The organism is Stenotrophomonas sp. YJH_SMC_69 (assembly GCF_059370495.1).
The window spans coordinates 56,418-112,660 of record NZ_JCAFTS010000012.1; the positions used below are offsets into that span (position 1 = coordinate 56,418).

The following is a 56,243-nucleotide window of genomic DNA, read 5'->3' on the forward strand; positions in this document are numbered from 1 at the left end:
CGCGCGCCGGAGCGCAACCTTGCCCGCGCGGGCCGCGGCGCGGCCACGCGCATCCTGTCCGATCACGACATTACATGCACCGCACACAGCTTGTTGCCATCCGGGTCACGCAGATAGGCCAGAAACACCTGCCGACCGGACATGTTGCGGACGCCGGGCGGATCTTCGATTGCGGTACCACCGTGAGCCACGCCAGCTTCCTGCCAGGCACGCACGGCCTCTGCACTGCCCAGACTGAAACCGATGGTGCCGCCGTTGGCATGGCACGCTGGCTGCCCATCGATCGGCGCGGTCACGCCGAACATCCGCCCATCCTTGAAGTACAGCAGCCGACCCTTTTCGTCGAACACACCCGGACGTGCCCCCATCGCGGCGAACAGGGCATCGTAGAAGCGATGCGCGACGTCCATGTCGTTCGTTCCAACGGTGATGTGGCTGAACATGCGGGCACTCCTTGTGGAAAGCCGCAGTGTCGGCGAGCGCGGGCGACTTCGCAAATCGCCCGCACCGGTGCCGCCACGCCCGCGAAAAGACCCGTTGCTACTTGGCGGTGCTGAGCAGCAGCACCGCCGCAGTGACCAGACCGATGCCGATCCAACCGATCGGACGCAGGCGGTTGCCGAACAACAGGCGTCCGCAGGTGGCGGTTCCGATCACGCCGATCGCACCCCACATCGCATAGGCGGTGGCCAGGTCCATGTAACGCACCGCCTGGCCCAGCAGGGCGAAGGCGATCCAGACCATGACGATCGCAGCGACACCCCAGCGCCAGCGGCGGAAGCCTTCCGACTTGGCCACCATCATGTTCGCGGCGACATCGATCAGCGCCGAACAGATCACGAAAAACAGAGCCAGGGTATTCATCAGTGTGCCTCCCCGAGGGTGACGCAGACGATGCCCACCACCGCCAGCACCAGGCCGGCCAGCTGCTGCAGTGACAGGCTCTCGCCGAACACGGTGAGGCCGACCACGGTCAGCAGGGTCAGGCCCAGGCCTTCCCACACCGCGTAGGCCACGCCCACCGCGATGCGACGCACCGACTGCGCCAGGAAGAAGTAGGACAGCGCCAGCGCACCGGCCATGATCAGATAACCGGTCCAGCCGCCATCGCGGGCGGCGTGGGCCATGAACGAGGTGCCGACCACTTCGGCGACGATCGCCACGGTCAGGCAGGCCCAGGCGACCAGCGCGCCACGGGCGGGAACAGTACGGGACATGTGAAACTCCTTGCAGGACGGGGACCGCGCCGCCTCATCAATGGATCCACGCCGCGCGTGGAGGGTCCGGAACGCCCCTCGCAGACAGGGGCGACGGGGGTTAGTATCATCGCCTTTTACGGTGGTATCAAAATGGATTCCATCGACAGGAGCGATGGATCAATGCCCTATTCCCCTGAATCCCTACAGGCCTTCGTGGAAGCCGCCGCGCTGGGCTCGTTCTCGGCCGCGGCACGGCGGCTGGGCAAGACCCAGTCGACGGTCAGCACCGCCATTGCCCACCTGGAAGCCGACCTCGGCGTGAGCCTGTTCGACCGCCGCTGGCGCTACCCGCGGCTGACCGAGGCCGGGCGCCAGGTGCTGGGCCACGCACAGGAGATCCTGGCCGCCGATGCGCGCCTGCAGCAGTTGAGCGTGCGCCTGTCCGCGCCGGTCGAGCCGCGCCTGACCGTGGTGTTTTCCGATGTCTACCAGCTGGATCCGGAGCAGCGGATCCTGCAGCGCTTCGCCGAAGCGTTCCCGGAGATCGAGCTGGAGTGGCTGGATGCCGAAGGCGAGGACGTGCTGGAGCTGGTCGGCAGTGGTCGCGCCGGGCTGGGCCTGCTGCCCAGGCAGGAGCGTTATCCCGATGGGCTGGTGACGCGGCCGCTGGCGCACCACAGCGAACTGTCGGTGTACGTGGCGCGCGGACACCCGCTGGCCAGCGCCGGGCGTCGCGCCGCCGCACAACTGGCACGGCATCGGCAGGTGCGCCTGAGCGCGGAAGTCGATCAGACCCGCTTGGTCACCGGCCTCGCGTGGACCGCCACCGATTACCTGATGGTGATGGAGATGGCCGAGGACGGCATCGGCTGGGCCGAACTGCCGCGGGCGCTGGTGCAGCGCTATGACCGTGGGCGGCTGGTGGAACTGGTGCTGCCGGGCTGGCCGCGGCGCATCCACAGCGACCTGCTGTGGCGACGCGACACGCCGCCAGGCCCAGCCGCACTCTGGTGGGCCGACGCGTTGGGGTGAAAAAGGGGACGGAGGGGATTAAGTCGTTTGTGCCCCGGCGGTACTGGGGCACAAACGACTTAATCCCCTCCGTCCCCTTTTTATCTGTCAGCGATGGGCGAGCGCGTAATCCAGTGCCGCGCACACCGCTGCCACCTGTGCGTCGTTGCACTGCTGCGGGGTTGCCCGCGGGCTGTCCGGGTAGACCTCGGTGGTGGTGGTGTACTTCGCGCCGGTAATGCCGGCGCACAGGCCCAGCTTCACCAGCGGATACTCGATCACGCCGTGGGCGATCACCGGCGAACCGATGATCTCGCCTTTGTCGTCGGCGGGGGCGATATGGGTGACCTTCTCCACGGCGGCAATGACCGCCTGCTGGAACGCCGGCTGCGGGGCCTCGCTGTCATCCACCAGGTAGAAGCCATCCGGAATCAGGCCCGGCTCGAACGGCTTGCCGTCACGCGCGGCCAGCGCCGGGCGGAACTCGCTTTCATCACTGTCGGTGGTCTCGTGCAGGTCGATGTGCAGCACGAACTGGCCCTTGATCGGTGCAACCAGCTCGATCAGCGCGGTCGACTCGCGGGCCGGGCCATCGGCGCGGAAGTTGCGGTTCGGGTCGATCGCATCGAAGTTCCAGCGGTTGATGCGCTCGAAGCCCCACGGATTCACGCACGGCGCCACCAGCAGGTTGGCCTTGCCGGCATAGTCGGCGGCGTGCTTTTCGAGGAACTCCAGCGCGCCCATCACGCCACTGGTCTCATAGCCGTGCACGCCACCGGTAACCAGCGCGGCGGGCAGCGCCGGGTTCCAGTCGCGGCTGCGCAGGGCGAACAACGTATAGGTCTCGCCAGCGTAGTCGAGCTGGCCATAGGCCACCTTGTCGAAACGCGAGGCCAGCGCTTCGATGCGCGGCAGCACCTCCTGGTCATAGCGACGCGGGCGCTGCTGGCGGCCACGCCACAGCTCCCGTTCCGCCGCTCCCCACGGCTGGCCAGGGGTTCCGACGGGGTAGAAGGCGGCTTGGGACATGGCGGATCTCGGCGAGTCAGGAAGCAATCGCCCACTCTACCACCGGGACAACGGCATGAACCCGACGCGCATTCCATTGGCGAATGGAATCAGCAATAATTCTCATTTACGACCTTCCACAGCCTGCACCGATGCCCATCCACGCCCTGCAACCGGCCCGCCTGCCCCTGGCCGCCGCCCTCACCCTGTGCCTGCTTCCGGCCGCCAGCGTCTTCGCCCAGGACGGCGCTACCACGCTCGACAGCATCCAGGTCTCTGGCAGCTGGCTGGGTACCGGCCTGCATGACAGCGTGAAGCGCTTCGCCGGCGCGCGCACGGTGGTCGACCGCCAGCGCATCGAGGCCAGCGGCGCGGCCAGCATCGGCGATGCCATGCGCCGCATCCCCGGCGTGCAGGTCACCGACAACTCCGGTACGGCCGGCAGCTCGGTCTCGCTGAACATCGGCGTGCGCGGCCTGACCGGGCGCTACTCGCCGCGCTCGACCGTACTGCTGGACGGCGTACCGCTGGCGGTGGCGCCGTATGGCCAGCCGCAGCTGTCGTTCGCGCCGACCAGCCTGTCCAACATCGAATCGATCGACGTGGTGCGCGGCGGCGGCGCGGTGCGCTACGGCCCGCAGAACGTGGGCGGCATCATCAACTTCAGCACCCGCGCCATTCCCACCGGCCCCGGCCTGCACGGTGAGGCCGGCGTGCGCTACACCGCCCATGACCATGGCGGCGGCGACAGTGCCCAGTACAACGCTTTCCTCGGCGGCACCGGCGACAACGGCCTGGGCGCGGCCCTGCTGTACTCCGGCCAGGACGGGCGTGGCTGGCGCCAGGGCAGCGATGACCGCTTCAACGACCTGGCGCTGAAGTTCGCCTATGCCATCGACGCGCAGCAGGAACTGCGTGCCAAGCTGTCGTACTACGATGTGCGCTCGCTGACGCCGGGCGGCCTGACCCGCGCCCAGTACGAGGCCGACCCGTTCCAGAACACCCGCTCCACCGATTTCTGGAAGGGCCGCCGCACCGGCATCGACCTGGGCTACACCAACACGCTGTCGGCCAACAGCGAATTCGAGGTGCTGGCCTATTACAACGAAAGCAGCCGCGCCAGCTCGCTGATCAACACGGCCAATACCCAGTTGACCGTGCAGCCGCGCGATTACCGCGTGCTTGGCATCGAGCCGCGCTACACCCAGCGCCTGCACTGGGGCGCCAGCGTGCACGACATCACCGCCGGCTACCGCTTCCTGCGCGAGCGCGGCAACGACCGCAGCTACACCGTCAGCCGCCGCACCGGCGTGGCCAGTGCCACCACCCGTTTCGACAACGCGACCGATGCCCATGCGTTCTACATCGACGACCGCATCGCGATCGGCCAGTGGCGGATCACCCCGGGCGTGCGCATGGAATGGATCGACATGGACCGCCGCCAGGCCGGTGGCACGGCGACCTTCAGCAGCCGCAACGACAAGGCCCTGCCCTCGCTCAACATCGCCTACCTGCTGACGCCGCGGCTGACTGTGTTCGGCAACTACACCACCTCGTTCGGGCCGGTGCAGAACATCCAGCTGAATTCGCAGACGGCCAGCAACCCGCTGAACCCGGAAATCGCCAAGACCACCGAACTGGGCGCGCGCTGGCAGGACGGTGCACTGCGCGCGGAAGTGACCGTGTTCAAGATGCGTTTCGACAACCAGATCCTGCAGGTGCCGGGCATCACCCCGCCGACCTTCCAGAACATCGGCGCCACCGACCACAAGGGCGTGGAGAGCGCGCTGGAGTACCACTTCGCCGAGGACAGTGCGCTGGCCGGGCTGGAGCTGTACGCCAACTACACCTGGACCCAGGCGATCCAGCAGTCCGGTGACAACCGCGGCCTGGACGTGCCCTTCTACTCGCGCGACACCGACAGCGTCGGCGCCCGCTACGCACTGGCCGGCTGGGCCTTCAATGTCTCCAGCACCCACCAGAGCGGCCAGTTCTCCGATGCCGCCAACACCTGGGAAGAAACCGCTGACGCGCGCGTGGGCCGCGTGCCGGGCGTGCGCCTGTGGAACGCGCAGGTGGCCTGGCAGGTGCCGGGGCTGGACGACAGCGAGATCGCGCTGGGCGTGAACAACCTGGCCGACAAGCGCTGGTACACCCGCAACGTCGATGGCAACGCCGGCCGCATGGTGGCTGCGCCACGCACCTTCTACGTGCAGGGCCGCTACCGCTTCTGACGCGGTAACCGCCCGATGCAGTGACGGCGGCGACCACGGTGGCGGCGTATCATGCCGCCACCATGTCACTGCCTGTTTCGCCATCGCGCCTGCATCTGGCCTTCCAGGGCCTGCGCCTGCGCCTGCGCGGCAGCGACCTGTGGTTCATCGCGCTTGCCCTGCTGGTCGGCCTGATCGCCGGCTACCTAACCCTGCTGCAGTCCGGCATCGCACGCTGGCTGCAGGGCACCCTGTACGGGCTGGACGACGGCATGCGCCTGAGCTCCCTGCCCGCGCTGACCTGGACCGCACTGCTGGTGCTGCCGCTGGGTGGCCTGCTGGTCGGCCTGGTCAGCCTGGCCGCGACCCGGCTCAAGCGGCCCCTGCTCGATGCGGTCGAAGCCAATGCCCTGCATGGCGGGCGCATGTCGATGCGCGACAACCTCATCGTGCTGACCCAGACCCTGCTGTCCAATGGCTGCGGCGCCTCGGTCGGGCTGGAGGCTTCGTATACGCAGATGGGAGCGGGCAGCGGCTCGCAGCTGGGCCGGGTGATGCGCCTGCGCCGCAACGACGTGCGCATCCTGGTCGGCGCCGGTGCCGCCGGTGCCGTCGCGGCCGCCTTCGGGGCGCCACTGGCCGGCGCGTTCTACGCCTTCGAGATCGTCATCGGCGCCTACACCCCGGCCGCACTGGCGCCGGTGGCGGTGGCCGCGCTGGCAGGTGCATTCGTGGCCGACCAGGCCGGCATCGAGCCCTACCTGCTGCCGGCTGCCTCGACGATTGATGTCCGCGCCGCCGACTACGCCATTTACGGCCTGCTTGGCTGCTGCTGCGCGATGGTCGGCATCGCGGTGATGCGGCTGATCGCCTCGATCGAAGGCACGGTCAAGCGCAGCCCGCTGCCTGCCTGGGGTCGGCCGGTGGTGGGCGGCCTGCTGCTGATCCCGCTGGCACTGGCCAGCCCGCAGGTGCTGTCGTCCGGCCATGGCGCACTGCACCTGGACCTGACCACGCACCTGCCGCTGATCTGGATCGGCGGCCTGCTGACCCTGAAGTGCCTGGCCTCGGGCATCTCGCTCGGGTTTGGTTTCCGCGGCGGCCTGTTCTTCGCCTCGTTGTTCATGGGCACCCTGGTCGGCGCCCTGTTCGCCGGCCTGCTGGCGATGGCCACTGGTGTGCCGGTGATCGATGCCACGTCCGCCGCGCTGGCTGGCATGGCAGCGTTGGCCGCCGCCGTGGTCGGCGCACCGATGACCATGGCCATGCTGGTGCTGGAAGGCACCCACGACTTCCTGCTGACCAGCGTGGTGATGAGTGCGGTGCTGGTCTCCAGCACGCTGGTACGGCAGTGGTTCGGTTATTCGTTCTCGACCTGGCGCATGCACCTGCGCGGCGAGACCATCAAGAGCGCACGCGACGTGGGCTGGGTGCAGAACCTCAACGCCGGCCGGCTGATGCGCAAGGGCGTGGCTACCGCGCCGGCCGATCTCGATGCCGCCACGTTCCGCCAGCGCTTCCCGCTGGGTTCGGGCAGCCGGGTGATCCTGATCGACAGCGAAGGCCATTACGCAGGCATCGTGCAGATTCCGCGCGTCTACGGCGACGGCGTGAAGCCGGAGACCATGATCGGCGAGCTGGCCGAGAACCGGGACGTGTCACTGTCACCGGCCGCGGACGTGGTCAGCGTGATGCAGCGCTTCGACCAGACCCAGGCCGATGAACTGGCCGTGGTCGCCGCCGACGGCCAGGTCCTGGGCGTGGTCTCTGAAGCCTTCGTCCGCAAGCGCTACGCCGAGGAACTGGACAAGCGCCAGCGCGAACTGATGGGCGAGCGCGTCGACGACACCGACTGACCCCGCCAAAAGGGGACGGAGGGGATTAAGTCGTTTCTGACGCTTTCGAAATCCGCGCATGGCGTGGATCTACTGTCACCTCGACCGGGTAGACTCCGGCCATGCGCTTCATTGAGACCTTCCAGGCCGGTCCCTTCGCCGACACCGTGGTCAGCCTGCTGGCCGCCTTCGTGCTGGGCACGCTGATCGGCGCCGAGCGCCAGTACCGGCAACGCACCGCCGGCCTGCGCACCAACGTGCTGGTGGCAGTGGGCGCCGCCGCCTTCGTCGACCTGGGCATGCGCATCGCCGGCAGCGCCGAGGCGGTACGGGTGATCTCCTACGTGGTCTCCGGTGTCGGCTTCCTCGGCGCCGGCGTGATCATGAAGGAAGGCATGAACGTGCGCGGCCTGAACACCGCCGCCACCCTGTGGTGCTCGGCGGCGGTCGGCAGCTGCACCGGCGCGGACATGCTGGCCGAGGGCGTGCTGCTGACCGTGCTGATCATCGCCGGCAACACGCTGCTGCGGCCGCTGGTGAATGCGATCAACCGCATCCCGATCAACGAGGCGGCGACCGAAGCCACCTACGAAGTGCGCCTGAGCGTGGATGCCGAAGCCGTACCGCGGGTGCGCGAGCGACTGGTCGATGCGCTGGAGGCCGCGCAGTATCCGGTGGGCGATGTGCAGGTGGTCGAGCATGCCGACGCGCCTACCGACGTGATCGCGGTGCTGGTCAGTACTGCGGTCAGTGCCGACGAGCTGGATCTGGTACTGGCACGGATGGAGCACGTGCCGGGGGTGCTGCATGCCACGTGGGAAGTCAGCACCCGCGACTGAATCATCCACGCAGGGCGTGGATCTGCCGAGGTCGTGCTGCAGTGGATTCACGCCATGCGTGGATACGCTTCTCTCACCCACCCGCCATGCGCTGCTGTGCCCGCAGCAGCTTCCGGAACGAGCCGCACTTCCGGGCATCCTCTGCCTGCGGGCAGGCCGCCGCACGTTGCAGGTGCCGGCGCACCCGTTGCAGCTGGATGATCTGCCGCTGCAGCACATCAGCCTGCGCCAGCAGGGCCTCACGATCCAGCGTAAGGCATCCGCGCTGCGGCGGCAGCGATGCGCCGATCTGCTGCAGCGACAGCCCGGCCGCCTGGCCCAGGCCGACCAGTGCCAGCCGCTCCAGCACCTGCTCGTCGTACTGCCGGCGCAGGCCGCGACGGCCCACTGCCTGCAGCAGCCCAAGCTGTTCGTAGTAACGCAGGGTCGAGGCCGGCACGCCACTGCGCTTGACCACTTCGCCGATATCCAGTTCACGCACGGGCTTGACCTCAAGTGACCTTCAAGCGCCAACCTATGGGCGACTTCCCTGCAAGGCAAGACCATGACCCGTACACCCCCCGTTGATCAGAGCGCCCTGTGGAACGGTCCTGGCGGCCAGGTCTGGGTTGCGCAGCAGGCCATTCTCGATGGCCTGTTCCAGCCCATGGCCGACCTGCTGGTGGCCGAACTTCCGGAGACCGTCACGCAACTGCTGGATGTAGGCTGCGGTACCGGTGCCAGCCTGCTGGCATCAGCCGCCGCACGCCCAGCGACACACAGCACCGGCCTGGACATCTCCGCGCCGATGCTGGCGCTGGCCCGCCAGCGCGCCGAGGCTGCGGGACTGGACGCGGACTTCATCGTGGCAGACGCGCAGCGCCATCCTCTGCCGTCCGCGCACTTCGACTGGATCCAGTCGCGGCTGGGCGTGATGTTCTTCGAGGACAGCCAGGCCGCGTTCGCCAACCTGCATCGTGCCGCGACACCCGGCGCTGGGCTGCGCTTCATCGCCTGGCGCAGTGCCGACGAGAATCCATTCATGACCACGGCCGAGCGCGCCATCGGCGATGCACTGGATCTGCCGCCCCGGGTACCCGGCGCGCCGGGACAGTTCGCCTTCGCCGATGGCGGGCGGGCACAGCGGCTTGTGCAGGCCGCCGGTTGGAAGGATGTGGAGGTGGTTGCGGTAGACCTGCCCTGCTCGATCGCCCGCGGAGACCTGCCCACCTATGTCGGCCAGCTGGGCCCGTTGGGGCTGGCCCTGCGCTCAATGCCGGAAGCCCGTGCCGCCGTGCTTCGCCACCAGGCGCTGGCTGCATTCGCGCCGTTCATCGAAGGTGACCGCGTACGCGTGGATGCCGCCTGCTGGCTGGTCCGCGCCCGCGCGTAGGAAAAGGGGACGGAGGGGATTAAGTCGTTCTTGCCCCGCGTGTGCAGGAAACGACTTAATCTCCTCCGTCCCCCTTTTTCTTTACAGCGCCTCGCCGGCGTCGGCCAGGCGCGATTCGATCAAGGCGTACCACTGCTGCAGCACGTCGATCAGCATGTCCAGCTCGGCGTCGGTGCGCTGTGCGCGGCCGCTGCGCAGGCAGGCCTGTGCTTCCTGCAGTTGGGCCAGGAACCCTGCCACGGTATCGGCCTGCAGGATCAGGCCGGGCAGGCGCCGGCCCGGGATGCGCACCACGGCATGGTTGCCGAGCTGGCCGTACACGCTGAGCGTAGCTTCCGTCTTCATGGAGAGTGGCAGGAATTGGGCATTCATCGCGTGCACCGTTTGAAGACCTGAGCCGCAGGCAGGCGTGGACGACGGGGGAGACGTTGCCACGCCTGCCGGCGGTCAGGGGGGACTCGGGATGCCGGGGCACCGCCCCGGCGCAGGAGGGTCAACGGGGCTGTGCCATCCCGGCGATCTGCACGCGCCGGTTCGGCGCCAGGCAGGCAATCAGCTCGCGCCGGTTGCGCTGCCCGCACTGCACGATCGGCTCGGCCGCGCCGCGTCCTTCGGCGCTGATGCTGGCCGCAGGCACGCCGCCCTGCACCAGCGCGCTGCGCACGGCCTCGGCGCGGCGCTGCGACAGCGCCTGGTTGTAGCTGGCGCTGCCGATACGGTCGGTATAGCCGGTCACCCTGATCGACTGCACCTGTGCGGCTTCGCGTACCTGCGCCAGGATGCCCTGCACCGCCTGCTGCCCTTCCGCGCTCAGCACCGCGCTGTCGAAGCCGAACAACGCGTCGGCCGACAGCCGCAGCGGCTGTTCCGGCAGCGGTGCCGGTGCCGGTGCCGGCGGGACCGGTGGCCGCGGCGGCTCCAGCACGGCCGCGCACGATTCCGGCTTCCAGTAACCCGCCTGGGCAATGCCCTTGCTGTCAAAGCGGACCTGGAACTGGCAGGTGAAATACTCCGCACCTTGCGCGGTGCGGAAGTTGAACAGGTAGTTCCACTCGCGCACGCCCCACATGCCTTCATTGAAATGCGGCGTGCCCAGCAGCGTGTACAACTGCCGCTTGCTCATGCCCGGCGCGAAGCGGCGCAGGTCGGCGGCGTCCGGATAGATGCCTTCCTTCAACGAGGCCCTGGAGGCCTCCGGGAACTGCACGGCGGTGGCTTCGACGGGACCGTCGGTGGCCGGCGCATGGCTGCGGCAGGCGGCCAGCAGGCCCATCCCCAGGATCAGGCCCAGCGTAGCGGCATGTTGGCCGGCGCGGGCGATGCGATGCTGTTTCATGTCATTCCCCCTGTAGACGTTTCCGCGATGCCGGGCCGCGGGCGCGGCCCGGCGGCGGGGATCACCACTGGATGCCGGCACCGACGGCCACGCCGGCCTCGCCACGGCTGTTGGTCGAACCGCTGAACTTGTAGATCCAGCGCCCGCCTTCGGATACACCGGAGATGCCCAGCGCCACGCCCGATTCGCCGTTGTAGCTGCCAGCCGCGATCGAGGCCATGCTGCGGCCCGCCTCGCTGGGCTGCGGCAGCGCTGCGGTGGCCATCGCCGAGGCGATACCGGCCGAAGCACGGTTGTCGGTCTTGCGCAGGTCGCGCTCGAAGCCACCCATGCGCTCGTCGGTGTAGGCCTTGGACCAGTCCAGGGTCTGCGCCATGCCCGACTTCAGCTGATCCACGTTGACCGCGTCGGTACCGGCGGTGCCAGCGGCAACGTTGCGCACCGTGGTCGGGCCGCTGCTGGTGCTGCCCAGGGTGACGCTGTTGTAGTTGGTCGCACCGTTCACCGTGGTGTCGTAGCGGATGGTGCCCTGCTGCGACGCCTGCAGCTGGCGCACGTTGACCGCGTCGGTGGCCTGCGAGCCGTCGGCCACGTTGACCACCTGGCGTTCGGCGCCGCTGGCACCCACCGAGACCGTGTTGGCCCGGTTCGCCACCGAACCTGCACCCAATGCCACCGAGTTGTCGGCCTGCGCCTGTGAACCATTGCCGAGCGCGGTCGAGTTGGCACCGGCGGCAGTGGAGCCTGCACCACCGGCGGCGGAGTTGGCGCCGCTGGCGGACGGATCGGCCAGGTTGTTGGTGTTGTTGGCGCGGAAGCTGCCCGCCACGTTGGTGATGTTCTGGATCTTCTGGTCGGTGTACTTCTTCGACTCGTCGATGGCGTAATTCACGCCGTTCTTCAGCTGGCCGACATTGGTTGCGTCGTAGGTGTCCGAGCCGTCGGCAACGTGGGTGATCTTGCGCTCGCTGCCGCTGCTGCCGACCGAGACCTCACCGGCCGAGTTGCTGGCACCGGTCTGGCCGTAGGCGCCGGTATAGCCGCTCTGTGCGCCAACGCTGGCCACCGAACCGGCACCCAGCGCCACGCTGTTGCCGGCACTGCTGCTGGCACCGTTGCCGACCGCCACGCTGTTGGCACCGGCTGCACTGGCCTGCGGGCCGACCGCCACCGCTTCCGCACCGGCCGCGGTGGCTGCGGCCGCCGTCGAGTTCACCGCCAGGTAGGCACTGCCACCGCCACCGTTGGTGATGCGCTGGTTGAGAACCTTCAGCGAGCCATCGACGGCAGTGAAGGCGGCGGTGACGTTGTTGTAATCGCCGCTGGTGAAGGTGCCATCGGTGGCGATGCTGGAAATGCTGAACGTCGGCGCGGTCCACGCGTTGGTGGTGCCGTTGTAGGCGGTGGTGCCGCCGAAGTAGTTGGCGATGGTGCTGTGGGTGCTGAACAGCTGGTCGCCGGTGATGGCGTCGCTGCTGCCGGCCAGGATGCTGCCGGCGGCGACGTTGGTGATCTTCACCGCACCGGTACCGGTGCCCGCCAGCGTCACGCTGTTGAGCACGTTGCCACTGCCGTCGACATCGTATTTCACGGCCAGCTTGTCGATCTCGCCGGTCTGGTCGGCAACGTTGGCCAGCGAGTTGCTGACCGCATCGAAGGCGGTGCCGACGTCGTTGTAGCTGCCCTTGGTCACGGTGCCGTTGGCGGCGACGTTGTTGATCGAGTACGTCGGTGCGGTCAGCACGCCGCTGGCGCTGACCGCAGCACCACCGCCGAGGTGGGTGGCCACAGCCTGGTTGGCGGCGAACAGCTGGGCCCCGTTGATGGCCTCGCTGCTGGTGGCGCTGACCTGGCCCGGGCCGAGATTGCGCAGCGTGGTGGCGGTGCCGGCCTGGCCCAGCGTGGCGCTGGCATAGTTGACGCTGCCATCGGCGTTGAGGTCATAGCGCAGTGCCCCCTGCTCCGAGGCCTGCAGCTGTCCCACGTTGACCGCATCGGTGGCCGCGGTACCGGCCGCCACGTTGATGACCTGACGCTCTGCGCCAGCGGCACCGATGGAAACCGTGTTGGCACGATCGGCAAGGCTTCCCGCACCCACTGCGATGCTGTTGGCTGCCGTCGCCCGCGCATTGGTGCCGACCGCGATCGAATCGGCGCCGCTGGCCACGGCCTCGGTACCGGTCGAGTTCACCCGCAGGTACTTGGTACCGCCGTTGCGGATATCGGTGATCTGCGTGTTGAGGTTGACCAGCGAACCATCCACCGCCGCGAAGGCATCGGTGGCGTTGGTGTACAGGCCCTGGGCGATGGCGCCGGTGGTGGAGATCGTGCTGATCTCGAACAGCGGTGCGGTGAAGATGCCGCTGGCCGGGTCAAAGGCTGCACGACCACCGAAGAAGCTGGCGATCGCGCTGTTCGTTGCCGCCAGCTGGCCACCGTTGACGGCCTCGAGGCTGCCCGCGGTGACCGCACCGGCGGCGAGATTGCCGATGGTGGTGGTGCCGGTGCCTGCGCCGAGGGTGACCCGTCGATAGTTCGGATTGCCGCCGGCGTCCAGATCGTAGGTCACCGCGGCATCGGCCACGCCATTGATCAGGCTGATGGCCCCCTTCAACTGCGCTACATTGACCGCATCGGTGTTGCCGCTGCCCGCAGCCACGTTGGTGATCTGGCGCTCGCCCCCACCGGCGGTGCCCACCGATACTTCACCGGCCGAGACCTGCGGCGCCGTGAGGCCGTAGGCACTGTAGCTGGCCTGCGCGCCACGCAGTGCGGCCGAGCGGTAGCCCAGCGCGACCGAGTTGGCCTGGTTGGAGGTGGACTCGGCACCCAGCAGGGTCTGCCCGTTGGCGGTGCCGACGGCACTGTCGCCGACGATCACCGAATGGCCCATGCGCGCGGCGTAGTCGGCCGTCGGCACGCCGGTCGGGTTGCTGGGATCGTTCACGCCATCACCGGGGAAGGCGACATTGGCATCGACCTTCGGCAGTTCATGGCGTGCGTTGGCGCCAATCACCACTTCCTTCGAGCCGTTGGCGAAGGCGCCATCGCCCATCAGCACCTGGTAGTCCTGCGCGGCGTTGACGGCCCAGCAGGAGATGTCGGCCAGCGCGATGTCCAGGCACTTGGCCGCCCAGGCCGGGGAATCCTTCGGCAGCAGCAGGCCCAGCAGGCCACCCGGATTGCCGTTGTTGATGTTGTAGATGTAGCTGTCGGAAGTGACGCCACCGATCAGGGTCAGGTGCGAGCTGCCGCCCGTGGCCGCGCCGCCCAGACCGTTGAGCGTGCTGCCGACCGGCGACAGGTTCACCACCGGCAGGCCCAGCACATTGACCGTCGAATAGGTCTGCATCACGTTGGCATTGCTGAGCTTGAGATTGCCATTGCTCAGGTAGCCATTGCCGCCGAACAGGCTGGTGGTGGTCGGCCCGATCAGCTGGCCGACATTGCCGACCAGGCCACCGGTGCCGATGATCAGGCCGGCATTCGGGTCGGCCGGCGCCGGTGCCTTCGGGCTGGTCGGCGGGATCGCCGACGGCTGGGTCAGGCCGAGACTGCCGAGCGTGCCACCCAGCAGGCCACCCACGGCGCTGCCCAGGTTGCCGACAGTGCCATTGAGATTGCCGTTGAGCAGGTTGCCCACCGCGCTGCCGACGTTGCCCAGCGTGCTTCCCAGCACGCCGCCCAGGCCTGTGCCGGGGCTACCGGTGGTGCCGTTGAGAATGCCGCCCACTGCACCACCGACCGTGCCGACGGTATTGCTAAGCGTGCCGCCCACCGCGCTGCCAACCTGGCCGACGGTGCCGTTCAGAGCGCCACCCACCGCACTGCCGACGGTACCGTTCAATGCGCCACCGACTGCGCCCACCGTGTTGTTGAGCGTGCCGCCCACTGCACCGCCGACCTGGCCGACAGTGCCGTTCAGTGCGCCACCCACCGCACTGCCGACGGTACCGACAGTGCCGTTCAGAGCGCCACCGACTGCGCCTACCGTGTTGTTGAGCGTGCCGCCCACTGCACCGCCGACCGTACCGACAGTCCCGTTCAGAGCGCCACCCACGGCGCCGCCGACCTGGCCAACGGTGCCGTTCAGAGCTCCGCCCACCGCACCGCCGACGGTACCGACGGTGCCGTTCAGTGCACCGCCGACTGCGCCGCCAACTGTGCCGACCGTGCCGTTCAGAGCACCGCCAACTGCACCACCGACTGCGCCGACCGTGTTGTTGAGCGTACCGCCCACTGCGCTGCCGACCTGGCCAACGGTGCCGTTCAGAGCTCCGCCCACAGCACCACCGACCGCACCGACCGTGTTGTTGAGCGCGCCGCTCACGGCGCTGCCAACTGTGCCTGCCGTGCCGTTCAGTGCACCGCCCACTGCGCCACCGACCGTGCCTACCGTGCCGTTCAGTGCACCGCCAACCGCACCACCGACTGCGCCCACCGCGTTGTTGAGCGTGCCACCCACTGCACCGCCGACCGCGCCGACTGTGCCGTTGAGTGCACCGCCCACTGCGCCACCGACTGTTCCGACAGTACCGTTCAGAGCGCCGCCCACTGCACCGCCAACCGTGCCAACGGTGCCGTTCAGCGCAGCACCCACCGTGCTACCGACCGCACCCGCGGCACCGTGAAGCGTCCCGCCGACAGCATCCACTGCTCCGCCCACCAGACCGCCGACGCCCAGCGCGCTGTGCTGCGCGGCTACGGTTGCCTGCCCGGCCAGCTTCAGGTTGCGATCGGCGACTACTTCCTGGCCGTCCGGCGCCTGCACGCGCACCTTGCCCGCGGCGCCGGCATCGAACGCGGCACTGATGGCGCGATCATGCGTGTCACCCGGCAGTTCCTCCTTGGCCGGCAGCGTGACCGCCGCCGTCGCCCGGGCCTGGCCCTGCCCCTCGATGTGATGGCCAGCCACCGCCAGATGCGCGTCGGTGTCGCCGTCGACAGAGGCCTTCAGGGACGAACCGCTGAGGCCCGCTGCCGCCTGGGCACCCGAATCGATCGAAGCGACCTGATGGCCAGCGATGCCGACCTTGGCCCTGGCGCGCGCATCGGCAGCCACGCCCAGCGGCGCCTGCGCGCCCGGCGCAACGTGCGCTGCCAGCGATGCATCCACCTGTGCCGCCTTGATCGCAGTGTTGCCCAGGCCGACAGTGGCGCGTACATCGGCCGCCAGCGCCGGCACGGCCACCTGCTTCGGCGTGGTGTTCGCTGCCAGCTTCACCTGCACGGCGGCCGGCAATACGTCACGCACCACCGGCAGCGATGCGGTGTTCAACTGCAGGCCCAGGCGAGCGTCCGCACTGATCGCAGGGCTGCTCTGCGCCTGTCGCGCGGCGGCAGCCAAGGCCACTTCCGCGTCGACCTTGACCGGCATCGGCTGCGCATACTTCGCCGCAAGCGCTTGCAGGTCGCGCAGCGACTGATTGGTTTCCGATGCCCCTGCGTGGCCGCTGGCCAGCGCGCACAGCAGTGCCAGGGCCAGCGCGGTGGGCATCAGCAGGAAGGCGCGCGGATCGCGTGCGGCGCCGCCGCCGCTGTCGCCGGTGGCCAGTTCCGAGGCCACAACCAGAGCATTGAGCTGGCGGTTCCATACACGCCGGTAGATGCGGTTCATGAGCATTTCCCCCGTAGGCGAACAACTGGAATGTCAGTGGACTTGCCGTTAGGCAGGTGACTGACATTTCAGCGGTTGCAACGGTGGCGGCGCACTTCAATCCGGCACGGCAATCGCGCATTCCGGCAAATCCACGGCCGGAATCGGCAGCCGTTTATGCAGAAGCGGCAACATGATCGGCAAGCGGATGTGCAATTCCGGCACGAATGCCGCGAAAACCCTTGCGGGGCTTGGCTCAGGCCGGCTGGCCGATCTGCGCGGGCGCGCGCATCAGGGTATCGCGCGGCAGTTCGCCGAATACCTTGCGGTAATTGTCGGCGAAGCGCGAAAGATCCCACAGGCCGCAGCTGAGGGCGATGGCTTTCACCGAGCGACGGCTGGAATCGGCCATCGACAGGCTGCGGCAGGCCGCGCACAGGCGCAGCATGGAGAGATACCGGTTGGGCGAGGTTCCAAACAGGTCCTCGAACGCATAACGCAGGCCGCGCTCGCTGACCCCAGCCGCATCGCAGATTTCATTCATGTAGATATTGCGGCGCAGGTTGAGCCGCATGAAGTTCTCTGCCCGCTGTGCGATCAGATAATGCGTACGCCGTGCACGGCTGCAACCCGGGCGATCCGCCGCACCGGCACCCAGAAGGGCCTGCACATGCTCGTGCAGCAGGGTTTCAGTTTCTTCCGGCTGCAGGCCTGCACCCTGCCCCAGCTGCAGGTGCAGCTGCTGGTAGTGGCGTGCCAACGGCGTGCCTTCGCTGGCCAGATTGAACAGTGACAGTGCCTGGCCAGCGGGAGGCGTGCTGCGCAGGCTCAGTTCGGTCAGCTTGCGCTGCACCCGTGCCACCGGCAGCAGCATCAGGGTCATGTGCGTGCCTGGGCTCAGGGTGAACTCACTGATGCCTTCCGGCATGATCGTCAACGCCATCCCCGGCGTGAGCGGTACGCCATGGCACCAGCTCAGCGTCTCATCGGTGGCGTGCAGGTACCCGAGCATCGCCCAGTCCGGCGGCAGCATGAAACGGCCGCGGCAGTGGAAACCGCAGCTGATGCTGCAGAACAGGGCTTCCTCGTGCACGCGCGAAGCGAATGCCGCACGTGGCCCATTGCCATCGAGCAGCAGCAGTTCGACATCACAGACACGAAGCACGCCGCTCAGCGTGGCCAGGTCTATCGACCGCAGGCCGCTGTCGCCGCTGTCTCCTACCCCACCATCGACCATGACAGTGTTGTCCCCCGTTGATCCGCCATGCGATGCGGCCCCCACTGCCTGACAGGGCGCGCAGCGATCCAGAAACCACTTCCGTTGTCGTGCAGGCCGCATCGGCTCCGATGCGGCCAACCATGGAAATGCAACAGCTTGAATGCGAGTATGCCCGATAATCGGCGAAGGTAAACCCGCGGGCTGCAATGAAGAAAAAAGATACACAGATGAAGAAAATGTCGGCGCCATTGGCACGGTCTTCGCATGCGCCGGAAAATGGAAATCACATAATCTGCACGACCATGAATCGTTTTGCCTTCGAACGGATTCTCGTCACAGAAACGGCCTGAAAGTTTCAGCATCGCGGGGTTTCTGCCGAATTTGCATATAGGTTCCTGTTGCAGCCAACTTCCATTCAGGCAAAGTCGATAGCACGGTGATCTGGCCAACTGATCCGGCCGCACCCAGGGGGACAGCATGACCACGCACGCATCATTGGATGCCTCGACCACCGGCCCCGGGCCGAGCGGTCGCGACCGTGCGGCTGGCGGCCTGCCTGGAGACGATCACCCTGCTTGAGCACAGCGGGCCCATCCCGCCGTGCCTCCTCCGCCAGGACGCGCGGAGGCCCACGGACGATCCCGGCGGAGCCGGGCCACCGCCCAACGCAGGTGTACTGCATCCGCAGACAGGTAGAGGGAGACATTGGTCATGAACGCATCGATCCGCAAATTCCTGAAGGAAGAAGACGGTGTCACCGCGCTCGAGTACGGGCTGCTGGCTGCCGTCATCGCTGGTGTCCTGATCGCGGTCGGCAACGACCAGATCAAGGGGTTCTTCGAAACGCTGTTCAAGAACCTCTCCGCACTGGCCACCAAGGCGTCGGGCTCGACGACCTGAGCGGCGACCGCGCGCGGCAGGCAGAGCCGCGACGGTGGGGCGCATGGAACCAGGCGAAGACCGTCCAGTGACGGACGACGGAGTGTGCGATGACACTGCTGGGATTGTTGGCCATCGGCGTATGCCTGCGGATCACGATCAGTGATCTGTATGCCCGTCGGGTGCCCAACGCCTGGCTGATCGCCGCTTGCGTGATCGCCACCGTGGTGATCGTCTTCGGCCAGTTCAGTGCGCCGCGCCAGCCGTGGCTGCCCCACGTTGCCGGCGCGGCGCTCGGCCTGTTGGCGCTGCTGCCGTTCTATGCCCTGCGCTGGATGGGCGCCGGCGACGTGAAGTTCTTTGCCGTGCTGGGGCTGATGCTGGGCTGGCAGGCGCTGCTGCCGGTCTGGCTGGTCGCCAGCATCGCCGCCGGGTTGCACGCCGTGCTGGTGCTGGCGGGCCGGCGCCTGGGCGTGTTGCTGCCCGGCCACCTGCAGATGCAGGTGAATCGCACCAGCACGCAATGGCACGCGCATCCGGCCCTGCGCGACATGCAGGCCGCACGCCAGGGACGACGTGGCATTCCCTATGCCGCCTACCTCGCACTCGCCGCCATCGGCTGGGTGCTGGCAAGCATCTACGGAGGTGCACCATGAACATCCGCAGCCCGCGCCGGCAACGCGGCGTTGCCAGCATCGAGTTCGCCCTGATGCTGATGCTCGGCCTGTTGCCGCTGCTGCTGTTCACCTTCTCCGGGGTGATGATCATGGCAGCACAGCAGACCCTGGCCACCGCCTCGGCCGAAGGTGCGCGCGCCTCGCTGCGCTACGGCACCGCCGGCGAACGGCGCACCGCCGCCTGCGTCGCCGCACGCACCTCGATGCAATGGCTGCTGCAGTTCTCCAAGCAGAACGTGGACTGCAGCGCGGGGGGCAGCAATGCCATCGTGGTGTCCGCGCAGGCGCCCTGCGCCGGCCTGGCCACGGCCCAGTGCATGACCGTGACAGTCAGCTACGACTACGCCAGCCATCCCTTCCTGCCCGGCACCGCCACGCTCTACAAGTGGGTGATGCAGGCTCCCATCCGCAGCGTCGCGGTCGCCCAGCTCGATCTCGGCAGCGGCAACTGATGACCGGTATTTTGGAGACGGTTCCATGCTCAAGTTGACCCGCATCGCTGCCGTCGCCCTGATCGGCCTGGCCGTGCTGCTGGCGCTGATCGCCTTCATGATCGGGCGCAAACCGGCCGCACCGGTCACGGCCGCGCCGATCGCGCACAACGAAGTGCAGGCCATCACGGTGGTGGAAGCCGTGGCGCGCCTGCCCGCGGGCGAGCCGATCAGCGTCAACGACCTGCGCCTGGCCCAGCGCACCTCCCCCGTCGCCGGTGCCGCCACCAGCATCGCCGCCGTGGTCGGCAAGGTGCCGGTGCAGGACATCGCCGAAGGCAGCCCGGTCAGCAGCAGCGCATTGGCACAGGGCTTCTCTCTGCAGCTGCGGCCGGGCGAGCGCGCACTGGCCGTGCCCGTGGACGAACTGGTTGGTGCCGGCAACCGCATCCTTCCCGGTGACTTCGTCGACGTCTTCCTCAACCTGCGCAATGCCCAGCCCAGCATCAACAGCCCCGCCGAAGCCGCGCAGACGCGCCTGCTGCTGTCGCGCCTGCGCGTGCTGAGCTATGGGCAGCAGGACATCGCGCCGGTCGCCTCGGAAGCCACCTCCAATAGCGAGGCCGACACCCGCAACGACCCGCGCGCGGCCGACATCACCGGCAGTGGCGGCAGCCACAGCAGCAATGAAGCCCCGCAACCCGCGCGCAGCGCGGTGCTGGCGGTACCGGTGGCCGACGCCAATCGACTGCTGCTGGGTGCGCAGCAGGGCAAGCTGTTCCTGGCGCTGCGCAATCCCGCTGATACGGGCCTGCCCGACCTCGCACTGTTCCCTCAGTCGCGCGGCGTGATCGATCCGCTGCGTGGGCTCGACGCAGAGCAGCAGCTGGCACTGCAGCGCCCGGAGAACCACGCCTTCGCCGGTATCGACGGCGACGCGCTGGCCGGCCGCGGCAGTGCCCCGCCACGCAGCAACGCGGATGCACCCGCACGTGCGCCGGCGCCCCGTCGCAGCGCCCCGCGCGCTTCGGGTATCGAGATCATCCGTGGCGACAGTTCCGCCCCCCGTGGCTCCCTTTGACCTGCATCGAGCGCATCCATGACCAAACGTCGCCGCCGTCCACGCCTTTCTCCCCGCCAGCGGTGGCTGGCCCTGCTGCTGGTGCTGCTGGCACCGGCAACGAGCGTGGCCGCCGATGACCTGGTGCTGCAGGCCCGTGAGCAGCGTCCCTGGAACCTGCCGGCCGACCTGGAACGGGTGGCCATTGCCGACCCCGGCGTTGCCGACATCGTGATGCTGCGCGGCCAGCGCCAGGCGCTGCTGGTGGGCAGGATGCCCGGCACCACCACCCTGCTGCTGTGGCACCGCAAGCAGGCCGAGCCGCAACGGGTGACAGTACGGGTGCAGAGCGCCGTACAGGGTGCGGCCAGCACCGGCGGCAACGATCTGGTGTTCACCCAGCAGGACCAGCAGGGCCTTTTGCAGGGAAGCACTGACAGCGTGCTCTCGCACATGCAGGAACAACGCACGGCGGCGATGGCACTGGGCAAGGAAGGTGCGCTTGCCGATACGTCCACCATCAGCAGCGGCGGTGTGGTCCAGGTCGAGGTCAAGGTGGTCGAGTTCAACAAGACCGCGATGAAGCAGATCGGCATCAACTTCCAGAACCGCAACGGCGGCTTCGCCTACGGCTTCGCGCGGCCCGGCACCGGGTTGCCGGGCAACACCGGCCTGCTGCCCGGCATGAAGGAAGGCAACAGCAGCAACGAGGCCGTCTCGCCGATTTCCTCGGCATTCCGCCTTGTTTTCGGCTCGACCAAGGGGCTGTGGAACGCCGATGTCGAACTGCTGCAGGCCAATGGCATGGCCCGCGTACTGGCCGAGCCGACGCTGGTGGCGCTGTCCGGGCAGAGCGCCAGTTTCCTGGCCGGTGGCGAACTGCCGATCCTGGAACCGCAGGGGCTTGGCACTACCACCATCACCTACAAGCCGTTCGGCATCGGCCTGACCGTGACCCCGACCGTGCTGGCAGCGAACCGCATCGCGCTGAAGGTAGCGCCCGAAGCGAGCGACCTGGACTACAGCAATGCCATTGTGCTCAACAACGTGCAGATTCCCTCGATCACCACCCGCCGCGCCGACACCACCGTCGAGCTGGGTGATGGCGAGAGTTTCGTCATCGGGGGCCTGGTCAGCTCCAACATCGTCTCCAACGTCAGCAAGATTCCGCTGCTGGGCGACCTGCCGATCATCGGCTCGTTCTTCCGCAACTTCGATTACAAGCGCCAGGACAAGGAGCTGGTGATCATCGTCACCCCGCGCCTGGTGCAGCCACTCGCGCGCAACACCGAACTGCCGCTGCCCGGCGAGCGCGAAGCCAGGCCGCATCTCCCCGAGTGGGGTTCCTGGTTGCTGGGTCCGGTCAGCCAGGACCCGGTGCCCGGATTCTCGCGCTGACTCCATGATGCCTGCGATACCACGCCCATGCCCTACGCCACCGCCCAGCCGCTGCATCCGCAAGGACCGCCAATGAACCTGGTCCTGTACGGCATCGACCGCGAACTGCTGCCCCGGCTGGCCGCCAAGCTGCCGCCGAGCACCGCCCTGCATTGGCAGGACAGCAACGCCCCCACCTCCGCCCAGGACCTGCAACGCGGCCCGCAGAGCCTGGTGCTGCTCGACTTCCGGCCCGAGCATGCGGCCGCCTCGAGCGTGCTGGCGCAGCAGCTGCAGCAGACCCAACCGGACCTGCCGCTGGTGGCCGTGGGCGCCACCAGCGCCGGCCAGGTCGAAGGCGTGGTGATCGCGCTGCGCGCCGGCCTGCGCGATGTACTGGACCTGGACAGTGACGACGCAGGCATCGAGGCGGCCTTGCGGCGCGCCCTGTCTCCGCGCCCGGCAGCGGTTGCCCAGCACGCACACAAGGCACGCCTGATCGTGCTGCTGGGTGTGCGCGCCGGCGTCGGCACCAGCACCCTGGCAGCACATCTTTCGGTGCTGGCGCAGCAGACGCGCGCCCTGGCCCAGGGCGAAGCCGTGCAGCAGGACGGCCTGCTGATGGAGCTGGCGCAGCCCTCCGGCGACCTCGCGCTGTACCTCAATCTCGACAGCCGCTTCCACTACGAAGACGCGCTGCGCAATGCCAGTCGCATCGATGCCACCCTCGCCCGCACGGCCATGGCGCGCCATGACTCCGGGCTGGTGCTGCTGGATCGTGCCAGTGGCAGCGATGCCGTTCCGCCCTCGGATCCTGGCGCGCTGCTGCAGCGCCTGCGCGGCGTGTTCGCCAGCGTGCTGTGCGATGCCGGCGGCTGCCCGTTGCGGCAGCTTCCGCCCCTGTTGCTGGACCAGGCCGACGAGATCTGGCTGGTCACCGATGCCTCGATCGCCACGCTGGTTTCTCTGGACCAGGCCCTGAAGCACCTGGCGGGCCAGCGTGAGCGCGAGAAGCGCCTGCAACTGGTGATCAACCGCCACGATGACAGCAGCGGCATGAGCCCGGAACAGATCGCACGCCGCTTCGAAGTACCGCTGCTGGCGACGCTGCCCGAACGACCGCGCGTGCGCCTGGCCGCCAGCCAGGGACACCTGCTGCTGCAGGATGCCCCGCGCGACCCCTATCTGCGTGCCCTCGCCCCGCTCGTGTCGCGCCTGGATCCGGCCGCCTGCCCGGTCCAGCCGCATGGCCTGCGGGAAAGACTCTCCCTTGCCCTGGGTGGATCGCAATGGAAGACAAGGTAACCCCGTTCCCGCACGCCGTTGCCCGCCCGGTACTGCCCGAATCTGCCCCGGGCCACCTGCCGTTCGCGCAGACCGAGCAGTACCAGAAGGTGCTGTCGGCCGCGCATGAGCATCTGCTCAACAGCATCGAGGACGAGCGCATCGACATCGATTCCTGGGCCCCGGACACCATCGCCCGCTGGGTGCAGGTGCAGACCGTGGGCTTCATCCAGGAATGGCGCATCCCGATCAACGAAGAAGAGATGCAGGTCGTCGCCGAGGGACTGGTCAAGGAGCTGACCGGTTTCGGCCCGCTGGACGACCTGCTCCACGACCCCTCCATCGAAGACATCCTGATCAACGGCTTCAAGGACGTGCACGTTTCGCAGGGCGGACAGCTCAAGCGCGCCACCCAGCGCTTCACCGATGATACCCACCTGCTGCGCATCCTGCGCCGCATCCTCGCCCCGCTCGGCCGCCGGCTGGATGATTCCAATCCGATGGTCGACGCGCGCCTGCCCAACGGTGGCCGCCTCAACGCGATCATCTCGCCGCTGGCGGTGGACGGACCGATGGTGTCCATCCGCAAGTTCCGCAAGGACCCGTTCACCCCCGACGAACTGCTCGCCAAGGGCACCTTCGACGCACCGATGCAGGCACTGCTGAAGGCGATGGTGCTGGGGCGCTGCAACATCCTGGTCTCCGGCGGCACCAGCTCGGGCAAGACCTCGCTGCTCAATGCCCTGGCCAGCTACGTGCCGGCCGATGAGCGCGTCATCACCGTGGAGGACACCGCCGAGCTTTCGCTGAACCATCCGCACGTGGTGCGCCTGGAGAGCCGCATCGGCGGCGCCGAGGGCCAGGGCGCGGTCAGCATCCGCGACCTGGTGCGCAACAGCCTGCGCATGCGCCCGGACCGCATCGTGGTCGGCGAAGTGCGCGGCGCTGAAGTGCTGGAAATGCTGCAGGCGATGAACACCGGCCACGACGGATCGATGGCCACCATCCACGCCAACACGCCGCGCGACTGCCTGTACCGCATCGAGATGCTGGCCGGGTTTGCCGGCTTCCAGGGCAGCGAAGACAGCCTGCGCCGGCAGATCGCCAGCGCCATTGATTTCATCGTGCAGATCTCGCGACTGGGCAGCGGGCGCCGGGTGCTGGTCTCGATCACCGAGATCACCGGGGTCAGCGACAACCTGATCACCACCCAGGAGATGTTCCGCCACGAGGTGCAGATCGATGGCACCGGCCGCGAGACCGACCGCTGGATCGGCCTGGGCTTCCATCCGCATTCGCACAAGCTGGAGCCGTTCCGCCAGCAGCTGCGCGAATCACTCTACGGGGACTTCTGAACATGGGCACCGGCCTGCTGCTGGGCGTGTTGAGCATCATCTCGGTGCTGCTGGCGCTGGCCGTCTGGCTGTGGGGTACCGCCAGCAGCCGTGAACAGCGCCAGGCCTCGCTGCAGCACACCGAGCAGCAGCTGGCACGCGGCAGCACGGCCGGTGCGGTGCCGGCCGGGCCTGCCGTTGCGGCGGCGAACGATTCGGCCCGCCCCGCCAGCAGTGGGAGCCGCGCATTACCCTGGGATGGCGTCCTGCAGCGCGCCGGCCTGCAGCCGGGCTGGAAGCTGCCACTGATGCTGCTGGTACCGGGACTGGTGCTTGCGGTCGTGGCGGCGGTGCGGCTGGGCACGGCCTGGATGTTTCCGCTGACCCTTCTGCTGTACCTGCTGGGCTGCTGGCTGTGGGTGATGCGCCGGATCACGAGACTGCGCGCGCAGCTGCTGCACCAGATGCCGGACTTCCTCGACAACCTGGTCCGCCTCACTGCGCTGGGCAACAGCCTGCAGGCCGCGTTCCAGGTGTCTTCGATGCAGACCAGCGCGCCACTGCGCGGCCTGCTGGACACCACGGTGCGCTATGCGCGCAGCGGCATGGAGCTGGATCGTGCATTGAGCCTGGCCGCACAGCCGTACCGGATGGACGTGCTGAAGGTGCTGGCGGTGGTGATCGGGGTGAGCGTGCGCATCGGCGGGCGCGCCGACCAGATCCTGCAGCGCATGGGTGATTTCATGCGCGACCTGGAGCAAGCCCAGCAGGAGCTGGCCGCCACCACCTCGGAAACCCGCATGTCGGCCTGGGTATTGGGGCTGCTGCCACCGGCCAGTGCGGTGCTGATGGCGATCTCCAGCCCGGCGTTCTTCCAGCCGGTGCTGCATGACCCGCTCGGCCACAGGATCCTGCTGATCGCACTGGGCCTGGAACTGCTCGGGGCGTTGCTGCTGTACCGCCTGGCCAAATCGCTATGACCGCCCGCAGCTACCCGGGAGGTGCCCGATGAGCGCCAGCGCCTGGTTCGCCCTTTCGCTGCTGGTGCTGGCAGCGGGCGTCGCCCTGCTCGGCATTGCCGGCTGGGTGCGCAGCCATCGCGAGCACCGCACCTCGGCCGCGCTGAAGACCGCCCTGCAGCCGCGCGAGGAAGCCCGCGACACCGAGGCCACGCGCCGCGACTCGCTGGGCTGGCTCGAGCGCTTCGGGCGCTCGCTCAGTGGTGGCCGCCTGGAGGCCGCGCTGCTGGCCAACGAGGACAGGCTGCTGCTGGACCTGGCCGGCTGGAACACGCGCCGCGGCACCGCCATCTATCTCGGCCTGCGCCTGTTGCTTGCGCTGCTGGTGCTGGCGCTGGCGCTGGCGTTCAGCAGCGCGCACGGTCTGGCCAGGGTGATGGTGGTGATCGGTGCGCTGGCGGCCGGGCTGCTGCTGCCCAAGTTCGTGCTGTCGTCGTGGGTCAAGCGCCGCCGCCGCGCGGTCGAGAACGAACTGCCCTTGCTGATCGACCTGCTGCGCCTGCTGCAGGGCGTGGGCTTCAGCATGGACCAGAGCCTGCAGACGCTGGGCGACAAGCTGCGCGATGCGTTGCCGGTACTGGGCGGCGAACTGCAGGAAGCCAACGTGGCCTACACCCACGGCCGCACCCGCGCGCAGTCACTGCGGCGCTTGAGCGAGGTCTACGCCGATGACGACCTGGCCAGCCTGATGCAGCTGATCCTGCAGGTGCATGCGCACGGCGGCGCCGTGCAGGAACCGCTGCGCCAGTTCAGCATCCGCCTGCGCGAGCAGCGCCGCAACACGTTGAAGGAAAAGGTCGGCAAGCTCTCGGTGAAGATGACCGTGGTGATGATGCTGACCCTGTTGCCGGCACTGATGCTGGTGCTTGCCGGTCCAGCGCTGGTCGCGCTGGCCACCACCATGTCCAAGATGGGATCGCCCTGATGCCCGCCCTGCGCACCCCCTGCCTGCTGCTTGCCGTCGCCCTCGCCACCCTGGCCAGTGGCTGCGCATCGACCACGCCGAAGTACGTGCGGGCGCCCAGCCTTGCGCCGCCGGAGCCCGATCCGCAGGACAGCCGCAACACCTATCTGGAGCTGATCGAGCGCATGCAGCAGCAGGGCGCCTGGTATGCCTCGCTCGCCCACGTGGAGGCCTTCCGCCAACGCTATGGTGATCGCCCCGCCCTGCGCCTGCTGCAGGCCGACGCCCTGCGCGAGACTGGCCAGAGCGACGCAGCGGTCGCGCTGTATCGCGAGCTGTCCAGCGGGCCGCAGGCCGCCGCGGCCGCCCACGGCCTGGGCCTGATCGCTGCACGCCGCGATGACGACGCCGGCAGCGAACAGGCGCTGGCGCGCGCCACGCAACTGCAGCCCTTGAACACCGACTACCTGGGCGACCTGGGTTATGCGCGGCTGCGCGCCGGCCAGTTCGACCAGGCGCGCGAGCCGCTGGCCAAGGCCCTGGAACTGTCGCCAGGCAACGCCAAGGCCACGGCCAACCTCGCACTGTGGGCGCTCCTGCGCGGCGACCAGGCCACCGCGGAGCGCCTGGCGGCACAGGCCAACCTCAACGACGAAACGCGCCGCAGCATCCAGCAGCAGGCCCAGCAGATCCGCACGCGCCTGCAGCAGCGGCAGGCGGCGGCCGCCGTCAACGCCCCTGCGCCTGCGTCCGCGGCCAGCAGCGAACACGGCGCCCGTGCGTCGGGCAGCACCCGGCTGGCAGCCGAACCACGCCGCGAAGCACGTGACGAGCGCGATCCGCAGCGCCTGCCACCGTCGATGCTGGAACGCTTCAGCACCACCGAACACCCGACCGGAAGCACACCATGACTGCGATGCGCCTGACCCGACGCCTGTTGCCCGTGCTGTCCTGCCTGCTTGCTGCCGGTGCCGTGCAGGCCCAGCAACAGCCATTGACCGGACAGATGCTAGGTGGCCCCTTGCCGTCGGCACCGGCCGCAGCACCGATGCAGGCCGAGCCGCTTCCCACCGTGGAGCTGGCCGCACCCGCCGCATCCGCGGCGGTGGCAGCGGTGCCACCGGCACTCCCCGCAACCGACGGTGCCCCGCCGGCAACACCGCGTGCGCGCCTGCAGAGCGGCGAAGCCACCCGCAACCTGTTCCGCCTGCAGGCGTCGGGACAGCAGGCCGGCCAGCGCCTGCCGATCCTGGGTGACCAGGCCACCCTGAGTTATGCGCGTTACCTGAAGAGCTTTGAACACGAGATCCCGGACTTCTTTGAGACCGATGTTGCCCGGTCCAAGGATGCCTCCTCCTCCGGACGCTGAGGTAGGCCATGAAACGCCCACGCCAGTTCAGTTTCGGCCGCGCACGCGGCGGCATGTCGGTCACCATGATGCTGGTCATGCTGGCCTTGCTGGCGATGCTGGGCCTGATCGAGATCGGCTATCTGTTCTGGGCCAAGCGCGATGCGCAGAAGGTTGCCGATCTGGCCGCACTGGCCGGCGCGCAGCGACTGGAGTTGTGCAGCGCGGACAACAGCGACAACAGCGCCGCCCGGCAAAGCGCACTGGCCCAGAACAGGTTCGCAGGCACCTTGCAGGTCCGCTGCGGCAACTGGAGTGCCAGCCGCGGTACCAGCAACCGTTTCGTCACCAGCGTTGATGCCAGCAACCCGCGCAATGCGGTGCAGGTGATCGCCGAGCGCAGCGTGCTGCCCTTCTTCGGCCAGAACACCAGCCTGCCGACCGTCAGCGTGCAGGCGGTCGCCCGCCGCTCGGAGCCCACGGCGGTGTTCGCGGTGGGCTCGCAGCTGCTGCGCACCAATGGCGATTCCGTACTGCTGTCGACCCTGCGCCTGGTCGGCCTGGATGTCAGCAGTGCCACGGTGCTGTCCTATGACGGTCTGGCGCAGGCCAACGTCACCCCATCCGGCCTGCTGAAGGCACTCAACATCCCGGTGAGCGCCAACCTCAGCGTGGCCGATTTCAACCGCCTGCTGTCGGTCAACAAGATCTCGCTGGCGCAACTGGTCGATGCCACCGCCACCGTGGTCGGCCGTGACTCGACGGTGGGCGTGCAGCTGCGCGCCCTGTCCGACCTGGTCGCCACCCAGCTGGACATCAACAAGCTCAACATCGTGCTCGGCAGCCAGGCCGGCGGCGGCGGGCTGTTCGCGGAAGTTGTCTCACCCGACGGCACCGTCGGCAGCGCACTGGAATCGAAGATCAACGTGCTCAACCTGATCAGCACCGCCATCTCCATCGCCAACGATGGCAACGGCGTGACGATCAAGGGGCTGGACCTGCTGGGCATCAACATCCAGGGCGGCGTGGTCGAGCCGCCGTCGATCGCCATCGGCGGCGTCGGCACCCGCGCCTACAATGCGCAGGTGCGGCTGATGGTGGACGTGGACAGCAACAACCTGTTCGCGCTTGGGCCGCTGCTGAACCTGCTCGGCACGCGCCTGCACCTGCCGCTGCACGTCGACGTGGCCAACGGCATGGGTACCCTGACCGGCATCCAGTGCGGCGGCAGTCCCCCCAAGGCCACCATCCAGGTCGATTCATCGGTGCTGCGTGCCTGCGTCGGCAACGTCGACCCCGCACAGCGATTCTCCAAGGCCAATGTGTGCGACGCCACGCTGCAGAACGAACAGCTGTTGAAGCTGCTGGGCCAGCCGCTGATCAACGACAGGATCACCCTGCCCGCCCTCACCGGCTCACAGAACCTGACCCTGGCTGCGGGTGAGGCCGGCTCGACCCGGATCAATCCGCTCGCGATCGGTGACGCAGTGTCGAGCCTGGTCAACGAGCTGCTGCGGGTGCTGTCGGGCATGCTCAGCTCGCCCAAGCAGGGCATGAGTGCCAACGACACGGCCAAGGCGCTGGCCGATCGTTACCTGCAGGCGGCCTTTCCCACTGGCGGACGCTACAACGTCGACCAGGTCATCCCGCTGCTGCGCGATGGCGATCCGGCACGCAACCTCGCCCCGCTGGGCAACTGGACGGTGAAGAATGGCGTCCCCAAGCCCTGCCTGCTGGGCCTGACCACCTGCTGGGAAGACGGTTCGGTGTGGACCGGTTACAGGACGACCGTCACCGGCCAGGGCCTGGGCCTGCTCGATGGCCTGCTCGGCTCGCTGGTCGGCGGCCTGCTGATCAACCGCTGCGACAGCCTGCTCGGCAACCTGATCGACTACAACGGCTGCGTGCGCAACAACCTGGCGTCGTACATCCAGACCGCGCCGGCGGGTTTCCTCGATGGCGCCAGTGGCAGCGGCGTCGCCAACCCGGACGGAAGCGTCAGCTGCAGCGGCCTGCTGTGCACCGTGCTGAAGCCGATCCTGGCCGCACTGCGACCGGTGCTCAACAGTGTCGGCACTCTGCTGACCAACCTGCTGGCCAGCGTGCTGGGCCTGGAACTGGGCCGGACCGACGTCAACGTGCAGTCGATCCAGTGCAGCGCGGCACAGCTGGTCTATTGAAATCGCGCCGTGACCGCCGCCCTTGGCGGCGCCCGCGCCCATGCTAGACTCCCGGCGGGGAACCACCTTCATCTCAACCCACACTCATCCGTGGATGGTCTAGACATGCGAGAAACTTCAGGGGGCGCGGTCTTCGCCCGGCACGCGCGCAACGCAGCAGTGCTGGCCGTGGCCATGATGCTGGTGGCACCGGCGGCGATGGCCGCGCGTGGCGACCGCGATGCTGCAGCCGAACCGGCGCGCAGCGCGCCGGTGGTGCGCAATACCGTGGACGAGCTCAAGCAGTTGATGGATTCGCGCCAGCTGACCGAGCTGCGCACCACCTACAACGGCAACTACGGCGCCAGCCTGCTGTTCAACGCCAATACCCTGACCTACTACGTCGCCCTGTTCCAGGAGAAGAACTTCTGGCGGGTGATCAAGACCGATGCGGTGGACAACGCCGAACGTGTCTACCGCACCTTCGCGCAGCAGTCCGAGCAGCTGGCCCAGGTCTACATCGACACCACGCGCCTGGAAGCCGGCAAGCGCTACACCGAGCGCCTGGTGGCCTACAACGAAGAACGCCTGCGCACCCTGCAGCAGGAAATGGAACAGCAGCAGGCACAGTCGGCGCAGGTCAGCGCCGCCCTGCAGCAGGCCCAGCAGCAGGCAGTCAGCCTCAGCACCGATGTGCAGAGCACCAACAGCCAGCTGGACGCCCTGCAGCGCCGCATCCAGATCCTGCAGGCCGAACAGGGCAACCCGGAGTTGAGCCTGCCCAAGCCGGACAGCGTGCCCTCGCCGGCACCGGCCGCCACCAGCGACGGCCGCTGAGAGCTGCACTCACGGCATTGCACACGACGGCGCCCCAGGGCGCCGTTGTTGTTTTCGGCGCTTCAGTGCACCACTTCACTGGCAGGCGTCGTAGACCGCGTCATCCAGCTGCCGGCGCTGCACGAAATCCAACCGCCGACGTTTGAGCAGCGCCTGTCCGCGCTGGCGGCGCACACGCTCGCAGGCCGCCGCATCCGTACTGATCGTGATCAATGCGCCCTGCGCCCGGACGGCACGACGCGGGCGACGCGACGGCTTCGATGGCGTGACTGCGGGAACCACCGCCCCACGGGACAATGACTGCTCCGCCGGGACATCCCAGCGCCACGCCGACCGGCCCTGGCAGGGTGTCTGCTGGTAGACCGGATGCGGTCCATCCACGCATTTGTAGACATTGGTCTGAGCCGGCGCGGCCATCGGCAACAGCAGGCACAACAGCAGGGACCATCGCGTGGCGGGCATCCGGGCATTCCACAGGCGGGCTGCGGACATCCTCGGCGCGCGACTCGGGTCCCGCCAGAGCGATATGCGTCACATCCTCTGCAATCCAGCACAGCGGTGCAAGTCCGTCGCCGGCACCTGCGCTGTACTGCCGAAGGCACCGGCAGCCTGCCGGTGCCTTCCCTCCCTTCCGCCAAGGAACCTGCAATGAGCAACTTCGTCACCGCCGCCGACGGCGCCCGCATCTTCTACAAGGATTGGGGCAACGGCCAGCCGATCGTGTTCGCCCACGGCTGGCCGCTGTCGTCCGATGCCTGGGACCCGCAGATGCTGTTCATGGGCCAGAACGGTTACCGCGTGATCGCCCACGACCGCCGCAGCCACGGCCGTTCCAGCCAGACCTGGGACGGCAACAACATGGACACCTACGCCGACGATCTGGCTGCAGTGATCGAGGCGCTGGACCTGAAGGACGCGATCCTCGTCGGCCATTCCACCGGCGGCGGCGAAGTGGCCCACTACATCGGCCGCCACGGCAGCACGCGCGTGGCCAAGGTGGTGCTGGTCGGCGCCGTGCCGCCGCTGATGCTCAAGACCGCCGGCAACCCGGCCGGCACCCCGCTGGAGGTCTTCGACGGCATCCGCAAGGGCACCGGCGGCGACCGTTCGCAGTTCTTCAAGGACCTGACCACCCCGTTCTTCGGCGCCAACCGCGATGGCAACACGGTCACCCAGGGCATGCGTGATGCGTTCTGGCTGCAGGGCATGCTCGGTGGCGTCAAGGGCCAGTACGACTGCGTGCACGAATTCTCGGAAGTGGATTACACCGAAGACCTGAAGAAGATCGACGTGCCGGCACTGGTCGTGCACGGTGATGACGACCAGATCGTCCCGTTCGATGCCTCGGCCAAGCTCTCCTCGCAGATCATCAAGAATGCCGAACTGAAGGTATACGCCGGTGCCCCGCACGGCCTGACCATCACCCACGCCGAGCAGTTCAACGCCGACCTGTTGGCGTTCGCGCGCAGTTGATGCGCCGCGGCGGCACTGTAACGGTGCCGCCGCCCCTCCGTCCCCTTTTTTTTCAGATGTCGGTGTGGTGATGCGGCACAGCGGCAGGCAGCGGGTCATGCCCACCCACGAAGTGGCGCACCACCGGCGCACGCTCACCGCGATGCAATCCGCGCAGCACTTCCTGGATCGCCCTGTCGTCGGCGGTGATGCGTTCGTGCTGGCGCAGGTGCTCCAGCCACGACGGGGTCACGAAATACTCCAGGTGGATGCCCGGGGTGGCCACATCCTCGACCACGCCCCAGACCACGGCGCCATCGCGGCGGCGGATGGTGCCCAGTGCGCGCATCTGCGCCTGGAACGCGGCGCGATCAGCATCGTCAATGCGGTACTCGATGGTCACCAGCACCGGGCCTCGATCATTGGATACCGGTACCGACAGTTCGGGGGCTGGCCAGTGCCCCGCCGGACGCAGGTTCAGGTCTTCGGTGCCGGCGATGCGCACGCGCCACACCAGCAACCCGCCGATGACCGCACCCGCGGCAGCCACCAGCAGGGCCAGCTCCGGCGAGGTGCGCTGAGCCAGTGCGCCCCAGCTCAGGCCGCCGGCGGCCATGCCGGCAGAGAACACCATGATGTACAGCGCCAGCGCACGCGCACGCACCCACGCCGGCACTGCGGTCTGCGCCGCGATCTGCAGCGACGACAGCACGGTGATCCAGGCAAAGCCATTGACCAGCATCACCAGCGGCAGCACGTACCAGCTTCGGGTCAGCGCCAGCCCGACCAGGCTCATGGCCAGCGACAGGGTCGCCAGCAGCACCAGCAGGTCGCGATCCAGCTGAACGCGCAGCTTCGGCAGCAGCAGCGCACCCCCCACCGCACCGATGCCGATGCAGCCGAGCAGCATGCCGTACTGGCCCGCCCCGCCCTGCATCTGCCCACGCACCACCACCGGCAGCAACGCATTCATCGCTGCGGCGAAGAAGAAGAAGCCGACCGACTTGATCAGCACCGCCTGCAACCGCCCGGCGCGGCTGGCATAGCGCAGGCCCGCTTTCAGGCCCGCACCGAAGCCTTCCGGCGGCAGGCTGGACTGCTTCGGGTCGCGCTTCCAGCCCCACACCACGAACAGCATCGCGGCGAAGGTGATGGCGTTGAAGCCGAAGGCCCAGACCGCACCGAGCTGGGCGACGATCACGCCGCCGATGGCCGGGCCGATCGAGCGCGCGATGTTGATGCCGATCGAGTTCAGCGCCACCGCCGAGGCCAGCATCGGCTGCGGCACCAGTTCGGACACGATAGCGGCCTGCGCCGGCATCGCCATCGCCGCACCGCAGCCCATGCAGAAGGTCAGCAGCACCAGCAGCTGCGGGGTCAGCATGTCCATCGCGGTCAGCGCCGCCATCACGGCGGCGACCAGCAGCATCCAGCCCTGGGTGGCCAGCAGGTACCTGCGGCGATCAACGATGTCGGCCAGGGTTCCGGCGGCCAGTGCCAGCAGCACGATCGGCACGGTGGTGGCCGACTGCACCAGGGCCACCATCAACGGCGAGCCGGTACGTTCGGCCATCACCCAGGCGGCGGCCACGTCGTTGACCCAGGTGCCGATGTTGCTGGCCAGGATCGCCAGCCAGATCGAGCGGAACATCTGGATCTTCAGTGGGGACCAGGCGCCTGCGGCCTGGGCGGGGGGTTGCGACGCGGTTGCGTTCACCATTGCCATGCTCCAACGATCGAGGCGAACAGCGTGTCCCGGCCGCCGGCCTGCTTCAGTGCAGGCCCGGCATCGACCCAGGCCAGCTGCAGCTGCCATTGCCAGTGTTCGCTGGCCTGCCAGCGGGTTTCGGATTTGTACTGCGTGCCGATGCGGCGCGCGCCGCCGGCGCTGCCCGGCAACGCCACCAGCGGTGCCGGCGTGGTGTAGACCGCATCGGCGCGACGATGCTTCCAGGCCATCTGTACGCCCAGTTCCGTGGTCAGCGCGTCGTGCAGGCGCAGTGTCAGGGTCGGCTGGACGTCCATCAGGTTGGCCGGGGCCAGCAGGCTGGCCTCGCTGAAATAGGCCGACTTCGGGAACAAGGCATTGAAGGTGCCCAGGCGGCCGTCGTGCAGATTGCCATCGCCACTGGCGATGTCGGCCTTCAGCCCCAGACGCGGCTGCAGCGGCAGGTCCGTCCAGCGCCACCCCGTATCGGTGGCCAGCGTCCAGGCGTGGATAGCGAGCGTGCCGGCGGTCGTTCGCAGTTCACCGCCCTGCGCCACCAGCTCGCTGTTCCAGTCCAGTGCACCAGCCTGGCCGAACCAGCGCGCGCCCAGGGTCTGCCGACGTTCGGTGCCGCTGCCGGCGGCAAAGCGCGCGCCGTCGCGACGGTAGTCCAGCAGGTACAGATCCCATTGGCCTGGGCCACGACCACGCGCGGTAGTCGCATACGCGCCCCACAAGTGGGCACCGCGTTCGCCGCGGTCATCGAAGGCGCCGGGTCGGTTCTCCAGCGGTCGCAGCGCCATCAGGTCCAGCGTGCCGAGGCGGCCTTTCCAGCCTGCACGGGCACCATCGAATGCCAGCCGGATGTTCGGCCCATCGCGCACCGACAACAGCCGCGAGCTGCCATAGCCGGCTTCCTGCCGGCCGAGTTGCAGATGGAAGCCACCGCGCTGCCAGCGCCAGTACGCCTGCTGCACGTCCAGCGCGCTGCGGTCGGTGCGGCCGGGTCCACCTGCCTTGCCATTCTCGGCATGCACGCCCAGCTGCACCCGTGCCTGCCAGTTGTCCTCGACATACGTGGCCGACGCCAGTGCACGCAGCAGACCGTAGCCGTCTTCACTGCCGCCGATACCGAACCGGGCCGGGTCGTAGTACATCCCCCTGAAGCGCAGCGAGGCGTCCCATTGCAGTTGCCCGGCGCCCATGTCGGTGCAGCGGCCGGTGTCACAGGCCAGCGCCATCCATGGCATGGCCAGCAGCGCCAGGCTCAGAAGGCGAAGCACGAGCATCCCATCGCGCCCCAGAACGCGGTCAGGTCATCGGTGGGTGCCGCATGCCGGGCCGCATGCCCGTGCGCGCCGTGGGTGCTGCAGGCGACACCGTGATGGTGGCGATGGGCGGCGGCCAATCCGGTGGCAGCACCGCCGACGTGGTAGCCACCGAAGCGGTTGACCGGCGACCAGTCCGGCATCGCCGGCGGCAGCTGCGGCGCCAGGCCGGCGTAGTCGCCGTCGGCGTGCACGATGCGGCCGCCGACCACGGTCAGCAGGCTGGTGATGTCGGCGATCTGCGCGTCATCAACGCGGAAGAAGTCGGCCGAGAGCAGGATGAAATCAGCCAGCTGGCCAGCTTTCAGCGTGCCCTTCACCGCTTCGTCGCCGGAGAACCAGGCGCTGCCCTGGGTCCACAGGCGCAGCGCCTGTTCGCGCTCGAGCAGGTTCTCATCGCCATACAGGGCCAGCCCGCCCACGGTGCGCCCGGTCACCAGCCAGGACAACGCCACCCACGGGTTGTAGCTGGCCACGCGGGTGGCATCGGTACCGGCACCGACCGGCACGCCTTCGGCCAGCATGCGCTTGACCGGCGGCGTGTGCCGCGCCGCCTGCACACCATAGCGCTCGACGAAGGCTTCGCCCTGGTAGGCCATGCGGTGCTGCACGGCGATGCCGCCGCCCAGCGCGCGGATGCGTTCGATGTTGCGCGGGGTGATGGTCTCGGCGTGGTCGATGAACCAGTGCAGGCCATCGAACGGCACCTCGCGGTTGACCTGTTCGTACACATCGAGGATGCGGGTGATGCTCTCGTCATAGGTGGCGTGGATGCGGAACGGCCAACGCTTCTCGACCAGCAGTTTCACCACATCGTGCAGTTCCGGTTCCAGCTCAGGCGGCAGTTCCGGGCGCGGCTCGTTGAACAGCTCGAAGTCGGCCGCGGAGAACACCAGCATTTCGCCAGCGCCGTTGTGGCGCAGCAGGTCATCGCCCTGGCGCGGCTGCAGTATCTCGCTCCAGCCGCGGAAGTCGTCCACTTCCTTGCCCTTGTTCTGGGTGAACAGGTTGTAGGCGATGCGCACCGTCAGCTGGTCATCGCGATGCAGCTGCTCGATGACCTGGTAGTCCTCGGGGTAGTTCTGGAAACCACCGCCAGCGTCGATCACCGAGGTGATGCCGAGCCGGTTCAGTTCGCGCATGAAGTGGCGCGTCGAGTTCGCCTGGTACTCGATCGGCAGGCGTGGCCCCTTGGCCAGCGTCGCATACAGGATCAGCGCGTTGGGCTTGGCCAGCAGCAGCCCGGTCGGGTTGCCCAGCGAGTCACGCACGATCTGCCCGCCCGGTGGATCCGGCGTGTCCTTGCTGTAGCCGCAGGCGCGCAGCGCGGCGCGGTTGAGCAGCGCGCGGTCATACAGGTGCAGCAGGAACACCGGCGTATCCGGCGCAATGTCGTTGAGCTCCTGCAGCGTCGGCAGGCGCTTCTCGTTGAACTGTGCGGCGGTGAAGCCACCGACCACTCGCACCCACTGCGGTGCCGGGGTGCGGTCGACCTGGGCCTTCAACATGTCCAGCGCGTCGCCCAGCGAGCGCAAACCGTCCCAGCGCAGCTCCAGGTTGTAGTTCAGGCCACCGCGGATCAGATGGGTATGGCTGTCGTTTAGGCCGGGCAGCAGGCGCCGGCCCTGCGCGTCGATCAGGGTCGCTTCATTGCCCCAGCCGCGCATGATCTCCTCATCGCTGCCGACAGCGACGATGCGGCCCTCCTGAACGGCCAGCGCCTGCGCGTGCGGCTGCTGCGGGTCGAGTGTGGTGATGCGGGCATTGCGGATGACCAGCGTGCTCATGCGACGCTCCTTGGAAGTGGAATCGAGTGCGGCAGCGGCGCGACCGGCCAGGCCGAGCGCAACCGCGGCACCGCTGGCCAGCACCACGTTGCGGCGGCCGTGGTCGAAGGGATCGTGACTCATGCGAAAGCTCCCGGAAGTCGTGGACCGTCCAGCGCCCAGGCCCCCGGCCCGGCCAGGGCGATGGCCAGCAGCACCGTGGCCCACATCAGCGGGTACTCACTGCCGCCGCGCATCCAGAACCAGCCCCTGGGCAAGGCCAACAGGACGGTGAAGCCGATGAAGGCAGCGGCGGCAAGCGCGGCGATGCGGGTCTGCCAGCCCAGCAGCACGGCCAGCCCGGACAGCACCTGCAGCAGGGACAACAGCAGCGGCAACGGCGCCACTGCCGGCAGCCCGAAACCGCGCAGCTCGGTGGCGAAGCCGGCCAGCCCCGGTCCGCCGAACCAGCCAAACAGCTTGCCCAGCGCGTGCGGCAGCAGGAAGCCGCCTGCCGCCACCCGCAGCATCAGCAGGGCCAGGTCGAGGCCGTGGCCGTGGCCGTGGCCGGCCAGCATGCTCAGTGCCCGCCTTCCTGCGCGCCGAACATGCGCTTGGCGTACTGGATGCCGATGCCATAGCCGCCGGCGTGGTCGCGGGCGATGCCGGTGGTCAGGTCGTAGGTTTCACCGCGTGCCCAGTCACGCTGCAGTTCAAGCAGGTACTGCACGCTGGTCATCGGCACCGCGCCGGCCTGCACCATGCGGGTGATCGCACGCTCGTGCGCTTCTTCGCTGACATCGCCACAGGCGTCGGTGATCACGTGGACCTCGAAGCCCTGCGCCAGCGCCGACAGCGCCGGACCCACGATGCAGACACTGGTCCACAGGCCGGCAAGAACCAGCCGGCGCTTGCCGATGCGGTTGATCTCATCGATTACCGGCTGGTCTTCCCAGGTATTCATCGAAGTGCGGTCGAACACCGGCTGGCCCGGGAAGATCTGCGGCAGTTCCGGGAACATCGGGCCGGAGAATGACGTCTCGGCCACCGTGGTCAACACGACCGGCACGTTGAACCCCTTGGCCCCCTTGCTGATCAGCGACACGTTGTTGCGCAGCGCGGAGATGTCGATCGTGTGGGTAGCAAATGCCATCTGCGACTGGAAGTCGATCAGCACCAGGGCATGGTCGGTGGGCGACAGCAGGGCCGGGGCGGGCGTGGCGGTGGCAAGGCTCATGGGTGGACTCCGTGGGAAACGTGATCAGGGGGAAGCAGCAGGGCCGCATCGCCGGCCCGATACTGGCCGGGGCTGCAGCCGGTCTCGGCGCGGAAGCTGCGGACGAAATGGCTCTGGTCGAAGAAGCCCAGCTTCTGGGCCAGGCACGCCATCGGCAGCTGCGCGCTGGGCAGCAGTTGGCAGGCACGCTGGATGCGGCGGCGGCGCACGTAGCGCAGCGGGCTGGCACCGGTGCCGCTACGGAACAGGCGCACCAGGTGGAAGCGGCTGACACAGGCAGCCTGCGCCAGCTCTGTCACCCGCAGCGGCTGCGACAGGTGCTCATCGACATAGCGCAGGGCGCGCTGCAGTGCGGCGGCCTGCTGCGGGGCAAGCGGGGTGGCGGACGGATCGGACGGACTGACGGTGGCCATGCGGGGCGCCGCGAGGGGGTGGCCCATGGTGCGTGGCCGGCGCACGATGCCCTACCCCCGTCGGTCGAGGCCGGCACCTACCCGAATGGGGGAGGCCGACGGCCGAGCAGGCGGCGCCCGAACAAGCGCGCATCCACCGAGTAGGCGCCCGGCCCCAGCATCAGCAGCGCCGCAGGCAACGCCACCAGCGGCCAGGGTGCCTGCTGCGCGAACATGGTCGCGGCTGCCATCAGGGTCGCCAGCGGCGTCAACACGCCCAGCACGAGCATGGCCGCCGCCAGCCCGCACAGCACCGCCCCCCAACCAGCATGCGTGCCAGGCGCGCACAGCGCGGCGGCCAGGCACAGCCGCAGCCACAGCAGGCCGATGCCCGGACCGCGATCAGGGAACATCACGAACAGGCGCTGCATGGCCGGGCTCCAGGGGTCATGCCGGCGTGATAGCCGACCACGGCGGCCACTGCCTACCCCGTTCGGGTCACCCCGGACTGCCCCGCACCTGCCAGAATGCGCGCCATGCGTGGCCGCCCCTTCCCGTTGCAACGTCACCTGCGGACGCTGCTGACCTGCCTGCTGCTGTTGACCGCCCTGCCCGCCCTTGCCGTGCAGCGCCCGCCGGTGAGCGGCGGGTTGCCCGATTACGAGCACACGGCCTGGCGCGTCGGCCAGGGCGCCCCCGGTGACATCTGGGACATCACCCAGGACCGCGATGGCCTGTTGTGGCTGGCCACCGGCTCAGGGCTGTACCGCTTCGACGGTCGTCGCTTTGAACGCCAGGCCGCTCCCGCGGGCAGCCATTTCCCGTCCACCAACATGGTCACCCTTGCGCGGGGCCGCGACGATGCACTGTGGATCGGCTACTTCCAGGCCGGCATCAGTCAGTTTGCGCGCGGCCAGCTGCACAACTACGGCCGCGACCAGGGCGTGCCGGTGGGTGTGGTGCCACACTTCAGCCAGGACCGTGACGGCCGGCTGTGGGCCGCGATCAATGGTGGACTACGCCAGTTCACTGGCCAACGCTGGCAGCCGCTGCCCGCTGGCATGGGGGTGCCGGAACATCGCGTGCAATGGCTGCTGCACGACAGCCGCGGCACCTTCTGGGTACTGGCCGACCTGAAGATCTGGGTGCGCGCGGCCGGCCAGGCGGCCTTCAAGGACACCGGCATCGCCGTTTCGCAGATGGCGACGCTGGCCGAAAGTCCGCAGGGGGAAGTGTGGCTGGCCGACCGCGTGCGCGGTACGTCGCCGCTGGCCAACGCACGAGGCCTGCTGCCGGACAGCGAGCGCGAGGCACGGCGGTTGCCGGAGCTGGTGGCGGCGCGCCTGCAGTTCACTGCCGATGGCGCGCTGTGGGCAACGATGAGCCCGCATGGCGGTGTCGCCCGGGTCACCTTCGATGGCGACCGCGCCATACGCATGGAGCGCTTCGATTCGCCGCACGGGCTGACCGCCACCTCGGCCGTGCCGATCATCGTTGATCGCGAAGGCAATCTCTGGGTCGGCACCAATCTCGGCCTCAACCGCTTCCGCGCGCGCAGCGTGCACACGCTGGCGGTTGGTCCCAGTGATCCCTACCGCTCGCTGGTGCGGGCCAGCGATGGCCATGTGTATGGCTATGGCGAAGACCTCAAGCCCTACGACCTCGAGCGCACCCTGCTCGATGGCAGCGCCACGCAGCTGCAGGCCGCCGCGCGCCAGGCAGCTGCCCCGATCTGGCAGTTCGACTGGGTCAACCTTGCGCGCACCGTGGCCGGCCGCACCACGCGGATTCCGCTGCCTGCGCCGTTCACCGGGCAACCACTGCATGCCCTGCTGTTCCCCGACGACGAACAGGCCTGGGTCTGCACCGGCGAACGGGGGGTGCTGCACTACCAGCAGGGCCAGTGGCAACGCGAACGCCGCCTGCCCGAACAGGCCTGCTCGTCACTGGCGCTGGATGCCAACGGCCAGCTGCTGCTCGGCTATGCAGACGGCCGGCTGCGCCGCATGGGGGCGACGCAGATCGAAACCTTCGACGCCAGCCACGGCCTGTCGGTCGGGCCGATCACGGCGGTACTCGATCATCAGGACCTCCTGCTGGTAGCCGGCGAGGCCGGATTGGCCGTGCGCCCGGGCAATGGCCGGTTCGTTCAGGTGAGCACCGACATGGCCGGCGTCATGGAAGGCATCACCGGCATGGTGGCCGATGCGAATGGCTACCTCTGGCTCAATGGCAGTCGTGGCCTGGTCCGGCTCGGGAGCGATCAGCTGCGGCGCGCACTGCGCAGCCGGCAGCCGGTGACGCCCCGCCTGTTCGATGCGGTGGATGGCATGCCGGGCATCGCCCTGCAGAGCGGACCGATCGCCACCACTGCACTGGCCAACGATGGCCTGTTGTGGCTGGCCACCAACCAGGGCCTGGCCTGGCTGGACACCACCCGCTCGCACGTCAACACCATGGCGCCCAGCGTGCGCATCGGCGAAGTGCTGTACGGCAGTGAACACCAGCCACTGCGCGATGGCCTGCGCCTTCCGGCCGGCACCAGCCAATTGCAGATCGATTACGTGGCGCTGTCGTTGGCGCGCCCGGAGCGCAACCGCTACCGCTATCGCCTGTCCGGGGTCGACGACGGCTGGCAGGATGCCGGCAGCAGCACGCGCGCGTATTACACCAACCTCGCACCGGGCAATTACCGGTTCGAGGTGGAAGCCGCCAACGAAGACGGCATCTGGAGCACTGCACCCGCCAGCCGCACCTTCCGCATCGCCCCTACCTTCATGCAGACCCTGTGGTTCAAGCTGCTGTGCGCCGCCGCGGTGCTTGCGCTGCTGGTCCTGGCGGTGCGCATCCGCAGCGGGCAGCTGGCTGCACTGTTCCGTGCGCGCCTGCAGGAACGCCATGGCGAACGCGAACGCATTGCCCGCGACCTGCACGACACGCTGCTGCAGGGCAGCCAGGGCCTGATCCTGCGGCTGCACGCGATCAGCCAGTCGCCGCAGACCCCGGACAGGGTGCGCGGCCAGCTGGAATCGGCGATGCAGCTGGCCGAACGCAACCTGGCCGAGGGCCGGGAGCGGGTCAACGCACTGCGCGACGGTCCTTTCGCGGGCCGCGACCTCGCTTCGGCGCTGGCCGATGTTCACGCCGAATACGCCGGGCACGGCACCAATCCGCTGCGCCTGACTGTGGAAGGCGCAACACCACCGCTGCAGGCCGATGCCGCCGAGGAGGTGTTCCTGATCGGCCGCGAGGCCATCCGCAATGCACTGCGCCACGCCAATGCCAGCGCCATCGAGGTAGAGCTTTCCTACGGCGCGCGGTGCTTCCTGCTGCACGTGCGCGACGATGGCGTCGGCATCGCCGACGAAAATGCCGGGCATGGCCATTGGGGCCTGCAGGGCATGCGTGAGCGCGCGCAGCGCCTCGGCGCGGAGCTGCGGCTGTGGACCCGCCCCGGGCTGGGCACTGAAGTCGCGCTGGCGGTTCCCGCCCGTCGCCTGTATCACCGCCGCCCATCGCGTTGGCGCTGGCCCTGGAGTAGAAGCCACCATGACTGAGTCCCCTGCCCCGATCGGCGTGCTGGTGGTCGACGACCACCCGCTGCTGCGTGACGGCCTGGCCGCGCTGCTGGGCGCCCATTCCGACCTGCGCCTGCTCGGCGAGGCCGCCGATGGCGAGGAAGCCATCGAGCGCTATCAGCAGCTGCAGCCGGACGTGGTGCTGATGGACCTGCAGATGCCACGCCTGGATGGTGTGGAAGCCATCGTGCGGATCCGCGCGATGGACCCGCGTGCGCGCATCATCGTGCTGACCACCTATCGCGGTGACGTGCGTGCGGTACGGGCGCTGCAGGCCGGCGCCAGTGCGTACCTGTTGAAGGACATGCTGCGCCACGAGCTGGTCGATACGATCCGCATGGTCGCTGGCGGCCGGCGCGCACCGATACCACCGGCAGTCGCTGCGAGCATTGCCGCACATGTGGTGGAGGACCGGTTGTCGCCGCGCGAGACCGAGGTGCTGCGGCATGTGGCCGGTGGCCTGTCGAACAAGCGCATCGGCGAGCGCATGCAGATTTCCGAGCAGACGGTGAAGGCGCACATGAAGAGCCTGATGGACAAGCTGGGCGTGGGCGATCGCACGCATGCGGTGACCCAGGCGCTGCGGCGCGGCATCATCAGCCTGGACGACAGCGGTCACGATTAGGGGGTTGTTCGGCAGGGCTTGCAGCCCTGCACCCGCTACGGGCTGGAGCAACAGCAACAGCAACAGCATGGATTCCGTGGGATGGCGGGGCGGTGTCGGACTGCGGGGACGCTGCAAGTACGTCCCTGCAAGCTTGGCAGCCGCATCCATGCGGCTGACACCCCGCACTCCGACACCGCCCCACCTCTGACGGATTCCGATGGCGTTTGGTAGGTGTCGACCTTGGTCGACACTTCTGTCAGATATCGAAATCAATCAGGGGTCAGATCCGTTTTCCTTCGGAAAACGGATCTGACCCCAAGAGCCGTTCCAACAGACCGCAGGAACCTGTCGAAGGCTACTGAAAATCCGCTGTTTGCGCTGTTTGCGCTGTTGCCGGCCAGCGGCCGGCACTACCGCAGGTGCAGGGCTGCAAGCCCTGCCGAACACCCCCCCTACTTCAAACGCAGCAGCAGACTGCCGCCCGCGCACATCACCGCCAGCCAGGCCACGCCGTGCCACCCCCACTGCGCCAGCGCCAGGCTGCCCAGCGCACCGCCAGCGGCCATGCCGATGAACATGCCGGTGAACAGCAGCGCGTTGAGCCGGCTGCGTGCCGGCGGCACCAGGCCATAGACCAGCGTCTGGTGCGCCACCAGCGCCGACTGGAAACCGAAGTCGAACAGCAGCGCACTCACCACCAGCAGCGGCAGCAGCGCGGCGGCCGGCAGCCAGGCTTCGGCCAGCAGCAGGCCGAAGCCCAGCAGCGCCACCGCGATCGCCAACCGCGCCACGGCATGGCAACCCAGGCGATCAGCGAAACGTCCTGCGAACGGTGCGGCCAGCGCACCGGCCGCACCCGCAATACCGAACGCACCCGCCGCCGCACTGCCCAGGCCCAGGCGGGCATGCAGCATCAGCGCCAACGTCGACCAGAATGCGCTGAAGCCGACCGCCAGCAACGACTGGCTCGCCACCGCGCGGCGCAGCTGCGGCTGCTCGCGCCACAACGCCAGCAACGAGCCCAGCAACGCCGGATAGCGCAGCGTGCTGGTCGGTGCGAAACGCGGCAGCGCACGCGCCATCACTGCGCCCATCGCCGCCACCGATACCGCGGCCAGCACGAACTGCGTGCGCCAACCCCATGCCTCGGCCACCACGCCACTGACCACGCGCGACAGCAGGATGCCGAGCAGCAGGCCGGTCATTACCCGGCCGACGATCTGGCCGCGCTGTGCATCCGGCGCCAGCACCGCAGCGGCCGGCACGATGTCCTGCGCCAGCGTGGCCATCAGCCCGACCAGCAGGCTGGCCATCAGCAGGCCCGGCAGGTGCCCGGCCATCGCTGCGGCGCCCAGTGCCAACGCCAGCAGCGCGGACTTCAACAGGATCAGGTGGCGGCGGTCGAAGCGGTCGCCCAACGGTGCCAGCAGCAGGATGCCCAGCGCGTAGCCGAGCTGGGTCAGGGTCGGCACCAGCCCGGCGGCGCGCTCACCTGCGCCAAGGTCCTGCGCGATCAGGCCCAGCATCGGCTGGCTGTAGTACAGCGAGGCGACCGAAAAGCCGGCGCCGGCCGCCATCGCCAGCACCAGCGGGGTGGAAGGCGCGTTCGCGGGTGCGACGACGGACAGCGAAGGGGTAGACATGGGGGAGTCCGGTGGAGGAAGTGGGCGTATCCTGCCCGTATTCGCCATGCGTCTGTAGTAGGCTCCTGCACATATACTTCATACGTGACACGCATGAATGACCTCGCCACCGGCGCCGATCGCCTGGATCTGCTGCGCACCTTCCTGCGCATCGTCGATGCCGGCAGCCTGTCTGCCGCCGCCGTGCAGCTGGGCACCACCCAGCCGACGGTCAGCCGGCGCCTTCAGGCACTGGAGCGGCAGCTCGGCCTGCGCCTGCTGCAGCGCTCCACCCATGGCCTGCAGCTGACCGAAGATGGCCTGCGCTGCCAGCGCCATGCGCAACGCGTGGTCGACGAATGGGAGTCGCTGCAGGCCGAACTGCACGGCGAACCGGAAACGCTGCGCGGACGCCTGCGGGTGATGGTGCCGCATGCCTTCGGCCAGGCGCAGCTGCTGCCGACCATGCTCGCGTTCCTCGCCCAGCACCCACAGCTGAGCCTGGAGTGGATCCTGGAAGATCGCCGCCCGGATTTCATCGCCGAAGGCATCGACTGCGCGGTGCGGGTGGGACCGGTCGACGAACCGCGCATGGTCGCACTGCCGCTCGCCGAAGTGCCGCGCATCGTCGTGGCAGCGCCCTCGCTGGTGCAGGCCACCGCGATCAGCACACCAGAACAGGCGCAGGCACTGCCGTGGATTTCACTGGTCACCTACTACCGCGAACGCCTGCTGCTGCATGACGCGCAGGGGCGTGCGCATACCCTTTCGATCAGCCCGCGCCTGCTCAGCGACAACCTGTTCGTGGTGCAACAGGCCGCATGTGCTGGGCTGGGTGCAGCGGTGGTCTCGGCCTGGCTGGTGGCCGGAGACCTCGCACAAGGGCGGCTGGTGCAGCTGCTGCCGGACTGGCAGGCGCCGGCGCTGCCGGTACACGTGGTATTTCCCGCCGCGCGCCAGCAGCCGCCACGGCTGCGCGCCTTCATCGATGCGATGAAGGCCGCACTGCCGCAGCTGCACGGAATGCGGCCGGCACCGCGTTAGGTCACTGGCCGCATCATCCACGCATGGCGTGGATTCCGTCCAACCCCATAGGGTCGGATCCCTTCCCACCGGGAAGGGCTCTGACCCTGTCGATCACTGCGTCTTCGCCGCCTCGGCATTCCACGCCGCCACCTTGGCCTTGGTATCAGCCAACATCTTGTCCAGCGCGGCGCGGTCATACACGTTGCCACGCAGGATCACGCTGTCGATCTTTTCGGTGGCGGCAATGTCCTGCAGCGGGTTGGCGGTCAGCAGCACCAGATCGGCGGCCTTGCCTTGAGCAACACCCCCGTAACGATTCATCTGGCCGAACCAGGCCGGGCCGGAACGGGTCGCCGCCGACAGCGCCTGCGGCGCGCTCAAGCCTTCCTTCACGAACAGCTGCAGCTCCTGGTGCAGGGCGATGCCCGGGAAGTTGAACGAGTTGAGGAAGCCCGCATCGGTGCCGGCGATGATCGTCACGCCGGCTTCCTGCAGCATCGGCAGCACGGCGGCCACCTGGTGGTACTGCGCATGGCGCGCTTCGATCTGCGCTGGCGTTGCCTTGGCGGCACGTTCAACGCGCCACTGGTAGGTCGCGCGCAGGCCCGGGCCGATGTAAGCCAGGTACGGATCGTTCGCGTGGTCATCCTGGTCAAGGAAATCGAGGATGCGGCCACCGTTGAGGGTCGGGGTCACGAACACGCCGCGCCTGGCGAAATCGCGGTAGGCACGCATCGCCGTATCGCGGTCGAAGCTGGCGTCGAGGCGGCGGTTGGCTTCGGCGCGGTCGATGCGGCCGGCACCGAAGTCGCCGGCAATCTGCGCCTCGTCCTTGCTCCCGGCCTTGAATGCGTAGTCCAGATGCTCGATCGAGGCCAGCCCGGCATCGACCGCCTGCTCCACGGTCAGCGCCATCGGGATGTGCCCCGACGCCTTGAATCCGGCATTGCGCGCGGCACTGGCCGAGTACAGGAACAGTTCCGGCTTCAGCGTGCTGTCGGTGATCTTCACGAAATCGACCTTGTCGTGCTGCAGGCGGGTGATCGCCTTGTCGACGTCGGCCTTGCTGCCCACTTCGATCGTGCCCTTCCAGACCGGCTTGAGGCCTTCGATCTTCGCGCCCGAGCTGAGCAGCCGCGGACCGAACAGCGTGCCCTTGGCAATTTCCCCGCGCCACTGCAGCACCTGCTCGGGAAGGTCGCCGGAACAGTCACGCACCGTGGTGATGCCGTGCGCGATGTACAACGGCAGCAGTGCCTTGTTCTCTTCGATCAGCGCCGGGCCACCACCAAAGTGCACGTGCATGTCCCACAGGCCCGGGATCAGGTACTTGCCCTTGGCATCGATCTGGCGGGCCGCACTCCATTGGCTGCGCAGCTGCGCGTCCGGGCCGACGGCGACGATGTCCTCGCCACGGATCACCACGCTCTGCCCGGCCCGGGTACTGGCGTGCTCGACATCGACCACGGTGGCATTGCGGATCAGCAGGTCGGCGCGCTCGCCGGCAGACGCCGACAGCGGTGCCACCGCAAGGAGGATGGCAAGGGACAACGGACGGGAACGGAACATGGACAGCATCCTGATGGGCACGCCCAGCGTGCGGGTGGACGGGGTTTGCATTCAGCGCACCGCGCCGTGCTGGCGCAGCAGGGTCTCAATTCCGGTATAGCCGCGCTGGCGCGCATGCGCCAGCGGCGTCACGCCGTCGCCGTCGGCCAGCTCCGGGTCGGCACCGGCCTCCAGCAGCAACTGCACGATCTGCAGGTGGCGCGCACCGCCATCGCCGAGCAGGATCGCTTCCAGCAGCGCGGTCCAGTTCAGGCGGTTGACATGATCGACCGCCACACCGGCACGCAGCAGCGTGCGCACGGTGGCGACATGGCCGCGCTCGGCGGCCGGAATCAGTGCGGTGCCGCCGTAGCGATTGGTACTGCGCAGATCGGCGCCATGCGCCAGCGTCATCGCCAGGATCTCATCCAGGCCGCGCGCGCCGGCATACAGGTAGGCGCTGTCCTGCAACACATCCTTGGCATTGACGTCGGCACCGGCTTCGATCAGCTCGCGCGCGGCATCCACGTTGTTGCCCTGCGTGGCCAGCAGCAACGCCGTGCGACCCTGGCCATCGCGCGCCTCCAGCGTGGCGCCATCCTCTATCGCCTGCCGCACCGCATCGGCGTCGCCGCGGCTGGCGGCATCCCGCAGGCGCGCGTCTGCGTCGGCCCGGGACGTGGCGGTGCAGGCGGGGGTGACCATGGCCAGCAGGCACAACAGCAGCACGCGCGTGAACGGCGCAGGCCAGCCAGCGGAATGATGGACGCGCATGACAGTGTCTCCTCATGTCCGTCGCCACGGAACGCCGTGCGACGGTAGCAACAGCCGGGCATTGCCGGCCCCTGCCCTGCATGGTAGAAGTCGGCCTGGGTATCCAGAAGTGAAATGTTCAAATGCAAGACAGTGCCAAATCGAATAGAACCCTGTTCGAACTGGACCTGCTGCGGGCGCTGGTGATGGTGGCCGACTGCGGCAGCTTCACCACGGCCGCCACCCGCCTGCATTCGACCCAGTCCACGGTCAGCCAGAAGGTGCGCCGCCTGGAAGAGCTGGCGGGGCATCGCCTGCTCGAGCGCGGCCACCGCGACGTGCATCCCACCGACGCCGGCCACACCCTGCTCGGCTATGCGCGGCGCATGCTCGACCTGAACGAGGAAATGGCGCAGGCGCTGGCCGGCGCCACCGTGGAAACCGCGGTGCGCATCGGTGTCCCCGAGGACTTCGTCAACGCGCAGACCACACGCATGCTGGCCGCTTTCAGCCGCCGTCACCCGCAGGTGAAGCTGGAAATCAGCAGCGGCCTCAGCCGCGACCTGGCGCACGGCTTCGACCACGGTGAACTGGATCTTGTGCTGGTCAAGCAGCGGCGCAACAGCCGTCAGGCGGTGCACTGCCGCCGCGAGCCGATGCACTGGATCGACAGCCTGCGCAGCAGCTGCCTGCAGCAGGACCCGCTGCCGCTGGTCACCTTCCCGCCGCGCGGGCTGTACCGCGACGAGATGATCCACGCCGTGGAAGCGCTGGGCCTGCGCTGGCGCATCGCCTTCACCAGCTCGTCGCTGAGTGGCATCCAGGGCGCCGTGGCCGATGGCATCGGCATCAGCCTGCTGCCCCGCCGCGCGGTCGCCCGCGATCATCGCATCATCGATGGTGAGCGCGACCTGCCGGTGATCGACAACTACGAAATCGGCCTGCTGCATCGTGCGGACGCCGACGATGCGGTGCGCGCGCTGGCCAGCGAGCTGTGGCGGCAGGTGCAGCGCGAACCGGATTGACCACTGCAACTGCGGTAGCGTGGGCCGCTGGCCGGCAGCCGCGACGGCAACATCGTCCCGCGTGGGGTCAGATCCGTTTTCCGAAACGGATCTGACCCCGAAGCGAAATCCGCGCATTGACCATCGAAAGCTGATCACGCCTGTCGCGCGGAAGTCACGGCTCTGCCGCTAGAGTGCCCCCTGTTTCCGTGCTCCACGGCATCGTGTCATGTCCGACGAAATCCCCACCCGCTTCGATCCGCTGCCTGCGGCGCTGCAGACGCATCTGCAGCACCAGCGCTCGCTGATCGCCGCGCGCGTGGCGGCCGGCTTCCCGACGTTGCCGGTGCAATGGCCGCTGGCGGCCAGCACACTGCAGCGCGTGGTCGATGCCGAGCTGATCGACCGTGCCGACTGCGATGGCTGGGAAGCGCTGGGCGTGGCGTTCGGTGACACCCTGGCCCAGCGCGTGCCGGGGCTGGCCTGGATACAGGTCACCGACGCCTGGGGCATCGATGCAGTGCTGCGCTATGCCGACAGCAGCCTGCAGATCGGCGCCAGCACACTGCTGCTCAAGCGCGTCGAACAGGGCGAAGTCATCGACATCGCCCACCTGCTTGCGTGGCTGGAAGCGTTCGTCGCTACCCGCGCCGACGATTACGCCTGACGACACATCGAGGTGGATCCATGCCATCCGTGGATGAATGAGACCACGCGATGGCTCCCTCCACGCACGGCGTGGATCTACAACCAGCGGCCGTCAACCACCACCCGGCGCTCCACCGGCACCCCGGCCACGGCCGCCGGGCCATGGTCCGCACGCACGGCCACGAACGTCGCCGGCCGGCCTTCGGCGATGCCGTGCTGCGGCAGCCCGATCACCTGCGCGCCATGGGTGGTGACCATGTCCAGCGCCAGCATCAGGTCGCCATCGGTGTAGAAGCCCGAGCGGTAGCCCAGCAGCATCGCGCGCTGCAGCAGGTCGCCGTTGCCGTACGGCCACCAGCAGTCGCGGATGTTGTCATTGCCGGCGAACACGCGCACGCCGGCGTCGTGCAATGCACGCAGCGTCGGGAACGAATGGTCGCCCGGCGCGTTGCTCATGATCGCAACGTCCGCCGTGGCCAGTGCTTCACCCACCTGCAGCGCGCGCGCCAGCGGCACGTCGCCCAGCGAGTAGGCATGGCTGACCGCAACGCGTCCCTGCAGGCCGGCGGCACGGGTGCGTGCGGCGATGCGCAGCAGCTGGGCCAGTCCGGTTTCGCCGGGCTCATGCAGGTGGATGTCCAGCTGCACGCCATAGCGCTCGGCCAGGCCGAACAGCAGGGCCAGCTGGCCTTCGGCATCGCCGTCGAGCGTGGTCGGATCTATGCCGCCCAGCACCTCCACCCCTGCGGCAAGGGCCTGCTCCAGTACGGCGGCGGTGCCGGGACAGGACATCACCCCGGCCTGCGGGAACGCCACCAGCTGGATCCGCATGATGTCGGCGCAGCGCAGCGCGGCCTCGCGCACTGCTTCGAGATGACGCAGGCCGGTGCTGCCGTCGACATCGACGTGACAGCGCATCGCCACCGTGCCGAAGCGGCTGCACTGGCGGATCAAGGCCTCGGCACGGTCCACCATTGGCGCCGCGCCCGCCACCGCGGCCTTCTCCACCGCCAGCCGCTCACGCAGGCTGTTCACCGGCTGATGCGGGTGCCAGCGGTCGCCGACAAAACTCTTGTCCAGATGGATGTGGCCGTCGACCAGCCCGGGCAGGACTGCGAAGCCCTGCAGGTCGACGCATTCCGCTCCGTCGGCCGGCGAGGCCTCGCCATTGAGGCCACTGATGCGGCCGCCACGGATGTGGAAATGCAGTGGCGCGCCGTAGCGGTCTACACCGCCATGGACGAACTGAAGCGTCATCGGAAACTCCCGGAAAGCCAAGTCATGGCGCCATCCTGAGCGCTGGCACTGCCATCGGCCAAACGAAATATCTGGATGCCATACATTCATCAGAACGATGAATGCCGCCGCGACGGCGGCTCGCAGCCACGCCGTGCACACGCCTGAACGGGTACCATAGGCGCCTGTTTCCGCTGTGATGCCGCATGGGCCCGTCCGACCGCCACGATCGTCTCCGCCGCTGGCAGGCCGCGTCCCTGCTGGCTGCTGCCCCGATGGCCAGCCTGTCCGCCACTGATGCGGCCGCCACCGCGCCGCTGCAGGCGCCGCCTGGCCAACAGCGCATCGCCCCGGCTGCGCTGGTCGAGCGGCTGCACCAGCGTGTGCTTTCCGGGCAGAGCGCCACCGCCACCCTGGAACACTGGTGCGCCGAACACGGCCTGGCCGAACAGGCGCGGGTGCGCGCGGTGCGTGTACACGGCCAGGACAAGACAGCACCGGCCGACGTGCTGCAGGCACTGGGTGCGAAACCCGGCACCGCCCTTCGCTACCGCCGTGTGCAGCTGGTCTGTGGCAGCCGCGTACTCTCCGAGGCCGACAACTGGTACCTGCCGGACCACCTCAGCCCGGCCATGAACCAGGTGCTGGACAGCACCGACGAACCCTTTGGCCGCGTGGTTGGCCCGCTCGGCTTCCAGCGCCAGACACTGGCTGACCAGACCTTCTGGCCACCGCGTGGCGAAGGCGACCGCAGCGTGATCCTGGAAGTGCGCGCCCTGCTGCGCGATCGCCAGCAGCAGCCCTTCAGCTACGTCATCGAGTCGTACCTGCAGCAGGCACTGCCCTAGGCCACCGGCGCCCGCCATCACAGCGGACATCGACACAGCAGAAGGCCTGGCATTGCCGGGCCTTCTGTTTGCCAGCCGGATCAGCGGAACCGGTAGTCCAGCTGCAGCCAGTACTGGCGGCCATACGGGTCGTAGTTGCCAACTGGATAGAACGGCCAGCCGCCACCGTTCCTGTCCGCCGGCGGGCGGCTGTCACGCAGGTTGTTGACGATCACGCCCACCGACAGGTTCTCGCCGAACTGGCGGAACACGCTGGCGTTGTAGGTCATGTACGGCGCGATGCGGCCACTGCCATCGGTCTTCGGCAGTGAACCGAAACGGTTGCCGTACAGCGTGGTGGTCCAGTCACCCTGGTTCCAGGTGATGCTGCCATTGGCCTTGCTGCGCCACTGGTAGTCATCCAGCGAATTGCGGATGTCACGCTCCGGATCATCGGAGAACTGCCGGTACTTGTGCTCCAGCACCACGGTATAGGCCAGGCGCGTAGTGAAGCGGCCATAGCGGCCGGCATCGAAACGCCAGTTACCCTTCAGGTCCAGGCCACGCACCGATTCGGAGGCCGCGTTGATCGGATTGATCAGCACGCGGGTCACCTGGTCCGGCTGCACGGTTGCAGTGGACGGGTTGCGGATCACCCGCGACAGCGCGTCCTGGCACAGCGGTGAACCGATATCGCGCGCTTCGCCACCCAGCGTGCGGCCCAGGCGGCAATCGGCTTCGTCGCGCAGGATGCGGCTGGTATCGAGGCTGGTGACCTCGTTGTCGATGCGGATGTCGTAGTAGTCGGCACTGAAATCCAGGCCGGACAGCGGCGACCAGACCACGCCGAAACCATAGGATTTAGCGGTTTCCGGCTGCAGCTGCGCGTTGGCGCGGTTGCTGTAGTCGATCGACAGGCCGTTGTAGTCGCAGTTGTCGTACGACTGGCCTGCGGTGCGGCAGCGCCAGTAGTCGGTCATGCCCGGGTTGTAGCCGCGGGTCTCGGTCGCGAACACGTAGTTCATGTCCGGCGCACGGAAGCTGGTCGCAGCAGAGCCGCGGATCAACAGGCTCTCGATCGGGCGGAACTCGACGCCGAAGCTCCAGGTCGCCTTGCCGATGTGCTCGCCACCGGCGCGATACTGGTCATAGCGACCGGCCAGCGTCGTGGTCAGCGATTTCAGCAACGGCAACTGCAGCTCCACGCCGGCCGCATAGCGGTCACGATCACCGCCGGCACCGATACCGGCGCTGGTGTTCCAGAACTCGCCTGTGCCCAGTCGCGGGTCCGGGCGGTTGCGGTAGCCCTGGCTGCCGGCCTCGACCACCGCCGCCAATGCAGCGTCGCCACCGGGCAGCGCGAACAAACGGCCGTTGACGCTGGCGCTGAAGGTCTGCAGCCACGCCGCATTGCGGCTTTCCTGGTAGCCGGACAGGCCCTCGTATTCGCCCGGGGTCAATGGTTTGAACAGGCGTGCCGGGTCGGGCGCATAGACCTCAACGCCATTGCGTACGCCCAGCTTCGGACCGAGCAGGTATTCGTTGATGCCGGCCAGCAGCACCGGTCGGCGGGTGCGGTTCTCGTAACGCGAGCGGCTGTAGACCGCTTCGTAATCCCAACCGCTGTCGCCGATCTGGCCACGTGCGCCGACGTTGAACGACCACGAGTTTTCCAGGAAGCGGTTGGCATTGCGCGGCAGGCCGCCGATTTCCTCCGGCGCGAAGCGGCGGTACCAGCTTTCCAGGTTGCCGGTGGTCTGGTTGTAGAAGTAGTTGCGGGCCGAGGTCCAGGTCGGTGCACGCGTGTTGTTGTAGATCCGCGCGCTGCCCACGGCGACATCGGCGAACAGGTCGGTGGTCTCGTTGACGTGGAAGGTCAGCAGACCGTAGCCGTTGAGATTGCGCTTCTGGGTCTGCACGGTCCAGTAGCTGGCGGCGGCCTCGTTGCTGCCGCAGTACCAGCCCTGGCGCGGGTTGTTGGCACGGAACACGCTGCCGCCATAGATGTCCGACGCGGCGTCGCAGCCGTTGACGCCCGGATCGATGTTGCGGCCGGTGGCAGCATTGCGCCGATAGGCGATCGCGGTCGCCTGCGGCGCCTTGCCGGCCGGGTCATCGTCCAGCGAATCCATGAAGTCGCGCTGGCGCGCGTGGATCGCCTTGCGCACGTCGAACTCGAAACCGAACAGGCCGTCCCAGCGCTCGCCGGAACTGCCGCCCACCACCTGCACGCGCTGGTTGTCACCGCCGCCCTGCTGGGTGCCGCCGGCGCGCACGTTCACGTCCACGCCTTCAAAGCGGTCCTTGAGGATGATGTTGACCACACCGGCAATGGCGTCGGAGCCGTACACCGCCGACGCACCGGCAGCCAGCACTTCGATGCGTTCGATCAGGGCGCTGGGAATGTTGGCCAGGTTGACAACGTTCACCGAGCCTTCGTAGGCCAGCGGGTAGTCGGCTTGGCGACGGCCGTTGACCAGCACCAGCGTGCGGTTCGGACCCAGCCCGCGCAGATTGATGGTGTTGGCGGCCGGCGTGAACGTATTGCCGAAATCCTCGCCCTGCACGTTGCCGGTGTTCTCGGTCAGCGCGCTGAGGGCGTCGAAGGCATTGCGGTAGCCCTGTGCGTCGATCTGCTCGCGGCTGATCACCGTCACCGGCGAGGGTCCCTCGACACTGGCACGTGGAATGCGCGAGCCGGTGACCTTCACTTCCTGCAATGTGGTGGGCGCGCTTTCCTGCGCGAAGGCCGGCAGCGAGGCCAGCATCAGGGACGACAGCGCGAGCACCAGCGGACGCGGGCGCATCGCCTTGTGGGAGGCGGACATGGGCTTCCTGGGGGAGTGGGCGGGTGGTACGGGAGCCGCAGCCGGTACGACACATAACGATCCCGTAACGAAAGTGTCCTGAATGGGTGGTTTCAACGGAAATGACCAGCCCTGATGGGCTTATGCCTGAACCGAATCAGACGCGTTTACGGCACCACCCCACTTTTGCAATGAATTGCATGGCCTGGCGCGTCGGTGATGCGCATCGTGCCGGGATGACCAACAGCGCCCCTTCCACCCACTTCGCTCCACTACGACCCGTCCTGCGCCGCCACTTGCTCCACCTCCAGGCCACGCCCATCACCCTGCGTTCGTTCCAGCGCACCGACCTGCCACGCTGGCGTGCCTTCGACGACCGTCGCCAGCGCGGCCAACGGCCGTCCTACGGCATTGATGAAGAGGCGCGGTTCCTCGCCAGCGTCTATCGTTCACGCCTGCAGGAAGACAACGACCTGCTGGTGCTGGGTGTGTTCGACGACGTGCAGGGCGTACTGCACGACCAGCTGCATATCCGCCTGCAGTCGCTGCACTCGCGCTGCGCCGAGCTGCAATCGCTGCAGCACCGGCACCCCCATCCGCAGGCGGCACTGCGGGCACTGTGCCCGTTCCTGTTCGACGATGTCGGCCTGCACCGCCTCTTCGTGCTGCTGCCGCCAGGCTGCACCAGCCCGTTTGCCCAGGCGCTGCAGGCCCATGGGTTCATCCGCGAAGGGATCCTGCGCGACTACCATCTGGACGCGCAGGGATGGCATGACCGTCAGCTGCTGGCGCTGACCGCGTCGGCCTGGCGCAGCTGCCAGCAGCCGATCGGCTAGCGCACCCGCTCCAGTGCCGCACCGGCACCGGTCAAGACCGTGCAGGCATGGTCCTGTAGTTCCTCGCCGCTGGCATCGTTGCCGCTGGCGGCATCCACGCGGGTAGCTAGCAGGATGAAGCCGGGGCCGCCCCGCACCTCGCCGCGCCCGGCCACCACCAGGCTCCACTGGCCCACATCGCCCACGCCGCTCAGGCCATAGGCCAGCAGATTGAGCGGATTGGCGGTCAGTTCTGCACCGGGCAGCAGATAGGCCTGGTACTGATGCCCGCGCAGCGGCACCGGAAACGGTGACCAGCGCGGACCCAGCGCACCGGCATGTGCATCCAGTGCCTGCAGCACATCCGCGCGCAGGCAGTCGACATGGATATGCAGCTGGTGCTGCGAGCGACCGTGCGGCGAATTCAGTGCCAGGCTGGCCACGCTGCGCGGCAGCGGCCGGCCCAGGGCCTGTTCGGTATGCCCGCGCGCCTGCCAGGCGGCCGCAAAATAGTTGGGTACCCCACGCTGGTACAGGCCGTGGCTCTCGATGCCACTGACCTTGTCCAGCGGCATCAGCAGGAACTGGTAGTCACCGTGCGCATCCTTGACCAGCACGTCGCGGCGGTCGGCCGCCGTCTCCACCCGCAGGCAACTGCCACGCGGTCCTTCCACCGCCTTGCAGTCACGCTCGATCAAGCGCCACAGCGCATCGGAATGGGCCGGCGGTGGAGGTGGCGCGCTGGCGCAGGCGGACAACAGCAGCAGGGACGACAGCAGCAAAGGGCGCAGGGACACGGCAGCAACTCACGGAACAGGCACGGCAGACGGCGCCGCGCTGCATTCTAGCCAGTGCAGTGCTGCAGTCAGTAGGTGCCGAACGGCACTTCAACCACGAACGGGGCCTCGCCGTCGCCGCCCTGCAGGGTGTAGCGGTCCAGCGCGCCATCATC

General features: G+C 68.2%; 50 protein-coding genes (1 of these 50 only partly in view). 26 read left to right on the forward strand and 24 right to left on the reverse strand.

What is annotated here, in order from left to right; translation table 11 throughout:
• Positions 1-62: 62 nt before the first annotated feature.
• The 3 genes from AC5P8F_RS18000 to AC5P8F_RS18010 form a co-directional block, all read right to left on the reverse strand.
• The gene (locus tag AC5P8F_RS18000; RefSeq protein ID WP_046431075.1) at positions 63-443 is read right to left on the reverse strand and encodes a VOC family protein; all 381 of its coding nucleotides are present in this window, start codon (positions 441-443) and stop codon (positions 63-65) included.
• A gap of 97 nt (positions 444-540) precedes the next feature.
• Positions 541-864, reverse strand: a complete 324-nt coding sequence (locus AC5P8F_RS18005) for a DMT family transporter (RefSeq protein WP_014647443.1) — start codon at positions 862-864, stop codon at positions 541-543.
• Positions 864-1,217, reverse strand: coding sequence for an SMR family transporter (locus tag AC5P8F_RS18010; RefSeq protein WP_010485170.1), 354 nt, complete (start codon positions 1,215-1,217; stop codon positions 864-866). The genes AC5P8F_RS18005 and AC5P8F_RS18010 overlap by 1 nt, the downstream gene beginning before the upstream one ends.
• Positions 1,218-1,379: 162 nt before the next feature.
• Between AC5P8F_RS18010 and AC5P8F_RS18015 the strand changes: the two genes are divergently transcribed.
• Positions 1,380-2,231, forward strand: a complete 852-nt coding sequence (locus tag AC5P8F_RS18015; RefSeq protein WP_495228682.1) for a LysR family transcriptional regulator — start codon at positions 1,380-1,382, stop codon at positions 2,229-2,231.
• A gap of 87 nt (positions 2,232-2,318) precedes the next feature.
• On the opposite strand, the gene AC5P8F_RS18020 is transcribed toward AC5P8F_RS18015, so the two are convergent.
• Positions 2,319-3,239: a M14 family metallopeptidase gene (locus AC5P8F_RS18020; protein ID WP_495228684.1), complete on the reverse strand. Its 921-nt coding sequence runs from the start codon at positions 3,237-3,239 to the stop codon at positions 2,319-2,321.
• 131 nt (positions 3,240-3,370) lie between these two features.
• Between AC5P8F_RS18020 and AC5P8F_RS18025 the strand changes: the two genes are divergently transcribed.
• The 3 genes from AC5P8F_RS18025 to AC5P8F_RS18035 all read left to right on the forward strand — a co-directional run bounded on the left by AC5P8F_RS18025 (position 3,371) and on the right by AC5P8F_RS18035 (position 8,105).
• Positions 3,371-5,452, forward strand: a complete 2,082-nt coding sequence (locus AC5P8F_RS18025; RefSeq protein ID WP_495228686.1) for a TonB-dependent receptor family protein — start codon at positions 3,371-3,373, stop codon at positions 5,450-5,452.
• A gap of 62 nt (positions 5,453-5,514) precedes the next feature.
• Positions 5,515-7,287 (forward strand): chloride channel protein, encoded by a 1,773-nt coding sequence (locus AC5P8F_RS18030; RefSeq protein WP_495228688.1) that lies wholly within the window; start codon positions 5,515-5,517, stop codon positions 7,285-7,287.
• Between the two features lie 101 nt (positions 7,288-7,388).
• Entirely contained in the window at positions 7,389-8,105 is a 717-nt protein-coding gene (locus AC5P8F_RS18035; RefSeq protein WP_014647448.1) for an MgtC/SapB family protein, read from the forward strand.
• 73 nt (positions 8,106-8,178) lie between these two features.
• Here AC5P8F_RS18035 and AC5P8F_RS18040 read toward each other — a convergent pair whose 3' ends face one another.
• A complete protein-coding gene (locus AC5P8F_RS18040) occupies positions 8,179-8,586 on the reverse strand; it encodes a MerR family transcriptional regulator (protein WP_046431094.1) in 408 nt (135 codons plus the stop codon).
• A 63-nt stretch (positions 8,587-8,649) separates the two neighbouring features.
• On the opposite strand from AC5P8F_RS18040, the gene AC5P8F_RS18045 reads away from it, so the two are divergent.
• Positions 8,650-9,477 (forward strand): class I SAM-dependent methyltransferase, encoded by an 828-nt coding sequence (locus tag AC5P8F_RS18045; RefSeq protein WP_495228690.1) that lies wholly within the window; start codon positions 8,650-8,652, stop codon positions 9,475-9,477.
• 81 nt (positions 9,478-9,558) lie between these two features.
• Here the strand turns inward: AC5P8F_RS18045 and AC5P8F_RS18050 are convergent, their stop codons facing one another.
• The 4 genes from AC5P8F_RS18050 to AC5P8F_RS18065 all read right to left on the reverse strand — a co-directional run bounded on the left by AC5P8F_RS18050 (position 9,559) and on the right by AC5P8F_RS18065 (position 17,646).
• Positions 9,559-9,822, reverse strand: coding sequence for a DUF6959 family protein (locus AC5P8F_RS18050; RefSeq protein ID WP_223224455.1), 264 nt, complete (start codon positions 9,820-9,822; stop codon positions 9,559-9,561).
• A gap of 148 nt (positions 9,823-9,970) precedes the next feature.
• Positions 9,971-10,813, reverse strand: a complete 843-nt coding sequence (locus tag AC5P8F_RS18055; protein WP_329768148.1) for an OmpA family protein — start codon at positions 10,811-10,813, stop codon at positions 9,971-9,973.
• Between the two features lie 61 nt (positions 10,814-10,874).
• On the reverse strand, positions 10,875-16,430 hold the full coding sequence (locus AC5P8F_RS18060; protein ID WP_495228692.1) for an ESPR-type extended signal peptide-containing protein: 5,556 nt from the start codon (positions 16,428-16,430) through the stop codon (positions 10,875-10,877).
• Positions 16,431-16,665: 235 nt separating this feature from the next.
• Positions 16,666-17,646 carry an AraC family transcriptional regulator gene (locus AC5P8F_RS18065; RefSeq protein WP_032962548.1) on the reverse strand — a complete coding sequence of 327 codons (981 nt, stop codon included), beginning with the start codon at positions 17,644-17,646 and terminating at the stop codon, positions 16,666-16,668.
• A 693-nt stretch (positions 17,647-18,339) separates the two neighbouring features.
• Here AC5P8F_RS18065 and AC5P8F_RS18070 point away from each other — a divergent pair.
• From AC5P8F_RS18070 to AC5P8F_RS18130, 13 genes are all read left to right on the forward strand, one after another.
• Entirely contained in the window at positions 18,340-18,528 is a 189-nt protein-coding gene (locus tag AC5P8F_RS18070; RefSeq protein ID WP_005416979.1) for a Flp family type IVb pilin, read from the forward strand.
• An 89-nt stretch (positions 18,529-18,617) separates the two neighbouring features.
• Positions 18,618-19,163, forward strand: a complete 546-nt coding sequence (locus AC5P8F_RS18075; RefSeq protein WP_495228694.1) for an A24 family peptidase — start codon at positions 18,618-18,620, stop codon at positions 19,161-19,163.
• A complete protein-coding gene (locus tag AC5P8F_RS18080) occupies positions 19,160-19,636 on the forward strand; it encodes a TadE/TadG family type IV pilus assembly protein (protein ID WP_032962550.1) in 477 nt (158 codons plus the stop codon). The genes AC5P8F_RS18075 and AC5P8F_RS18080 overlap by 4 nt, the downstream gene beginning before the upstream one ends.
• Positions 19,637-19,661: 25 nt before the next feature.
• Positions 19,662-20,696, forward strand: a complete 1,035-nt coding sequence (cpaB, locus tag AC5P8F_RS18085; RefSeq protein ID WP_495228696.1) for a Flp pilus assembly protein CpaB — start codon at positions 19,662-19,664, stop codon at positions 20,694-20,696.
• Between the two features lie 18 nt (positions 20,697-20,714).
• On the forward strand, positions 20,715-22,073 hold the full coding sequence (locus AC5P8F_RS18090; protein ID WP_069116453.1) for a type II and III secretion system protein family protein: 1,359 nt from the start codon (positions 20,715-20,717) through the stop codon (positions 22,071-22,073).
• Positions 22,074-22,100: 27 nt separating this feature from the next.
• Positions 22,101-23,357, forward strand: a complete 1,257-nt coding sequence (locus tag AC5P8F_RS18095) for a CpaE/TadZ family protein (protein WP_041863560.1) — start codon at positions 22,101-22,103, stop codon at positions 23,355-23,357.
• Entirely contained in the window at positions 23,342-24,691 is a 1,350-nt protein-coding gene (locus AC5P8F_RS18100; protein WP_014647459.1) for a TadA family conjugal transfer-associated ATPase, read from the forward strand. The genes AC5P8F_RS18095 and AC5P8F_RS18100 overlap by 16 nt, the downstream gene beginning before the upstream one ends.
• Before the next feature lie 2 nt (positions 24,692-24,693).
• Positions 24,694-25,650, forward strand: a complete 957-nt coding sequence (locus AC5P8F_RS18105) for a type II secretion system F family protein (protein WP_046431116.1) — start codon at positions 24,694-24,696, stop codon at positions 25,648-25,650.
• Between the two features lie 28 nt (positions 25,651-25,678).
• Positions 25,679-26,614: a type II secretion system F family protein gene (locus AC5P8F_RS18110; RefSeq protein ID WP_014647461.1), complete on the forward strand. Its 936-nt coding sequence runs from the start codon at positions 25,679-25,681 to the stop codon at positions 26,612-26,614.
• Positions 26,614-27,504, forward strand: a complete 891-nt coding sequence (locus AC5P8F_RS18115) for a tetratricopeptide repeat protein (RefSeq protein ID WP_032962555.1) — start codon at positions 26,614-26,616, stop codon at positions 27,502-27,504. The genes AC5P8F_RS18110 and AC5P8F_RS18115 overlap by 1 nt, the downstream gene beginning before the upstream one ends.
• A complete protein-coding gene (locus AC5P8F_RS18120) occupies positions 27,501-27,962 on the forward strand; it encodes a DUF3613 domain-containing protein (protein ID WP_049440896.1) in 462 nt (153 codons plus the stop codon). The genes AC5P8F_RS18115 and AC5P8F_RS18120 overlap by 4 nt, the downstream gene beginning before the upstream one ends.
• Before the next feature lie 8 nt (positions 27,963-27,970).
• On the forward strand, positions 27,971-30,121 hold the full coding sequence (locus AC5P8F_RS18125) for a TadG family pilus assembly protein (RefSeq protein ID WP_049440899.1): 2,151 nt from the start codon (positions 27,971-27,973) through the stop codon (positions 30,119-30,121).
• A 105-nt stretch (positions 30,122-30,226) separates the two neighbouring features.
• Entirely contained in the window at positions 30,227-30,937 is a 711-nt protein-coding gene (locus AC5P8F_RS18130) for a DUF2968 domain-containing protein (protein WP_495228698.1), read from the forward strand.
• Between the two features lie 75 nt (positions 30,938-31,012).
• Here the strand turns inward: AC5P8F_RS18130 and AC5P8F_RS18135 are convergent, their stop codons facing one another.
• The gene (locus AC5P8F_RS18135; RefSeq protein ID WP_049440902.1) at positions 31,013-31,399 is read right to left on the reverse strand and encodes a hypothetical protein; all 387 of its coding nucleotides are present in this window, start codon (positions 31,397-31,399) and stop codon (positions 31,013-31,015) included.
• A gap of 186 nt (positions 31,400-31,585) precedes the next feature.
• Between AC5P8F_RS18135 and AC5P8F_RS18140 the strand changes: the two genes are divergently transcribed.
• A complete protein-coding gene (locus AC5P8F_RS18140) occupies positions 31,586-32,410 on the forward strand; it encodes an alpha/beta fold hydrolase (protein ID WP_197606046.1) in 825 nt (274 codons plus the stop codon).
• Positions 32,411-32,462: 52 nt separating this feature from the next.
• On the opposite strand, the gene AC5P8F_RS18145 is transcribed toward AC5P8F_RS18140, so the two are convergent.
• From AC5P8F_RS18145 to AC5P8F_RS18175, 7 genes are all read right to left on the reverse strand, one after another.
• Positions 32,463-34,109: an MFS transporter gene (locus tag AC5P8F_RS18145; protein ID WP_197574546.1), complete on the reverse strand. Its 1,647-nt coding sequence runs from the start codon at positions 34,107-34,109 to the stop codon at positions 32,463-32,465.
• Positions 34,103-35,386, reverse strand: coding sequence for an alginate export family protein (locus AC5P8F_RS18150; protein WP_481453769.1), 1,284 nt, complete (start codon positions 35,384-35,386; stop codon positions 34,103-34,105). The genes AC5P8F_RS18145 and AC5P8F_RS18150 overlap by 7 nt, the downstream gene beginning before the upstream one ends.
• Complete coding sequence (locus tag AC5P8F_RS18155; RefSeq protein ID WP_180835401.1) at positions 35,365-37,212, reverse strand: amidohydrolase; 1,848 nt, start codon at positions 37,210-37,212, stop codon at positions 35,365-35,367. Before AC5P8F_RS18155 ends, AC5P8F_RS18150 begins: the two co-directional genes overlap by 22 nt.
• Positions 37,213-37,331: 119 nt before the next feature.
• Positions 37,332-37,769: a DoxX family protein gene (locus AC5P8F_RS18160; RefSeq protein WP_053495060.1), complete on the reverse strand. Its 438-nt coding sequence runs from the start codon at positions 37,767-37,769 to the stop codon at positions 37,332-37,334.
• 2 nt (positions 37,770-37,771) lie between these two features.
• Complete coding sequence (locus AC5P8F_RS18165) at positions 37,772-38,428, reverse strand: hydrolase (RefSeq protein WP_014647472.1); 657 nt, start codon at positions 38,426-38,428, stop codon at positions 37,772-37,774.
• Positions 38,425-38,841 carry a helix-turn-helix transcriptional regulator gene (locus AC5P8F_RS18170; RefSeq protein ID WP_495220427.1) on the reverse strand — a complete coding sequence of 139 codons (417 nt, stop codon included), beginning with the start codon at positions 38,839-38,841 and terminating at the stop codon, positions 38,425-38,427. Before AC5P8F_RS18170 ends, AC5P8F_RS18165 begins: the two co-directional genes overlap by 4 nt.
• A gap of 77 nt (positions 38,842-38,918) precedes the next feature.
• A complete protein-coding gene (locus AC5P8F_RS18175; RefSeq protein WP_046431144.1) occupies positions 38,919-39,251 on the reverse strand; it encodes a hypothetical protein in 333 nt (110 codons plus the stop codon).
• A gap of 96 nt (positions 39,252-39,347) precedes the next feature.
• Here AC5P8F_RS18175 and AC5P8F_RS18180 point away from each other — a divergent pair, with 96 nt between their 5' ends.
• Positions 39,348-42,377 (forward strand): sensor histidine kinase, encoded by a 3,030-nt coding sequence (locus AC5P8F_RS18180; protein WP_346601398.1) that lies wholly within the window; start codon positions 39,348-39,350, stop codon positions 42,375-42,377.
• Positions 42,370-43,023 (forward strand): response regulator, encoded by a 654-nt coding sequence (locus tag AC5P8F_RS18185; RefSeq protein WP_014647476.1) that lies wholly within the window; start codon positions 42,370-42,372, stop codon positions 43,021-43,023. The genes AC5P8F_RS18180 and AC5P8F_RS18185 overlap by 8 nt, the downstream gene beginning before the upstream one ends.
• A 434-nt stretch (positions 43,024-43,457) precedes the next feature.
• Here the strand turns inward: AC5P8F_RS18185 and AC5P8F_RS18190 are convergent, their stop codons facing one another.
• Positions 43,458-44,648: an MFS transporter gene (locus AC5P8F_RS18190; protein WP_014647477.1), complete on the reverse strand. Its 1,191-nt coding sequence runs from the start codon at positions 44,646-44,648 to the stop codon at positions 43,458-43,460.
• Positions 44,649-44,741: 93 nt separating this feature from the next.
• On the opposite strand from AC5P8F_RS18190, the gene AC5P8F_RS18195 reads away from it, so the two are divergent.
• Positions 44,742-45,671, forward strand: coding sequence for a LysR family transcriptional regulator (locus AC5P8F_RS18195; protein WP_014647478.1), 930 nt, complete (start codon positions 44,742-44,744; stop codon positions 45,669-45,671).
• Positions 45,672-45,764: 93 nt separating this feature from the next.
• Here the strand turns inward: AC5P8F_RS18195 and AC5P8F_RS18200 are convergent, their stop codons facing one another.
• Positions 45,765-47,222 (reverse strand): amidohydrolase family protein, encoded by a 1,458-nt coding sequence (locus tag AC5P8F_RS18200; protein ID WP_111205577.1) that lies wholly within the window; start codon positions 47,220-47,222, stop codon positions 45,765-45,767.
• Between the two features lie 51 nt (positions 47,223-47,273).
• Positions 47,274-47,975 carry an ankyrin repeat domain-containing protein gene (locus tag AC5P8F_RS18205; protein WP_049440918.1) on the reverse strand — a complete coding sequence of 234 codons (702 nt, stop codon included), beginning with the start codon at positions 47,973-47,975 and terminating at the stop codon, positions 47,274-47,276.
• A 122-nt stretch (positions 47,976-48,097) separates the two neighbouring features.
• Between AC5P8F_RS18205 and AC5P8F_RS18210 the strand changes: the two genes are divergently transcribed.
• Together AC5P8F_RS18210 and AC5P8F_RS18215 are read left to right on the forward strand one after the other, a co-directional pair.
• Positions 48,098-48,979, forward strand: a complete 882-nt coding sequence (locus tag AC5P8F_RS18210) for a LysR substrate-binding domain-containing protein (protein ID WP_046431153.1) — start codon at positions 48,098-48,100, stop codon at positions 48,977-48,979.
• A 208-nt stretch (positions 48,980-49,187) separates the two neighbouring features.
• On the forward strand, positions 49,188-49,625 hold the full coding sequence (locus AC5P8F_RS18215; protein ID WP_495228700.1) for a DUF3806 domain-containing protein: 438 nt from the start codon (positions 49,188-49,190) through the stop codon (positions 49,623-49,625).
• Positions 49,626-49,702: 77 nt separating this feature from the next.
• On the opposite strand, the gene AC5P8F_RS18220 is transcribed toward AC5P8F_RS18215, so the two are convergent.
• On the reverse strand, positions 49,703-50,863 hold the full coding sequence (locus AC5P8F_RS18220; RefSeq protein ID WP_495228702.1) for an amidohydrolase family protein: 1,161 nt from the start codon (positions 50,861-50,863) through the stop codon (positions 49,703-49,705).
• Positions 50,864-51,048: 185 nt separating this feature from the next.
• Here AC5P8F_RS18220 and AC5P8F_RS18225 point away from each other — a divergent pair, with 185 nt between their 5' ends.
• Positions 51,049-51,690 carry a hypothetical protein gene (locus tag AC5P8F_RS18225; protein ID WP_049440926.1) on the forward strand — a complete coding sequence of 214 codons (642 nt, stop codon included), beginning with the start codon at positions 51,049-51,051 and terminating at the stop codon, positions 51,688-51,690.
• 80 nt (positions 51,691-51,770) lie between these two features.
• On the opposite strand, the gene AC5P8F_RS18230 is transcribed toward AC5P8F_RS18225, so the two are convergent.
• Positions 51,771-54,497, reverse strand: coding sequence for a TonB-dependent receptor plug domain-containing protein (locus tag AC5P8F_RS18230; protein ID WP_049440928.1), 2,727 nt, complete (start codon positions 54,495-54,497; stop codon positions 51,771-51,773).
• A gap of 179 nt (positions 54,498-54,676) precedes the next feature.
• Here AC5P8F_RS18230 and AC5P8F_RS18235 point away from each other — a divergent pair, with 179 nt between their 5' ends.
• On the forward strand, positions 54,677-55,312 hold the full coding sequence (locus AC5P8F_RS18235) for a GNAT family N-acetyltransferase (protein WP_014647486.1): 636 nt from the start codon (positions 54,677-54,679) through the stop codon (positions 55,310-55,312).
• Here AC5P8F_RS18235 and AC5P8F_RS18240 read toward each other — a convergent pair.
• Entirely contained in the window at positions 55,309-56,088 is a 780-nt protein-coding gene (locus AC5P8F_RS18240; protein ID WP_041863570.1) for a CDP-diacylglycerol diphosphatase, read from the reverse strand. The two genes, AC5P8F_RS18235 and AC5P8F_RS18240, sit on opposite strands and share 4 nt — an antisense overlap.
• Before the next feature lie 68 nt (positions 56,089-56,156).
• Positions 56,157-56,243: the end of a decarboxylase gene (locus AC5P8F_RS18245; protein ID WP_069118248.1), read on the reverse strand. Its footprint extends 573 nt past the window's final position; the window shows 87 of its 660 coding nt (coding positions 574-660); its start codon lies off the right edge, out of view; the stop codon is at positions 56,157-56,159.

Bases quoted from the DNA above. Each gene is read 5' to 3' on its own strand.
- AC5P8F_RS18165 (WP_014647472.1), bottom strand. From the start codon at position 38,428: ATGAGCCTTGCCACCGCCACGCCCGCCCCGGCCCTGCTGTCGCCCACC.
- AC5P8F_RS18135 (WP_049440902.1), bottom strand. From the start codon at position 31,399: ATGCCCGCCACGCGATGGTCCCTGCTGTTGTGCCTGCTGTTGCCGATG.
- AC5P8F_RS18205 (WP_049440918.1), bottom strand. From the start codon at position 47,975: ATGCGCGTCCATCATTCCGCTGGCTGGCCTGCGCCGTTCACGCGCGTG.
- AC5P8F_RS18080 (WP_032962550.1), top strand. From the start codon at position 19,160: ATGAACATCCGCAGCCCGCGCCGGCAACGCGGCGTTGCCAGCATCGAG.
- AC5P8F_RS18050 (WP_223224455.1), bottom strand. From the start codon at position 9,822: ATGAAGACGGAAGCTACGCTCAGCGTGTACGGCCAGCTCGGCAACCAT.
- AC5P8F_RS18020 (WP_495228684.1), bottom strand. From the start codon at position 3,239: ATGTCCCAAGCCGCCTTCTACCCCGTCGGAACCCCTGGCCAGCCGTGG.
- AC5P8F_RS18115 (WP_032962555.1), top strand. From the start codon at position 26,614: ATGCCCGCCCTGCGCACCCCCTGCCTGCTGCTTGCCGTCGCCCTCGCC.
- AC5P8F_RS18210 (WP_046431153.1), top strand. From the start codon at position 48,098: ATGCAAGACAGTGCCAAATCGAATAGAACCCTGTTCGAACTGGACCTG.
- AC5P8F_RS18035 (WP_014647448.1), top strand. From the start codon at position 7,389: ATGCGCTTCATTGAGACCTTCCAGGCCGGTCCCTTCGCCGACACCGTG.
- AC5P8F_RS18190 (WP_014647477.1), bottom strand. From the start codon at position 44,648: ATGTCTACCCCTTCGCTGTCCGTCGTCGCACCCGCGAACGCGCCTTCC.
- AC5P8F_RS18230 (WP_049440928.1), bottom strand. From the start codon at position 54,497: ATGTCCGCCTCCCACAAGGCGATGCGCCCGCGTCCGCTGGTGCTCGCG.
- AC5P8F_RS18005 (WP_014647443.1), bottom strand. From the start codon at position 864: ATGAATACCCTGGCTCTGTTTTTCGTGATCTGTTCGGCGCTGATCGAT.
- AC5P8F_RS18030 (WP_495228688.1), top strand. From the start codon at position 5,515: ATGTCACTGCCTGTTTCGCCATCGCGCCTGCATCTGGCCTTCCAGGGC.
- AC5P8F_RS18055 (WP_329768148.1), bottom strand. From the start codon at position 10,813: ATGAAACAGCATCGCATCGCCCGCGCCGGCCAACATGCCGCTACGCTG.
- AC5P8F_RS18150 (WP_481453769.1), bottom strand. From the start codon at position 35,386: ATGCTCGTGCTTCGCCTTCTGAGCCTGGCGCTGCTGGCCATGCCATGG.
- AC5P8F_RS18060 (WP_495228692.1), bottom strand. From the start codon at position 16,430: ATGAACCGCATCTACCGGCGTGTATGGAACCGCCAGCTCAATGCTCTG.
- AC5P8F_RS18235 (WP_014647486.1), top strand. From the start codon at position 54,677: ATGGCCTGGCGCGTCGGTGATGCGCATCGTGCCGGGATGACCAACAGC.
- AC5P8F_RS18170 (WP_495220427.1), bottom strand. From the start codon at position 38,841: ATGGCCACCGTCAGTCCGTCCGATCCGTCCGCCACCCCGCTTGCCCCG.
- cpaB (WP_495228696.1), top strand. From the start codon at position 19,662: ATGCTCAAGTTGACCCGCATCGCTGCCGTCGCCCTGATCGGCCTGGCC.
- AC5P8F_RS18160 (WP_053495060.1), bottom strand. From the start codon at position 37,769: ATGCTGGCCGGCCACGGCCACGGCCACGGCCTCGACCTGGCCCTGCTG.
- AC5P8F_RS18090 (WP_069116453.1), top strand. From the start codon at position 20,715: ATGACCAAACGTCGCCGCCGTCCACGCCTTTCTCCCCGCCAGCGGTGG.
- AC5P8F_RS18130 (WP_495228698.1), top strand. From the start codon at position 30,227: ATGCGAGAAACTTCAGGGGGCGCGGTCTTCGCCCGGCACGCGCGCAAC.
- AC5P8F_RS18145 (WP_197574546.1), bottom strand. From the start codon at position 34,109: ATGGTGAACGCAACCGCGTCGCAACCCCCCGCCCAGGCCGCAGGCGCC.
- AC5P8F_RS18095 (WP_041863560.1), top strand. From the start codon at position 22,101: ATGCCCTACGCCACCGCCCAGCCGCTGCATCCGCAAGGACCGCCAATG.
- AC5P8F_RS18140 (WP_197606046.1), top strand. From the start codon at position 31,586: ATGAGCAACTTCGTCACCGCCGCCGACGGCGCCCGCATCTTCTACAAG.
- AC5P8F_RS18175 (WP_046431144.1), bottom strand. From the start codon at position 39,251: ATGCAGCGCCTGTTCGTGATGTTCCCTGATCGCGGTCCGGGCATCGGC.
- AC5P8F_RS18045 (WP_495228690.1), top strand. From the start codon at position 8,650: ATGACCCGTACACCCCCCGTTGATCAGAGCGCCCTGTGGAACGGTCCT.
- AC5P8F_RS18070 (WP_005416979.1), top strand. From the start codon at position 18,340: ATGAACGCATCGATCCGCAAATTCCTGAAGGAAGAAGACGGTGTCACC.
- AC5P8F_RS18000 (WP_046431075.1), bottom strand. From the start codon at position 443: ATGTTCAGCCACATCACCGTTGGAACGAACGACATGGACGTCGCGCAT.
- AC5P8F_RS18155 (WP_180835401.1), bottom strand. From the start codon at position 37,212: ATGAGCACGCTGGTCATCCGCAATGCCCGCATCACCACACTCGACCCG.
- AC5P8F_RS18110 (WP_014647461.1), top strand. From the start codon at position 25,679: ATGAGCGCCAGCGCCTGGTTCGCCCTTTCGCTGCTGGTGCTGGCAGCG.
- AC5P8F_RS18215 (WP_495228700.1), top strand. From the start codon at position 49,188: ATGTCCGACGAAATCCCCACCCGCTTCGATCCGCTGCCTGCGGCGCTG.
- AC5P8F_RS18185 (WP_014647476.1), top strand. From the start codon at position 42,370: ATGACTGAGTCCCCTGCCCCGATCGGCGTGCTGGTGGTCGACGACCAC.
- AC5P8F_RS18010 (WP_010485170.1), bottom strand. From the start codon at position 1,217: ATGTCCCGTACTGTTCCCGCCCGTGGCGCGCTGGTCGCCTGGGCCTGC.
- AC5P8F_RS18125 (WP_049440899.1), top strand. From the start codon at position 27,971: ATGAAACGCCCACGCCAGTTCAGTTTCGGCCGCGCACGCGGCGGCATG.
- AC5P8F_RS18100 (WP_014647459.1), top strand. From the start codon at position 23,342: ATGGAAGACAAGGTAACCCCGTTCCCGCACGCCGTTGCCCGCCCGGTA.
- AC5P8F_RS18015 (WP_495228682.1), top strand. From the start codon at position 1,380: ATGCCCTATTCCCCTGAATCCCTACAGGCCTTCGTGGAAGCCGCCGCG.
- AC5P8F_RS18065 (WP_032962548.1), bottom strand. From the start codon at position 17,646: ATGGTCGATGGTGGGGTAGGAGACAGCGGCGACAGCGGCCTGCGGTCG.
- AC5P8F_RS18075 (WP_495228694.1), top strand. From the start codon at position 18,618: ATGACACTGCTGGGATTGTTGGCCATCGGCGTATGCCTGCGGATCACG.
- AC5P8F_RS18195 (WP_014647478.1), top strand. From the start codon at position 44,742: ATGAATGACCTCGCCACCGGCGCCGATCGCCTGGATCTGCTGCGCACC.
- AC5P8F_RS18105 (WP_046431116.1), top strand. From the start codon at position 24,694: ATGGGCACCGGCCTGCTGCTGGGCGTGTTGAGCATCATCTCGGTGCTG.
- AC5P8F_RS18180 (WP_346601398.1), top strand. From the start codon at position 39,348: ATGCGCGCCATGCGTGGCCGCCCCTTCCCGTTGCAACGTCACCTGCGG.
- AC5P8F_RS18200 (WP_111205577.1), bottom strand. From the start codon at position 47,222: ATGTTCCGTTCCCGTCCGTTGTCCCTTGCCATCCTCCTTGCGGTGGCA.
- AC5P8F_RS18220 (WP_495228702.1), bottom strand. From the start codon at position 50,863: ATGACGCTTCAGTTCGTCCATGGCGGTGTAGACCGCTACGGCGCGCCA.
- AC5P8F_RS18120 (WP_049440896.1), top strand. From the start codon at position 27,501: ATGACTGCGATGCGCCTGACCCGACGCCTGTTGCCCGTGCTGTCCTGC.
- AC5P8F_RS18225 (WP_049440926.1), top strand. From the start codon at position 51,049: ATGGGCCCGTCCGACCGCCACGATCGTCTCCGCCGCTGGCAGGCCGCG.
- AC5P8F_RS18025 (WP_495228686.1), top strand. From the start codon at position 3,371: ATGCCCATCCACGCCCTGCAACCGGCCCGCCTGCCCCTGGCCGCCGCC.